General features: G+C 65.9%; 41 protein-coding genes and 2 tRNA genes (1 of these 43 cut by a window edge). 27 read left to right on the forward strand and 16 right to left on the reverse strand.

Translation table 11 applies throughout. The features are described from left to right. On the reverse strand, positions 1-530 hold the 5' portion of the coding sequence (locus WBB14_RS09780; protein WP_424239650.1) for an isocitrate lyase/PEP mutase family protein. 367 nt of this gene lie to the left of the window's left edge; 530 of the gene's 897 nt are visible here — the first part of the coding sequence; the start codon lies at positions 528-530; its stop codon lies beyond the left edge, outside the window. 21 nt (positions 531-551) lie between these two features. Next, on the reverse strand, positions 552-1,274 hold the full coding sequence (locus WBB14_RS09785) for a GntR family transcriptional regulator (RefSeq protein WP_207467901.1): 723 nt from the start codon (positions 1,272-1,274) through the stop codon (positions 552-554). A gap of 297 nt (positions 1,275-1,571) precedes the next feature. On the opposite strand from WBB14_RS09785, the gene acnA reads away from it, so the two are divergent. The 4 genes from acnA to WBB14_RS09805 are packed head-to-tail and all read left to right on the forward strand — an operon-like array spanning position 1,572 to position 7,449. Continuing rightward, positions 1,572-4,271 (forward strand): aconitate hydratase AcnA, encoded by a 2,700-nt coding sequence (acnA, locus tag WBB14_RS09790; protein WP_424239651.1) that lies wholly within the window; start codon positions 1,572-1,574, stop codon positions 4,269-4,271. Positions 4,272-4,301: 30 nt separating this feature from the next. After that, the gene (locus WBB14_RS09795; RefSeq protein WP_424239652.1) at positions 4,302-5,663 is read left to right on the forward strand and encodes a dihydroorotase; all 1,362 of its coding nucleotides are present in this window, start codon (positions 4,302-4,304) and stop codon (positions 5,661-5,663) included. Between the two features lie 33 nt (positions 5,664-5,696). After that, the gene (locus tag WBB14_RS09800; protein WP_424239653.1) at positions 5,697-6,425 is read left to right on the forward strand and encodes an isochorismatase family protein; all 729 of its coding nucleotides are present in this window, start codon (positions 5,697-5,699) and stop codon (positions 6,423-6,425) included. Between the two features lie 22 nt (positions 6,426-6,447). Next, positions 6,448-7,449, forward strand: a complete 1,002-nt coding sequence (locus tag WBB14_RS09805; protein WP_424239654.1) for a CobW family GTP-binding protein — start codon at positions 6,448-6,450, stop codon at positions 7,447-7,449. A 34-nt stretch (positions 7,450-7,483) separates the two neighbouring features. Here WBB14_RS09805 and WBB14_RS09810 read toward each other — a convergent pair whose 3' ends face one another. Beyond that, the gene (locus tag WBB14_RS09810; RefSeq protein WP_424239655.1) at positions 7,484-8,290 is read right to left on the reverse strand and encodes an N-acyl homoserine lactonase family protein; all 807 of its coding nucleotides are present in this window, start codon (positions 8,288-8,290) and stop codon (positions 7,484-7,486) included. A 42-nt stretch (positions 8,291-8,332) separates the two neighbouring features. Then, positions 8,333-9,076, reverse strand: a complete 744-nt coding sequence (locus WBB14_RS09815; protein WP_424239656.1) for a GntR family transcriptional regulator — start codon at positions 9,074-9,076, stop codon at positions 8,333-8,335. Between the two features lie 219 nt (positions 9,077-9,295). Between WBB14_RS09815 and WBB14_RS09820 the strand changes: the two genes are divergently transcribed. The 7 genes from WBB14_RS09820 to otnK all read left to right on the forward strand — a co-directional run bounded on the left by WBB14_RS09820 (position 9,296) and on the right by otnK (position 15,433). Beyond that, on the forward strand, positions 9,296-9,709 hold the full coding sequence (locus WBB14_RS09820) for a carboxymuconolactone decarboxylase family protein (RefSeq protein WP_424239657.1): 414 nt from the start codon (positions 9,296-9,298) through the stop codon (positions 9,707-9,709). Continuing rightward, the gene (locus tag WBB14_RS09825) at positions 9,706-10,623 is read left to right on the forward strand and encodes an NAD(P)-dependent oxidoreductase (RefSeq protein ID WP_424239658.1); all 918 of its coding nucleotides are present in this window, start codon (positions 9,706-9,708) and stop codon (positions 10,621-10,623) included. The genes WBB14_RS09820 and WBB14_RS09825 overlap by 4 nt, the downstream gene beginning before the upstream one ends. A 179-nt stretch (positions 10,624-10,802) precedes the next feature. Then, positions 10,803-11,441: an aldolase gene (locus tag WBB14_RS09830; protein ID WP_424239659.1), complete on the forward strand. Its 639-nt coding sequence runs from the start codon at positions 10,803-10,805 to the stop codon at positions 11,439-11,441. A gap of 14 nt (positions 11,442-11,455) precedes the next feature. Further along, positions 11,456-12,256 carry a 2-oxo-tetronate isomerase gene (otnI, locus tag WBB14_RS09835; protein ID WP_424239660.1) on the forward strand — a complete coding sequence of 267 codons (801 nt, stop codon included), beginning with the start codon at positions 11,456-11,458 and terminating at the stop codon, positions 12,254-12,256. Further along, on the forward strand, positions 12,253-13,227 hold the full coding sequence (denD, locus tag WBB14_RS09840; RefSeq protein WP_424239661.1) for a D-erythronate dehydrogenase: 975 nt from the start codon (positions 12,253-12,255) through the stop codon (positions 13,225-13,227). The genes otnI (WBB14_RS09835) and denD overlap by 4 nt, the downstream gene beginning before the upstream one ends. A gap of 44 nt (positions 13,228-13,271) precedes the next feature. Continuing rightward, the gene (gene ltnD / locus WBB14_RS09845) at positions 13,272-14,180 is read left to right on the forward strand and encodes an L-threonate dehydrogenase (protein WP_424239662.1); all 909 of its coding nucleotides are present in this window, start codon (positions 13,272-13,274) and stop codon (positions 14,178-14,180) included. Further along, the gene (gene otnK / locus WBB14_RS09850; protein ID WP_424239663.1) at positions 14,177-15,433 is read left to right on the forward strand and encodes a 3-oxo-tetronate kinase; all 1,257 of its coding nucleotides are present in this window, start codon (positions 14,177-14,179) and stop codon (positions 15,431-15,433) included. Before ltnD ends, otnK begins: the two co-directional genes overlap by 4 nt. 50 nt (positions 15,434-15,483) lie before the next feature. Here the strand turns inward: otnK and WBB14_RS09855 are convergent, their stop codons facing one another. Continuing rightward, positions 15,484-16,191, reverse strand: coding sequence for a FadR/GntR family transcriptional regulator (locus WBB14_RS09855; RefSeq protein WP_332014739.1), 708 nt, complete (start codon positions 16,189-16,191; stop codon positions 15,484-15,486). Between the two features lie 242 nt (positions 16,192-16,433). Here WBB14_RS09855 and WBB14_RS09860 point away from each other — a divergent pair, with 242 nt between their 5' ends. Then, on the forward strand, positions 16,434-18,449 hold the full coding sequence (locus WBB14_RS09860) for a TonB-dependent receptor domain-containing protein (protein WP_424239686.1): 2,016 nt from the start codon (positions 16,434-16,436) through the stop codon (positions 18,447-18,449). 94 nt (positions 18,450-18,543) lie between these two features. Here WBB14_RS09860 and WBB14_RS09865 read toward each other — a convergent pair whose 3' ends face one another. Beyond that, on the reverse strand, positions 18,544-19,434 hold the full coding sequence (locus tag WBB14_RS09865; RefSeq protein ID WP_424239664.1) for a LysR substrate-binding domain-containing protein: 891 nt from the start codon (positions 19,432-19,434) through the stop codon (positions 18,544-18,546). Positions 19,435-19,626: 192 nt separating this feature from the next. On the opposite strand from WBB14_RS09865, the gene WBB14_RS09870 reads away from it, so the two are divergent. From WBB14_RS09870 to WBB14_RS09890, 5 genes are all read left to right on the forward strand, one after another. Continuing rightward, a complete protein-coding gene (locus WBB14_RS09870) occupies positions 19,627-20,817 on the forward strand; it encodes a CaiB/BaiF CoA transferase family protein (RefSeq protein ID WP_424239665.1) in 1,191 nt (396 codons plus the stop codon). Between the two features lie 11 nt (positions 20,818-20,828). Beyond that, positions 20,829-21,782, forward strand: a complete 954-nt coding sequence (locus WBB14_RS09875) for a hydroxymethylglutaryl-CoA lyase (protein ID WP_424239666.1) — start codon at positions 20,829-20,831, stop codon at positions 21,780-21,782. 69 nt (positions 21,783-21,851) lie between these two features. After that, complete coding sequence (gene otnI / locus WBB14_RS09880) at positions 21,852-22,637, forward strand: 2-oxo-tetronate isomerase (protein WP_424239667.1); 786 nt, start codon at positions 21,852-21,854, stop codon at positions 22,635-22,637. 113 nt (positions 22,638-22,750) lie between these two features. After that, complete coding sequence (locus WBB14_RS09885; protein WP_424239668.1) at positions 22,751-23,731, forward strand: Bug family tripartite tricarboxylate transporter substrate binding protein; 981 nt, start codon at positions 22,751-22,753, stop codon at positions 23,729-23,731. Between the two features lie 112 nt (positions 23,732-23,843). Further along, on the forward strand, positions 23,844-24,419 hold the full coding sequence (locus WBB14_RS09890) for a hypothetical protein (protein ID WP_424239669.1): 576 nt from the start codon (positions 23,844-23,846) through the stop codon (positions 24,417-24,419). 37 nt (positions 24,420-24,456) lie between these two features. Here the strand turns inward: WBB14_RS09890 and WBB14_RS09895 are convergent, their stop codons facing one another. Together WBB14_RS09895 and WBB14_RS09900 are read right to left on the reverse strand one after the other, a co-directional pair. Further along, the gene (locus WBB14_RS09895; RefSeq protein WP_424239670.1) at positions 24,457-25,362 is read right to left on the reverse strand and encodes an EamA family transporter; all 906 of its coding nucleotides are present in this window, start codon (positions 25,360-25,362) and stop codon (positions 24,457-24,459) included. 43 nt (positions 25,363-25,405) lie between these two features. Beyond that, a complete protein-coding gene (locus tag WBB14_RS09900) occupies positions 25,406-26,050 on the reverse strand; it encodes a LysE family translocator (protein ID WP_424239671.1) in 645 nt (214 codons plus the stop codon). A gap of 192 nt (positions 26,051-26,242) precedes the next feature. Between WBB14_RS09900 and WBB14_RS09905 the strand changes: the two genes are divergently transcribed. From WBB14_RS09905 to WBB14_RS09925, 5 genes are all read left to right on the forward strand, one after another. Further along, complete coding sequence (locus WBB14_RS09905; RefSeq protein WP_013396567.1) at positions 26,243-26,704, forward strand: Lrp/AsnC family transcriptional regulator; 462 nt, start codon at positions 26,243-26,245, stop codon at positions 26,702-26,704. 116 nt (positions 26,705-26,820) lie between these two features. Beyond that, positions 26,821-27,348 carry a DUF4142 domain-containing protein gene (locus WBB14_RS09910; protein WP_424239672.1) on the forward strand — a complete coding sequence of 176 codons (528 nt, stop codon included), beginning with the start codon at positions 26,821-26,823 and terminating at the stop codon, positions 27,346-27,348. Between the two features lie 58 nt (positions 27,349-27,406). Then, complete coding sequence (locus tag WBB14_RS09915; protein ID WP_424239687.1) at positions 27,407-27,709, forward strand: cupredoxin domain-containing protein; 303 nt, start codon at positions 27,407-27,409, stop codon at positions 27,707-27,709. Positions 27,710-27,730: 21 nt separating this feature from the next. Next, positions 27,731-28,435, forward strand: a complete 705-nt coding sequence (locus WBB14_RS09920; protein ID WP_424239673.1) for an RNA polymerase sigma factor — start codon at positions 27,731-27,733, stop codon at positions 28,433-28,435. A 315-nt stretch (positions 28,436-28,750) separates the two neighbouring features. Continuing rightward, positions 28,751-29,680: an Abi family protein gene (locus tag WBB14_RS09925; protein WP_424239674.1), complete on the forward strand. Its 930-nt coding sequence runs from the start codon at positions 28,751-28,753 to the stop codon at positions 29,678-29,680. A gap of 9 nt (positions 29,681-29,689) precedes the next feature. Here the strand turns inward: WBB14_RS09925 and WBB14_RS09930 are convergent, their stop codons facing one another. The 7 genes from WBB14_RS09930 to WBB14_RS09960 form a co-directional block, all read right to left on the reverse strand. After that, a complete protein-coding gene (locus WBB14_RS09930; RefSeq protein WP_424239675.1) occupies positions 29,690-32,065 on the reverse strand; it encodes a copper-transporting P-type ATPase in 2,376 nt (791 codons plus the stop codon). A 107-nt stretch (positions 32,066-32,172) separates the two neighbouring features. Then, complete coding sequence (locus tag WBB14_RS09935) at positions 32,173-32,547, reverse strand: hypothetical protein (protein ID WP_424239676.1); 375 nt, start codon at positions 32,545-32,547, stop codon at positions 32,173-32,175. A gap of 185 nt (positions 32,548-32,732) precedes the next feature. After that, positions 32,733-33,503: a hypothetical protein gene (locus tag WBB14_RS09940; protein ID WP_424239677.1), complete on the reverse strand. Its 771-nt coding sequence runs from the start codon at positions 33,501-33,503 to the stop codon at positions 32,733-32,735. A gap of 40 nt (positions 33,504-33,543) precedes the next feature. Beyond that, complete coding sequence (locus tag WBB14_RS09945) at positions 33,544-35,283, reverse strand: ABC transporter ATP-binding protein (RefSeq protein WP_424239678.1); 1,740 nt, start codon at positions 35,281-35,283, stop codon at positions 33,544-33,546. A 111-nt stretch (positions 35,284-35,394) separates the two neighbouring features. After that, positions 35,395-35,470, reverse strand: a tRNA-Phe gene (locus WBB14_RS09950). A gap of 35 nt (positions 35,471-35,505) precedes the next feature. Then, on the reverse strand, positions 35,506-38,001 hold the full coding sequence (locus tag WBB14_RS09955) for a mechanosensitive ion channel family protein (RefSeq protein WP_424239679.1): 2,496 nt from the start codon (positions 37,999-38,001) through the stop codon (positions 35,506-35,508). A 46-nt stretch (positions 38,002-38,047) separates the two neighbouring features. After that, entirely contained in the window at positions 38,048-39,010 is a 963-nt protein-coding gene (locus WBB14_RS09960) for a LysR substrate-binding domain-containing protein (RefSeq protein WP_424239680.1), read from the reverse strand. A 130-nt stretch (positions 39,011-39,140) separates the two neighbouring features. Between WBB14_RS09960 and WBB14_RS09965 the strand changes: the two genes are divergently transcribed. Further along, positions 39,141-40,175 (forward strand): Bug family tripartite tricarboxylate transporter substrate binding protein, encoded by a 1,035-nt coding sequence (locus WBB14_RS09965; protein ID WP_424239681.1) that lies wholly within the window; start codon positions 39,141-39,143, stop codon positions 40,173-40,175. 33 nt (positions 40,176-40,208) lie between these two features. Next, a complete protein-coding gene (locus tag WBB14_RS09970; protein WP_424239682.1) occupies positions 40,209-40,841 on the forward strand; it encodes an isochorismatase family protein in 633 nt (210 codons plus the stop codon). 96 nt (positions 40,842-40,937) lie between these two features. Here WBB14_RS09970 and WBB14_RS09975 read toward each other — a convergent pair. After that, positions 40,938-41,013, reverse strand: a tRNA-Phe gene (locus WBB14_RS09975). A 366-nt stretch (positions 41,014-41,379) separates the two neighbouring features. Between WBB14_RS09975 and hemA the strand changes: the two genes are divergently transcribed. The 3 genes from hemA to WBB14_RS09990 all read left to right on the forward strand — a co-directional run. After that, positions 41,380-42,654, forward strand: coding sequence for a glutamyl-tRNA reductase (gene hemA, locus WBB14_RS09980; protein WP_042796220.1), 1,275 nt, complete (start codon positions 41,380-41,382; stop codon positions 42,652-42,654). 90 nt (positions 42,655-42,744) lie between these two features. Next, on the forward strand, positions 42,745-43,827 hold the full coding sequence (prfA, locus tag WBB14_RS09985; protein ID WP_424239683.1) for a peptide chain release factor 1: 1,083 nt from the start codon (positions 42,745-42,747) through the stop codon (positions 43,825-43,827). Positions 43,828-43,835: 8 nt separating this feature from the next. Next, a partial coding sequence (locus WBB14_RS09990; protein WP_424239684.1) for a N5-glutamine methyltransferase family protein occupies positions 43,836-44,361 on the forward strand: 526 nt, incomplete at its 3' end.

A 44,361-nucleotide genomic window follows, 5' to 3' on the forward strand; every position in this document is an offset into this window, starting at 1 on the left:
GCCCGGGCATAAGCGCGGGCGCGCTTGACCGCGCCTTCTATGCCTTCGATCGCGAGGGAGTCGGTGCGGGCGATGATGACGAAGTCATCGTCGCGCCGCGCCAGGCAGGCGGCCTCGATCTTCTTGACCATTTCCGCCTCGCTCACCACGTCCTTGCCGGGCATGTGGCCGCAGCGCTTGGGGCTGACCTGGTCTTCGAGGTTGATGCCGGCGACGCCGGCTTCCTCGAACATCTGTACCGTGTGATAGACGTTCACAGGGTTGCCATAGCCGGTGTCGGCGTCGGCCGTGAGGGGGATGGCGACGGAGCGCGCCAGGTGGCGGCAATGCGTGACGTTTTCCGACAGCCCCATCACGCCGATATCGGCGATGCCCAGCAAGGCATTCGACACGGCCGCGCCGCTGGTGCAGGCGGTCTTGAAACCCGCGGCTTCGACCAGGCGGATGCTGTATCCATCGTACACACCGGGGGAGACGATGAAGGGTTCGTTCTTCAGCAATTGCCGGAACTGGTGGCGCGGGTTGTTCATGTCGTACTGCTCCAAAGGGCGTTAGGCGGCCGAAACGGGATGTCCGGCAATGCCGGACGCCCCTTCCGCCAGATGTTCAAAAAGATGTTGCGCGGCGCGTTCGATGTGCGAGCGCATGAGCGATTCCGCCAATTCGGCATCACGCGCCCGGATGGCGCGCAGGATCTGCCAGTGCTCGGCGTAGGCGTCGTCCTTGCGCTCCAGCACGGTGCCGGAGTGCCGGCGGTAGACGCGCAGCAGGTGATAAAGGTCGCCGCAAAGGGCGTTGATGATGCGGTTGTTGCCGCTGGCGCGCACGATGCGCTCATGGAAGTCGAAGACCCGCGGCGCCGGCGCGCCGCCATTGGCGGCTTCCAGGCGGCGTTGGCGATCCTGCTCCAGTTCGACCAGCAATTGCGCGATTTCCGCGTCGCTCATGCGGCGGGTGGCCAGGTTGCAGGCCACGCCTTCCAGAGCCATGCGCATCTGGAATAGTTCCAGCGCGGACTCCGCCGACAGCGTCACCACGCGCGCCTTGATATAGGGCTCGCGCGTGATCAGCTGAATCCCTTGCAGGCGGCGCACCGCCTCCCGCACCGGGCCGCGGCTGACACCGAATTCCTGGGCCAGCGCGACTTCATTGATGACGCTGCCCGGGGCCAGCCGGCCTTGGTAGATCGCATCCAGCACCTGGTCGAAGACCACGTCGGCCAGCGGGCCGGTGGCGTCTTCCTTGATGGCGATAGAGGTCGTGACGGTGTTCATAGTGTTGACAGCCTATCAAAGGGATCTAAAAAGTGTCAACTCTTTTGGAGTTGGTTTTGTTTTGAGCCAGACTCGAGCTTGCTGGGCTCATACGGACAATTTGTACATTTTATCGAGTAATTTAGGGGTTATCCCTAGCTCTATGTGGAAAGTCCATCTATCTACACTTGCATAAGGGTAATGTGGAACTGTTTTTGGTGGACCTGATTTTGATCTCGGAATTTTCTATAGTGTTGACACTATTGTTTCGTAAGCCGTAAGATGGCCTCAGTTGAGATTCTCCCGATTACCGCTGCCATGATCCAGTCTTTCCCCTGTTGCGGCAGGACGCTGCGTTACGCGGATCTGTCCGCCGCCGCTCTTGCGGCGGGCCGCGACATTGCCGTGTATCCCTACGTCATCCGCGTGTTGCTGGAGAATCTGCTGCGCCACCGCGCCTGGGGCGCAGCCGTCTCCGAGGAAGAAATCGGCAGGCTCTGGGATTGGCGCGACCATCCCGGCGCCGACTTGCCGCTACATGTGGCGCGGGTGATCCTGCCCGATTCCAGCGGCCTGCCGGTGTTGCAGGACCTGGCGGCCCTGCGCGACGCGGTAGCCCAGGCGGGCGGGGACGCGGCGCGGGTGGACACCCGCATTCCCGTGGACCTGATCGTCGACCATTCCTTGCAGGTCGACCATTGGGGCGACGCGGGCGCGGTGCAGCGCAACCTGCGCCGCGAGTTCGAGCGCAACGACGAGCGCTACCGGTTCCTGAAATGGGCGCAGCAGGCCTACAAGGGCTTGCGGGTCATCACGCCGGGCATCGGCATCATCCATCAGGTCAACCTGGAATACCTGGCGTCGGTGATCGCGCGCCAATCGCGTCCGGATGGCGATTGGGCGTACCCCGATTTCGTCATCGGCGGCGACTCCCATACCCCCATGGTCAACGCCTTGGGCGTGCTGGGCTGGGGCGTCGGCGGCATCGATGCCGAGGCTGCCTTGCTGGGCCATGCCTACACCTTTCCGATTCCCGAGGTCGTGGGGGTGCGGCTGTGCGGCGCCATCGAGGCGCCCGCGCTCACCACCGACGCCGCCCTGTTGATCACGCAGCAACTGCGCGCGGCGGGCGTGGTGGGTTGCATGGTCGAATTTTTCGGCCCCGCGGCAGAGGCGTTAGGCGTGCCGGAACGCGCCACCATCGCCAACATGGCGCCCGAGTACGGCGCCACCTGCGGCTTTTTCCCCATCGACGCCCGCACGCTGGACTATGCGCGCATGACCGGGCGGGACGAGGAGCAGCTGGCGCTGATCGAAGCCTATGCACGCGCCAACAGCCTGTGGCGCGAAGCCGGCGAAGCAATGCCGGCCTACAGTCGGGTGATAGAGATCGATCTGTCGGCGGCGCGTCCCAGCGTGGCCGGTCCGCGCCGGCCGCAGGACCGCATGGACGTGGGCGACGTCGCGGCGGACTTTCGCCGCCGCCTGGGCATGTCCCTGGCTGAAGGCGGATTCGGCGTGGACGCGGCGGCCCTGGTCGCGCACCCGCCCAGCCGCGCAGCGCTGGGCCATGGCTCCGTGGCGCTGGCGGCCATCACTTCCTGCACCAATACCTCCAATCCCAGCGTGATGCTGGCAGCCGGCCTGGTCGCGCAAAAGGCGCTGGCGCTGGGCCTGACGCCGCCTGCCTGGGTCAAGCGTTCGCTGGCGCCGGGTTCGCGCGCCGTGACGCGCTATCTGGAATCGGCCGGCCTGCTGGCGCCTTTGCAGGCGCAAGGCTTCCACGTGATCGGCTATGGCTGCACGACCTGCGGCGGCAAGTCCGGCCCGCTGGATGCCTCGGCGGCCGATGCCATCACGGAAGGCGGCCTGGTGGCGGCAGCGGTGCTGTCCGGCAACCGCAATTTCGAAGGGCGCATCCACAAGCTGCTGCGCGCCAACTACATCGGTTCCCCCGCAATGGTGGTGCTGTACGCGCTGGCCGGCAGGATCGATATGGATTTCGAACACGAGCCGCTGGGGCCGGGCGCCGATGGCGCGCCCGTTTATCTGCGCGATGTCTGGCCCAGTCAGGATGAGATCGCGGCCTTGCTGCCGCTGGCGGCGGACCCCGCGTTGTTCGCTGAAGTCTATGACCCCGCCAGCCTGGACAGCGCGATCTGGCGCGACCTGCAGGCGCCCTCGGGCCTGCGCTTCCCCTGGGATCCGGAATCGCAATACCTGGTCGAGCCCCCCTTCTTCAAGACCGAGCCTGGCCGTGATGCGCTGGCCGACCTTGAAGCCAGCCTGGCGCGCGGCCGCGTGCTGGCCGCGTTCGGCGACTCGCTGACAACCGACCATATCTCGCCCAGCGGCGAGATCCCGGCGGACACCCCGGCCGGCGCGTACCTGATCGGCAAGGGCGTGACGCCGCGCGACTTCAATACCTATGTGGCGCGCCGCTGCAATCACCACGTGATGACTCGCGCCACCTTCGCCAACATCCGCATCAAGAACGCCTTGGTGCCCGGCGTGGAAGGCGGCGTGACCTGCCATTACCCCAGCGGCCGGCGCATGGCGGTGGTCGACGCGGCGCAAGCGTATCGCGCCGCGGGCGAGGCCAGCGTGATCCTGGGAGGCAGGGACTACGGCATGGGCAGCAGCCGCGACTGGGCCGCCAAGGGCTCGGCGCTGCTGGGCGTGCGCGCCGTGATCGCGGAATCCTTCGAGCGCATCCATCGCGCCAATCTGGTGGGCATGGGCGTGCTGCCGCTGGCATTCGCTCCCGGCGAGGGCTGGCGCCAGCTCGGCCTGACCGGCGCGGAAACCCTGCGCTTCGACAACGTGGCCAAGGGCGTGCTTCAGGGCGAGCCCATCACCGTCACCGCCGAGGACGGCGAGCGCCGCATCGTCTTCCAGGCCCACGCCCAGGTCCTCACGCACGCCGAACGCAAGCTCATGGCGGAAGGCGGTATCCCCGCCAGCGTCCTCAACGGCTTCTTGAACGACACGGAGGCCGCGAACGCGGCCCATTGCTGACAACGCGCATCACTCAGGAAACACGACATCATGCTGGATCTGCTACTCACCAATGCGAGACTGTTTTTGCCGCAGCAGGGCCTGACCGAAGGCGTGCTTGGCGTCATCGACGGCCGCATCGCCATCATCGCCGAGCCGGGCACACCGCTGGAAGCGCGCGAAACCATCGATTGCCAAGGGCTGTGGGTATTGCCGGGGCTGATCGATCCGCACGTGCATTTCGGCTTCGGTTCGCCCGAGACCGACTTCGAAACCGAATCGCGCTTCGCGGCGCTGGGCGGCACCACCACGGTGCTTTCGTTTCATCGTTCGGCGGATATCCGCGAATCCTTTGAAAAAGTGCGCGACCGCGCCTTGTCGCAAAGCTGCGTGGATTTCGGCTTCCACTTCGGCATCACCAGCAATCTGCACGTGGAGACGCTGGAGGAAATCTCGCGCCGCTTCAACGTCAATTCCTACAAGCTCTACATGATGTACAAGGGTGCAGCGGGCCTGTCCAAGGGCTTTACCGACATTGACGATGGCCTGCTGTATTCGGCGCTGCGCGCCACCGCGGCGATTCCCGGCGCGATCATGGGCGTGCACTGCGAGAACGTGGAAGTGATTCCGGTCCTGCGGGATCCGCTGCGCGCCGCCGGCCGCGACGATTTGAAGGCCTGGAACGAGCAGAGCCCGGACTTCCTGGAAGCGGAAAACGTGCACCGCGTCTGCTACTTCGCCGCCAAGACCGGCGCCGCGGTCAACATCGTGCACCTGAGCAGCCGCGAAGCGTTGGACGAGGCGCGGCGCCACCGTCGCACGCCGGACGCGCCGCCGATCTACGTCGAGACCTGCCCGCACTACCTGTTCCTGAACGACGCATCGCCTGCCGGCACTTATGCCAAGGTCAACCCGCCGGTGCGCGGGCAAGGCGATGTGGACGCGATGTGGGAGGGCGTGCTGGACGGCTCCATCACCACCATCGGCACCGATCACGTGCCGCGCAAGCGCGCCACCAAGGACACGGACATCTGGGCCGCCAGCAACGGCTTTCCCGGCACTGGCCTGATGCTGCCGATCCTGCTGCACGAAGGCTATCACCGCCGCGGCGTGCCGCTGGAAACCCTGATGAAGGTCTGCACGGAAAACTCCGCCCGCATCTATCGCATGCCGGGCAAGGGCAGCATCGAGATCGGCAAGGATGCCGACCTGGTGCTGGTGGATCCGGACCTGGAGCGCACCGTCGATCCCGCCACGCTCGAATCCAATTCCGATTATTCGCCCTACGAGGGCATGACCCTGAAGGGCTGGCCCGTGCGCACGCTGGTGCGCGGGCGCACCGTGGCGCAGGACGGCCGCATCACCGATGCCGCGCGCAGCAACCCGGGCGGCCGCTATCTCAAGCGTCTTTGAACTGAACCTACTCTCCATCTGGCAGGCATTACCATGAGCGAAACCAAGCGAATCTGGGACGATTTTCTGACCGAGCGCGACAAGCAGGTGCTGGCGCAAGCCGGCTACGGCAAGCGCGGCGGCTTCGGCAAGCGTCCGGCCCTGTTCATCATCGACGTGCAGTACAACTTCTGCGGCGACACGCCCCAGGACATCCTGGAAGGTTTGAAGCAGTACCGCACCCACTGCGGCCTCGAGGCCTGGGAGGCGGTTGCGCACATCGTGCCGCTGCTGGAGCTGGCGCGCGACAAGAACATTCCGGTCTTCTACACCGAAAGCGGCCGCCGCGCCGACTTGCTGGACAGCGGCGTGCAGGTGGGCAAGAACCATCGCGGCGGCGAAAAGACCGTGCTGGCCGATACCCACGCCACCCAGACCGTGGAGCCGCTGGCGCCGCGGCCGCAGGACATCCGCATCACCAAGCAGAAGCCGTCCTGCTTCTTCGGCACCATCTTCATGAGCCACCTGAATTTTCTGGACGTGGACACGCTGATCCTGGTGGGCTGCACCTCGTCGGGATGCCTGCGCGCCACGACGGTGGACGCCTATTCGTACAACTTCAAGGTCATCATTCCCGAAGAGGCGGCGTTCGACCGCTTCCAGGCCAGCCACGCCATGAGCCTGTTCGACCTGAACTGCAAGTATGCCGACGTGATTCCGTCGCGCGAGGTACAGGACTACCTGCGCAACCTGCCCGCGCCTGCCGGCGCGGACCAGGCCTGAACTGCTGCAGGGGGCGCGCGCCATGGCCGTGACTGCCGCTGGACCGCTGCCGGTCTACCTGCTGACGGGCTTCCTGGGCAGCGGCAAGACCACGCTGCTGTCGCGCCTGGTGCGCAGCCCGCGCTTTGCCGACACGGCGGTGATCATCAACGAGTTCGGCGAGATCGGCCTGGACCACATGCTGGTGGGCCGCGCCGACGATAGCGACGTGGTGTTGCTGGATTCAGGCTGCCTGTGTTGCGCGGCCACCAGTTCGCTGCAGGACACGCTGGAGTCGCTCTATTACCGGCGCCAGCGCGGAGAGATTCCTGCTTTCACGCGGGTGGTGGTGGAAACGTCCGGGCTGGCGGATCCCTGTCCGGTCATCAACACGCTGGCGGCGGATCCGCTGATCGCCCGCCATTACCGTTTCGGCGGCGTGGTGGCGACGGCCGACGCGCTGCACGGCATGGTGACGCTGGACGCCTATCGCGAAGCCAGTACCCAGATCGCCATCGCCGACCGAATCGCACTGACCAAGACCGATTTGGCCGATGAGACTGCCATTGAGGCGCTACGCTCGGCGTTGCGCGGCTATAACGCCAGCGCGCCCATCCGCGCGGTGTCGCCCGATACCGTGGACGAGGACGCGCCGGCGCTGTTTGATGGACTGCGCCCCGAGCATCTGGACGCCGCCGCGCTGACGGCCGCGGCGCCGCTCGCGGCAGGGCCGCTGGCGCATGTGCTGCGCTACGGCATCGTGTCCTACGCTTTCCCGCAGAGCCGGCCGGTGGGCTGGGAGGATTACGCGCGCTGGACTCGGTACATGCAACGCCAGATCGGCGACCGGCTGCTGCGCGCCAAGGGCCTGTTGCGCTGGACGGACGGCACCCTGCGTGCCGTGCATGGCGTGCGCCACGTCTTCGCCACGCCTGAGCCCGTCGCCTTGCCGGAAGGCACAGTGCAGACGGGCGCCATGGTCCTGATCGTGCAGGACCTGTCTGCCGACGAAGTGGACGAGGCGATGCGGCCGCTGGATTTGTGAGTTTGTCCGGCAGCCGCGCCTGGAGCGATCGCGCTCAGGGAGGGTTGCCGACGGCGCCCAGATGCAGCGCGACCACTTCCGTATCCATGCCGGCCAGGCCCGGATACCGCGTCCTGACCTGGGGGTCGTGTCCCGGCACGATATGGTCCGGAGATTCCGCGAACTTCAGCAGGATCTCGTAGCCCGCCAGCATGTCGGCAACGTTGTCGACGATGGGAAACGGCGCGTCCCGCCCCATGTTGTCGTAGTAGTGGCTGGCGTCGGAGGCCAGCACCATCCAGCCGCGCGCGGTGTGCACGCGCACGGCCTGCAGCCCGCGCGTATGGCCGCCGATGTGCAGCAGTTGGAGGCCGGGCGCGATCTCGTCGTGGCCGTGATAGAACGCCACGCGCTTGTCGTACACGCCCCGCACCACGTCGACTACGTCTTCCACCGCATAGGCGTGGCGCAGCATGTCGAAGCGCATGTTGCAGCCGCAGGCATAGTGCAGCTCGCTCTCCTGGAGGTGCAAACGGGCGTGCGGCAGCTTGCGGATGTTGCCCGCATGGTCGTAGTGCAGATGCGTGACGATGACGTCGCGGATGTCGGCGGGCGCGATGCCCAGCTTTTCCAGCGCCGCTATCGGGCAGCGCAGGAACTCGCGGCCGCGGGCCCGGGCGGCCTCTGCATTGAATCCCGTGTCGACGAGGTAGACGCGTGCGCCGTTGCGGATGACCCAGACGAAATAGTCCATCGGCATCGGGCCGTCGTGCGGGTCCGGCGGCGTGATGAAATTCTGGCTGCGCCGGCGCGCCACGGTGGCGTAGCGCAGGGCATAGACTTCGTGGTGGGGCAGCGTCATGCGATGGCCCCGGTTGCGCGCAGGACGTGCAGGATGAACGCGCTATCCTGCCTGGCCAGGGTTGCCTCGCGCTTTTCTTGCCGGGCGGTCGTCTTCATTGTCGGCAGTCTCCTGTTGCTGGCGCTTGAGCACTTCGAGCGCGGTGCGTTCCGCGTTCACGATGTGGCTCTGCGCGGCGCTTTGCGCGCCTTGCGGGTCCCGAGCCTGGATGCGCTCGTAGATCAGATCGATTTCGGCCATGCTTTCCGGCAGGCGGTCGGCGCGCGCGAACGACGTGGCGCGCAGCAGGTTGATGCGCGACAGCAGGCCGGGCAGCATGTCCTTGACCAGATCGTTGTCGCAACCGCTCAGCAGCACGTCGTAGAACTCGCGCTTGGCCGCCAGCAAGGCTGACTTGTTGCTGCCCTTGGCCTGTCGGTGCAAGGCTTCCACGGCTTTGCGCAGGCGTTCGATGTCGCCGTCGCCCGCCAGCCGCGCGAATTCGTGCGCGGCGTAGCCCTCCAGCAGGGCGCGCAGGGCATACAGGTCGCGGGCGGCTTTTTCGGTGATGCGCACCACGGTGGGACCGCGATGCGGTTCGATGGAAATCAGGCGCTCGGCTTCCAGGGTGCGCAGCGCCTCGCGCAGGGTGCTGCGGCTGATGCCGAGTTGATCGCACAATTCCTGTTCGCGCAGACGCTCCCCGCCCTTGATTCGGCCATCCATGATGGATGCGCGCAGGAATTCTTCCACGCGGATGCGCAGGGTGCTGGGTTTCTCGAATACCGCGCCTGTCTGGCTGGCCATGGTTGTTTCTCGCCTTAAAAGACGCAATATATCCCGCCGGCAGACCGTGCCGCCGGCCCGGCGCTTGCGGTGCATTATTAGGCCGATTTTTTTTGCAGTCAAGAATATTGTCTGACAATCAGACTATTGACGGTTCCGCCAAAATTGCCGGACAATCAGACAAAATAAGTAGGCGGACAGCAGACCTGCGGCCCGTCATCCCATCGCAAAGAGGAACTCATGGCAGACATCAAATCCGAGACCCAGGCCCTGTTCGACCAAGGCTTGAACCTGCGCCGCGAAGTGCTGGGCGCCGAGTACGTAGACGGCTCCCTGGCCCGCGCCAACGAATTCATGATGGCCTTCCAGCACATCACCACCGAATGGTGCTGGGGCTATACCTGGGGCCGCCCGGGATTGGAAAAGAAGACCCGCAGCATGCTCAACCTGGCCATGCTGACCGCGCTGAACCGTCCGGCCGAGATCAAGCTGCACGTCAAGGGTGCGCTGAACAACGGCGTGACGGTCGAGGAGATCAAGGAAATCCTGCTGCAGGCCACCGTTTATTGCGGCATCCCGGCAGGACTGGACGCGTTCAAGGTCGCCAACCAGGTGCTGGAAGAAGAGGGCGCCTTCAAGGAGTCCAAGGCATGAGCGCCCCGCAAGAGCGGGTGGGCCTGATCGGCATCGGCAGCATGGGCTGGCCCATGGCGGCCCGCCTGGTGCAGGCCGGCTTTGCCGTCACGGTGTTCGACGCCGTGCCTGGCCAGGCCACGAAATTCGCCCAGGAAGTGGGCGGCCAGGCCGCCGCCACCTGCGCCGAACTCGCGGCGCAGTCCGACATCATCTTCACCATGCTGCCCACCAGCGCAATCGTCGAGCAGGTGCTGAACGGCGAACAGGGCGTGCTGGCTGGTTTGCGCCCGGGCGCCGTGGTCGTGGACATGAGCTCCGGCGTGCCGGCGCAGACCCAGCGCCTGGCGCAGGCCGTGGCCGCGTCCGGCGGCGTCATGGTCGACGCGCCGGTTTCCGGGGGCGTGCCGCGCGCCCGCACCGGCGAGCTGGCCATCATGTACGGCGGACCCGCGGCAACGCTGGAGCGGGTGCGTCCGGCCCTGTCCAGCATGGGCACGACGATCACGCCCGTGGGCGAGGTGGGCAGCGCCCATGCCATGAAGGCCTTGAACAACCTGGTGTCGGCCGGCGGCTTCCTGATCGGGGTCGAGGCCATGCTCATCGGACAGCAGTTCGGCCTGGATCCGAACGTAATCGTCGACGTGCTCAACGCCTCGACCGGCATGAACAATTCGACCCAGAAGAAGTTCAAGCAGTTCGTGCTGTCGCGCCAGTTCAATTCGGGTTTCGGCCTGGACTTGATGGTCAAGGACCTGGGCATCGCGCTGGGCATCGCGACCGATACCGGCACGCCGACGCCGTTCGCATCGCTCTGCCGCGAACTATGGGCCTCGGCCGGCAAGACGCTGGGCAAGGGCCAGGATCACACGGCCGTCGCGCGCCTGTCCGAGCAGTTGGCGGGCGTGGAGCTGGGCGCCAGGCAGAAAGACTGAAGAGGCTGCGGCCGGATTGGCGTCTGGCCGCGTCGTCCTTCTCAGTGTTTACCCTGGCACTGTGCTGGCGAGTAAATTTGTATGATGACATTACGACTTCAATCCCCAGAAGGCCAAGTCATCATGCCCGCGGCATCCCCACTGTGCAGGCCCGCCCGTTGCTCGAGCGGCGGGCGTCCATGACCGAAGAATCCCGCATCCGCGAAGAGATCTGCAGCGCCGGCGCCAGCCTTTATCAACGCGGCTACACCGTGGGCGCCGCCGGCAATATCAGCGCCCGCCTGGATGACGGCTGGCTCATCACGCCGACCGACGCCTGCCTGGGGCGGCTGGATCCCGCCGAGCTGTCCAGGGTGGATGCGGGCGGCAGGCATGTCGCGGGCGGCAAACCGTCCAAGACGCTGGCACTGCATCGCGCCATCTATCAGGCCAGCCCGGGCGCGCGGGGCATCGTGCACACGCATTCCACCCATCTGGTGGCGTTGACGCTGGCGGGCGTGTGGCGGCCCGATGAAGTGCTGCCCCCCATCACGCCTTATCAGGTCATGAAGGTCGGCAGGATTCCGCTGATCCCATATCGCCGCCCGGGCGATCCGCAAGCTGCCGCCGAGGTCGCCGCCGTTGCGGGCGAGGTGCGCGGGGCATTGTTCGAGCGCCTGGGGCCAGTGGTGTGGGAGCGCTCCGTGGCGCATGCCTCCTACGCGCTGGAAGAACTGGAAGAAACCGCCCGCCTGTGGCTGATGAGCGAGCCCCGGCCCGCGCCGATGAGCGCAGCGGCGATCGACGAACTGCGGGCCGTGTTCGGCGCGCGCTACTGAACCTAGGAATCGCAATGCCGCGCCTTGCCGCCAATCTCAGCATGATGTACGCCGAGCATCCCTTTCTGGACCGTTTCGAGGCGGCCGCGCGGGATGGGTTCGCGGGAGTGGAGTTCCTGTTTCCCTACGAGTATCCGGCCACCGAACTCAAAGCGCGGCTGGAGGCGCAGGGGCAGACCCAGGCGCTGTTCAATTCGCCGCCGGGGGATTGGGCCGCAGGCGAGCGCGGCACGGCCTCGCTGCCCGGCCGTGACAGCGAGTTCCGGCGTGGCGTCGAGCTGGCGTTGGAGTATGCCGCCGCGCTCGGCAACCGCAGGCTGCATCTGATGGCCGGACTGATAAAGCCTGGGCAGGACCGCGCGGCACATCGCGCGGTCTATCTGGAAAACCTGGCGTGGGCCGCGCGCGCCGCCGCCTCGGCCGGCGTGACAGTGGTGATTGAACCGATCAACACGCGCGATATCCCGGGCTTCTTCCTCAATCGCCAGGACGAGGCGCAAGCCATCTGCGCCGAGGTTGGCGCGGACAACCTGAAGGTGCAGTTCGACATCTACCATTGCCAGATCGTGGAAGGCGATATCGCGGTCAAGCTCAAGCGCGACATGGCGGGCATCGGCCACATCCAGATCGCGGGCGTGCCGGACCGCCACGAGCCCGACCTCGGCGAACTGAACTATCCGTATCTGTTCGAGCAGATCGATGCGCTGGGCTACGCGGGCTGGATAGGCTGCGAGTACCGGCCACGGGCCGGCACCTCCGCCGGGCTGGGATGGGCTCGGCCCTACCTGACACACACGGGACATACCGCGACATGAAGATACTCATCACCGGCGGCGCCGGCTTCCTGGGGCAGCGCCTGGCCCGCAAGCTGTTGGAGCGCGGCACGCTGACCCTGGATGGGGGCAAGCCCGAAGCCATCACTCAGATCGGTCTGCTGGACGTGGTGCAGGCTTCAGGGCCGGACGATCCGCGCATCCATGCGCAGGTCGGCGACATCGCCGATCCCGCGGTGCTGCGGCAAGCGATCGGCACGGACACGCGTGTGATCTTCCACCTGGCCGCCATCGTCAGCGGCCAGGCCGAGGCGGATTTCGACCTGGGCATGCGCATCAACCTGGACGCGTCGCGCGCGCTGCTGGATACCTGCCGCGCCCTCGGCCACCAGCCGCGAGTGATCTTCACCAGTTCGGTCGCGGTGTATGGCGGCACGCTGCCCGACATCGTGCGCGACGACACCGCGCTCAATCCCCAATCGTCCTACGGCACGCAGAAAGCCATCGCCGAACTGCTGCTGGCGGACTACACGCGGCGCGGCTACGTGGACGGCCGCGTGCTGCGCCTGCCCACCATCAGCGTGCGCCCGGGGCGGCCCAACGCGGCGGCCTCGTCGTTCGCCAGCGGCATCATCCGCGAACCGTTGAATGGCGTGGATGCGGACTGCCCGGTGCGTGCCGAAACGCGTCTGTGGCTGTTGTCGCCGCGCGGCGCGATCCAGGCGTTGATCGCCGGCTGCGAACTGGACGCGGCCGCCGTCGCCGATCGCGCGCCCATTAACCTGCCGGGCGTGTCGGTCACGGCAGCCGGGATGGTGCAGGCGCTGCGCGATGTTGCCGGCGACGAGGTGGCCGATCGCGTCAGCTGGCAGCCTGACGACCGCGTCGAGCGTATCGTGGGCAGTTGGCCAGGCCGATGGGACACGGCCCGGGCCGAAAAGCTGGGCCTGCGCGGCGATGCCGATTTTGCCGCCATCATCCGCGCCTACCTGGCCGACGACCTGCCGCATTGAGCGCGGGTCGCATTCCATTCATCCGCTGCCGGACCGTCAACGATATGAGCAATCCTCAAGCAACATCCCGCCGCGTCGGCGTCATCGGCCTGGGCGCCATGGGCGCGGGCATCGCGCAAACCCTGCGCCGGGCCGGCCACGACGTGCATGTGTACGACATCCGTCAGCAGGCCAGCGCGGCATTCGCGGCGCAAGGCGGCGTGGCCTGCGCCACCCTGGCCGACATGGCGGCCGCCTGCGACGTCGTCATCAGCGTGGTCGTCAATGCCCAGCAAACCGAGGACGTGCTGTACGGCGCAGGCGGCCTCGCCGCCGCGTTGCGGCCGGGGGCGGTGTTCGTGATGTGTTCCACCGTGGATCCCAACTGGTCCATCGCGCTGGAGGCGCGGCTCGAAGCGCAGGGCGTCCTGTACCTGGATGCGCCCATCTCCGGCGGCGCCGCGCGCGCGGCCTCGGGCGAGATGACCATGATGACCGCGGGCAGCGCGGCGGCCTATGAGGCCTGCGGCGCGGTGCTGGAATCCATGGCGGGCAAGGTCTACCGCTTGGGCGACCGCGCCGGCGCGGGCAGCAAGGTCAAGATCATCAACCAACTGCTGGCGGGCGTGCACATCGCCGCAGCCGCGGAAGCGATGGCGCTGGGCCTGCGCGCAGGCGTGGACGCGGATGCCTTGTATGAAGTGATCACGCACAGCGCGGGCAATAGCTGGATGTTCGAAAACCGCATGGCCCATGTCCTGGCGGGCGACTACACGCCGCTGTCCGCGGTCGATATCTTCGTCAAGGACCTGGGGCTGGTCTTGGATACCGCCAGGCATACCCGCTTTCCATTGCCGCTGGCATCTACCGCGCATCAGATGTTCATGCAGGCGTCCAGCGCCGGCCATGGCCGCGAGGACGACAGCGCGGTGATCAAGATATTCCCGGGGATTTCGCTGCCGGAGGCCAGATGAGCATCAAATTGGGCTGCATCGCCGATGACTTCACCGGCGCCACCGACCTGGCCAACAATCTCGTGCGCGCCGGCATGCGCACGGTGCAGACCATAGGGATACCCGGCGAACCCCTGCGCGGCGCGGCGGATGCCGCGGTGGTGGCGCTCAAGACCCGCACGCTGCCTGCCGCCGAGGCCGTGGCGCAGTCGCTGGCGGCGCTGGAGTGGCTGCGGGCGCAGGGCGCGGAACAGATCTACTTCAAATACTGCTCCACCTTCGACAGCACGCCCGCGGGCAATATCGGGCCGGTCGCCGATGCGTTGATGACGCGATTGGGCACGGACTTCACCATTGCCACGCCGGCCTTTCCGGACAACAAGCGTACGGTGTTCAAGGGCTACTTGTTTGCGGGTGACGTGCTGCTGAATGAATCGGGCATGCAGCACCATCCGCTGACGCCCATGACCGATCCCAATCTGGTGCGGGTGCTGTCCGCGCAGACCACGCGCCGCGTCGGGCTGATCGACTACAGCGTCGTGGCGCGCGGCAGCGAAAGCATCCGCGCCCGCATTCAGGCGCTGAAGGAGCAGGGCATAGAGATCGCCATCGTGGACGCCGTGTCCAACGAGGATCTGCTGGCCCTGGGGCCCGCGCTTGCCGGCATGGCGCTGGTGACGGCGGGTTCGGGAGTGGCTATCGGCCTGCCGCGAAATTGGGGCTTGACGCCCGCCTCCGCGCAGGCCGGACAGCCGCGCGCGGCGGGCATGCAGGCGGTAGTGGCAGGCAGTTGCTCGGCGGCTACCAATGGCCAGGTGGCAGCCTTCATCGAAAGCGGCCGGCCCGCGCTGGCGTTGGATCCGCTGCGGCTGGCGGCGGGCGGGGACGTCGTGGCGCAGGCGCTAGCCTGGGCCGATGCGCACCTGCGCGACGGCCCCGTGCTGATCTACTCCACCGCGCAGCCCGAGCAGGTGCGGCAGGCGCAGGGCGAACTGGGCGCCGCACGCGCGGGCGCCATGATCGAGGATGCGATTGCGCGCATCGCGACCGGGCTGGTTGAACGCGGCGTGCGCCAGTTGATCGTGGCGGGCGGAGAAACCTCGGGGGCGGTGGTACAGGCGCTGGGGCTGGAACAGATTGCCATCGGCGAGCAGATCGATCCCGGCGTGCCTTGGTGTCACGGCCATGCGCCGGCGGTGCAAGATGACATCAGCATCGCGCTGAAGTCAGGCAACTTCGGCGCGCGCGACTTCTTCCTCAAGGCGTTCGGGTAGGCGTCTTCCGGCGCCAAACCGCTCGGGCCGGCGTTGCGGCCGCTTCAAGGTCAGCGGTGCGCCTGACTCAGTCGTTTGGCTGCGTTCACCATGTGGATGCGCGCGGCCTCGCGGGCGCCGTCCACGTCTTTGTTGCGTATCGCCTCGACGATAGCAATGTGTTCCTGCAGCACGGCGCGCATCAAGGTGGCGTGGCGGGCCTCATTGGCGCGCGTGACGCGCGTGGCCGCTTCCAGGAACTGGCTGACGAAAGCCAGGGTCGCCTGGAAATAGGGATTGCCGGTGGCGCGTGCGATGCTGCGATGGAAGGCCACGTCTTCCTGCACGCCGTCGCCGCCGTTTTCAACTGCCCGCGCAATGGCAGCCAGCGCGGCATCGATTTCGGCCATGTCCTGCTTTTTGCGCACGGCCGCGGCCTGCGCGGCGATCTCGGTTTCCAGCGCGCGGCGCAGGTCCACGATATGCAGCACCGCGTCCAGCGAGGACAGGTCGGCGGCGTCGATGCGCAGGGCGCGGTTGCCGGCGTGGCCGGTGACGTACACGCCGCTGCCCTGCCGCGCTTCCACGATGCCGTCCTGCCGCAGCCGTGAAACCGCTTCGCGGATGACCGTGCGGCTGACGCCGAACTGTTCCGCCAGCGCGCTTTCGGTGGGCAATTTTTCTCCGGGCGGCACGTGGCCCGCGTCGATCTCGGCGAGCAGGCGCTTGGCGACCGTGTCGGTCAGCGTGGGAGGAGTCGGGAGTCGAGGGAACGCCATCGCCGTATGATACGCGCGCCCAAGCAGGGCCGGCACCAGAGCCGGGTGGGACTTCGATCGCCCATGCCATCTTGCTTCATTTTCGAAATGTTATATCATTCGCCAATTATTTGGTACGTTATAACATTTGAAAGAGGGCGATGATGAATGGCAAGAAACTGGGGTGGCAAAGGGAGCGCGGAGGCACGATTGCCCGGCGAGCGGGCCGCAGGGGCGCGCTGAAACCTCTGGTCTGCGCGCTGATGCTGGCCGCGCCCGCGGTCCAGGCCGAAGACGCTGCGGCGGAACGCGCAGCCGCGAGGACGCTGGCGCCGATCACCGTATCCGCCAATCCGCTGGGCCTGGACCTGAACAGCACCACGCTGCCGGCCTCGGTGTTGGAAGGCGACGAACTGATCGAGCAGCGCAACGGCACCCTGGGCGACACGCTGAAGAATCTGCCGGGGGTCAATAGCGACACCTTCGGCGGCGGCGCCAGCCGTCCGGTGATCCGCGGACAGACCGCGCCGCGGGTGAAGGTGCTGTCGGATGGTTCCGAAGTGATGGACGCGTCCAGCATTTCTCCCGACCATGCGGTGACGGTGGAGCCGCTGCTGGCCGAGCGCATCGAGGTGCTGCGCGGCCCGGCCACGTTGCTGTACGGCGGCGGCGCGATCGGCGGCGTGGTCAATGTGGTGGACAAGAAGATTCCCACGGCCGTGCCGGAAAAAGGCATCGAGGCCGAAGCCGAACTGCGCGGCGCCACCGGCACCAAGGAGCGGGCGGGGGCGGTGGGCATCACCGTGGGCGAAGGGCAATTCGCCGTGCGCGTGGAAGGCCTGAAGCGTCGCACCAGCGACTACGACGTGCCCGACTGGCCAGGCGGCAAGCTGGAAGGCTCATACAGCGAGTCGACGCAGGGCACGGTGGGCATGTCCTGGATCACGCCGCGCGGCTATGTCGGCCTGGCGTTCACCCATCTGGAAAGCAAGTACGGCCTGCCTGGGCACAACCACGAATACGAAGGTTGCCACCCGCACGGCACCCATCTGCATTGCGGCGGCCATGACCACGGCCACGGCGAAGAGGGCCACGATCACGACCATGAGCACGAGCATGGCGGTGTGCCCTACGTGAAGCTGCGCAGCAACCGCCTCGACTTGCGCGCCGAATACCAGGATCCGTTCGCAGGCTTCGAGAAGATCCGCGTGCGGGGCGGCCTGACCGACTACCAGCACGACGAGATCGAAGGAGGCGAAGTCGGCACGCGCTTCAAGAACAAGGGCTACGACCTGCGTGTGGAAATGCAGCACAAGCCCATCGCCGGCTGGCGCGGCGTGGTCGGCGTGCAGAACGCCTACAGCGATTTCCGCGCCGACGGCGAAGAGGCTTTCCTGCCGCGCAGCAAGACGCGTTCCTACGGCCTGTTCGTGCTGGAGGAATACCAGCTGAACGACTGGCGCTTCGAGTTGGGCGCGCGGCAGGACTGGCAGCGCATCTCGCCGACGGGCGGAGCTGCGCGCAGCAGCCTGTCTGGAACGTCCTTGTCGGCCGCGGCCATCTGGGACTTCGCGCCGCAGTATTCCGTGGCCCTGTCCCTGTCGCGTTCGCAGCGCCTGCCTACCGCGCAGGAACTGTATGCCGATGGCGTGCACTTGGCCACCAACACCTATGAACTGGGCAATGCGAACCTGGGCCGCGAGACCTCGCACAACATCGACCTGACCTTGCGCAAGCACGCCGGCGACACGACGTTCTCGGCGAGCGTGTTCCACAACCGCGTGAAGAACTACATCTACGCCAACACGCTGGACCGCTACGAGGACTTCCGCTTGATCGAGTACACCCAGCGCGACGCGGAGTTCACGGGTGTGGAAGGCGAACTGCGCCACCAGTTCACCCCGGTGTTCTCGGCCGCCGTGTTTGGCGACTACGTGCGCGGCAAACTGACGGGCGGCGAGGGCAACCTGCCGCGCATCCCGGCCGCGCGTGCCGGCGTGCGCGCCAACATGAAGTGGCAGCAGTGGTCGGGTGGCGTGGAGTATGCACGCGTGTTCGCGCAGAAGGACATCGCCGCCTACGAGGAGAGCACGCCCGGCTACAACATGGTCAATGCGGTAGTGGCCTATCGCGGCCAGTACGGCGCTACGGGCTATGAGGTTTACCTGCGCGGCACCAACCTGCTGAACAAGCTGGCCTACAACCACGCGTCCTTCATCTCGACCGTGGCGCCGCTACCGGGACGCAGCGTGCTGCTCGGCGTGCGCATGACGTACTGACGCAGGAAGACACGCAGCCAGCAGCGGAGACGGCCATTCCGTCTCCGCTTTTTTGCGCCTGGGCATCGAGGCCCTGAGCGGCTCCCACGCCAATTCAGGGTCGGCGCTTGCTCAGGTGGTTGACGAAGAGTTTGGCAGCCGTGGGCAGGGCGTCGAAGGAGCGCACGCAGATCTGTATCTGGCGCCGCGCCCAGGGTTCGGTCAGCGGAATGATGCGGATGTCGAACATGACCGAGTAGCGGCGCGCGATGTCCAACGGCAGCACGCCTATGCCCAGCCCCGAGTTGACCATGAAGCACAGCGCGTCAAAGCCGGTGACCTGCACCTTGAGCTGGATATTGCGCTTTTCGTCGTTGGCCGCGTTGGACAGGATTCGATTGATGGCGCTGCCGCGGTGCAGTCCGACGAAGTCGTATTCCAGTGCTTCGGCGAAACGGAATCCCGGCTTGTCCTGCAGGGGATGATCGGCGGGAACCACCAACGCCAGCGTGTCTTCGCGGTAGGGGTGGATTTCCACGCCGTGGTCCGACGCCGTGCCCGAGAAGATGCCAATGTCGGCGGCGTTTTCGGCGACCGATTTGATGATGGTCGAGGTGATTCTCTCTTCCAGGTCGACCTGAACGTTGGGATAGTCGCTCAGGAAAAGCTTGATGTCCTGGGGCAGGAACTGGGTGATCGCCGAAATGTTGGCATGCACCCGGATAAAGCCGCGCAGGCCGCGCGAGTAGTCCCGCATTTGCACGGATATTTCGTCGAGTTCATGCAGGGCGCGTCGCGCCATGGTCGACAGCGCGATGCCGGCCGGCGTGGGGCGGATACCCTTGTTGGTGCGGATGAGCAGCCGGATCTTGAGGTTCTCTTCCAGCTCGCTGATCCGCTTGCTGATGGCGGCCGCGGCGATGTGCTCGTGTTCGGCCGCCGCAGCGATGGTGCCTTGCTCGACCACGCTGATGAAGAGCTTGAGGGAGGTGGGATCGAGGCGCATGGGGGAGCGGGCGGAAAAGCGGACGAGACGGCCCCATTGTAGCCATGCGAGGCTTTGTCATCGCGGATGGCGATGGCGGCATCGTTAATGACTGCTGTTGCCCGGATCGCCGCCGAGGCTATCCTCGCCACAAACCTCGCCCGGTCTCGGCGCGGGCCTATCTGGGCAAACACAAGAGCTGACGAGGCAATCATGTCATCCAAACCATTGAGCGGGATCCGAGTGCTGGAGTTGGGCCAGCTGATCGCGGGACCGTTCGCCGCCAAGATGCTGGGCGAATTCGGCGCCGAGGTCATCAAGATCGAACCGCCCGGCAAGGGCGATCCGCTGCGCAACTGGCGCCTGATCCATGACGGCACCTCCGTCTGGTGGCAAGTCCAGTCGCGCAACAAGAAATCTGTCAGCCTGGACCTGCGCAAGCCCGAGGCGCAAGACTTGATACGGATGCTGGCCAAGGACATCGACGTGGTGGTCGAGAACTTCAAGCCCGGCACCATGGAAGGTTGGGGCCTGGGTTGGGAAGAACTGCGCGCCATCAACCCGCGGTTGGTGATGCTGCGGGTGTCCGGCTATGGCCAGACCGGACCGTACCGCGACCTGCCCGGCTTCGGCGCCATCGGCGAAGCCATGGGCGGCCTGCGCCACCTGAGCGGCGAAGCGGACCGCACCCCGGTGCGCGTGGGCGTGTCCATCGGCGATTCGCTGTCGGCGCTGCACGGCGTCATCGGCATCCTGCTGGCGCTGCGTGCGCGCGACCAGAACGGCAGCGGCCAGATGATCGACGTCGCGTTGTACGAATCCGTCTTCAACATGATGGAAAGCCTGCTGCCCGAGTATTCGGTGTTCGGCGAGATTCGCCAGCCGGCCGGCAGCAGCCTGCCAGGCATCGCGCCCAGCAATGCCTATCGCTGCCAGGACAACAAGTATGTGCTGATCGCCGGCAATGGCGACAGCATCTTCAAGCGCCTGATGGGCGTGATCGGCCGGCCCGACCTGGCCGAAGCGCCGGAACTGGCGAACAACGCCGGGCGCGTGCGGCACGTGGTCATGCTGGACGACGCGATTTCGCAATGGACCGGCCGGCATCCGCTGGACGAAGTGCTGGCGCGCCTGAACGACGGACAGATTCCCGCTGGCAAGATCTATGACGTGGCCGACATCGCGGCTGACCCGCACTACCGGGCGCGCGGCATGATCCTGGAGGGCGCGCTGCCAGACGGGACGCCGGTGCAGGTGCCGGGCATCGTGCCCAAGCTGTCGGAAACCCCGGGTGAAGTGCGCAGCCCGGCGCCCGCCCTGGGCCAGGACACCGACGAAGTGTTGGCCGGCTTGGGCGTCGGCGAGGCGCAGCGCCAGGACTGGCGCGAGCGCGGCATCATCTGAGGAGCGCAGCCATGAATGTGACCAACCCCGGAACCCACGCCAGCCGCCAGCGGCTGTACATCCAGGAAGTCGCGCCGCGCGACGGTTTCCAGAACGAAAAACAGTTCATCGACACGCAGGACAAGATCGCCTTCATCAACCGGCTGTCCGCCAGCGGCTTCGCCAAGATCGAGGCGACGTCGTTTACCTCGCCCAAGGCCATCCCGGCACTGCGCGACGCCGAGATCGTGATGCACGAGATCGAGCGCAACCCGGACGTCGTCTATACGGTGCTGGTGCCCAACGCGCGCGGCGCGCAGCGGGCGCTGGAATGCAAGGTGGACGAGGTCAACCTGGTGATGTCCGTCAGCGAGACCCACAACCGCGCCAATCTGCGCATGACGCGGGAGCAATCGTTCGAGCAGTTGAGCGACGTGGTCAACGCGGTGCGCGGCAGCCGGGTCGCCATCAACGTGTCGCTGTCCACCGTGTTCGGCTGCCCGATGGAAGGCGACATCAACGCCTTCGAGGTGTTCGAGCTGGTAGGACGCTTCGCGGCGCTGGGGGTGGACGGCGTGACGCTGTGCGACACCACCGGCATGGCTTATCCCTCGCAGGTCGGCAAGATCGGCCGCGAGGTCCGCAAACTGTTTCCAGGACTGACCGCCACCATGCATTTCCACAATACGCGCGGCATGGCGCTGGCCAATACGCTGACTGCCATCGAGGCGGGCATAGACCGCTTCGACGCTTCGCTGGGCGGCCTGGGCGGCTGCCCTTACGCGCCTGGCGCCAGCGGCAACGTCTGCACGGAAGAACTGGTGCACATGCTGGAATTGATGGGCTACGACACGGGCGTGGACCTGGACGCCATACTCGGCGTGTCGGCGTCCTTGCCGGCGCTGGTGGGACACGATATCCCGAGCCAGCTGCTCAAGGCGGGACCACGCCTGACCTTGCATCCTGCGCCAGACTTCGACGCCTAGGGCTGCTGTGATGGCGAGGACGGGCCGGTGTGCTAATTTCCAGCCATGCCGCCTGGTCCGGAGCCCGCCATGTTGAAGTTCGCCGCCAATCTTTCGATGATGTACACGGAACACGCGTTCCTGGACCGCTACGCGGCCGCCGCGGCGGACGGATACGCCGGCGTGGAATGCATGTTTCCCTACGAGGCGCCGGCCGCCTTCGTGCGCGAACGCATGGATGCGGCCGGCGTGACGCAGGTGCTGCTCAACGCGCCGCCCGGCGTCGCCGCTCGCGGCGATCGCGGCCTGGCGGCGCAGCCGGGGCGGCAGTCGGAATTCCAGGCGGGGATTGAACAGGCGCTCGCGTATGCGACGGCGCTGGCCTGCCCGAATCTCCATGTGATGGCGGGCCTGGTGGCGCCTGGCGCCTCGCGCGAGGCCATGCAGGACTGTTACCGCGAGAACCTCGACTGGGCTGCGCGCGAGGCGCGCTCGGCCGGGGTCACCGTGCTGATCGAACCCATCAACACGCGCGACATCCCCGGCTATTTCCTGAACCGCCAGGATCAGGCGCATGCCGTGGTGCAGGCGGTCAATGCGCCCAATCTGAAAGTGCAGATGGATCTCTACCACTGCCAGATCGTCGAAGGCGACGTCACCACGAAGCTGCGCGAGTACCTGCCCAGCGGGCGGGTCGGCCATCTGCAGATCGCCGGCGTGCCGCTGCGCCAAGAACCCGATCGCGGCGAACTGGATTACGGCTGGGTGTTCAGCGTGCTGCGCGAACTGCAGTACAGCGGCTGGATCGGCTGCGAATACCGCCCGGCCGCCGGTACGTCGGCCGGCTTGCGCTGGCTTGCCGCCGCCCGTACCTGAGCCTTGCGCGTCGGGTGGAACTCCGGGTTTTTCCGGTGGTGTGCATCGGCGTGACGGGTCCGATAATAAATCATTAATATGTTAAATAAATGGGCAGGCGAGGAGAGCGCGACATGTTCAAAGGCATTCTGCAGGGCGCCTTGCTGGCGGCGGCGCTGGCCGGGGTAGCGGTGGTTCCGGGTGGGGCTGCCGCAGCGGAGTTTCCCGATCATCCGATCCGCTGGCTGGTGCCGTTCAGCGCGGGCGGCGGCAGCGACATCGCCACCCGTGTCGTTGCGAAGCATGTGGGCGATGCGCTGGGACAGCCGGTGGTGGTGGAAAACCGCCCGGGCGCCGCCACCATCGTCGCCACGCAGGAAACCGCGCGCGCCGCGCCCGATGGCTACACCCTGCTGACGGCCGGGATGAGCACGCTGGCGCTGAACCCTTGGCTGTACCAGAAGCTGCCTTACGATCCGGCGAAGGATCTGACTCCTGTTTCCACGCTGGTAGCGCTGCCCATCGTGCTGGTGGTGTCGCCCGATTCCTCGATGCATACGCTGGCGGACGTGACGGCGTACCTTAAGCGCGACAAGCCAGGCAGCTATGCGTCGCTGGGCGTGGGCAGTCCGCATCACCTGGCCATGGAGCTGTTCCTGGATACCATCCAGGGCCGGGCCACGGCCATCCCCTACAAGGGCACGCCGCCCGCCTTGCAGGATGTGGCGTCCGGCGTGGTGCCAATGATGATGGCCGATCTGGCCGCGGCCCGCCCGCTGATCCAGGCGGGCAAGCTGCGCGCCATCGCGGTGCCGGCCGCGCAGCGTTCCGGGCAACTGCCGCAGGTGCCGACCTTCGCCGAGGCGGGCGGCCCGGCGTTCGAGGCCGCCGCCTGGCAGGGCGTGGTCGCGCCCGCCGGCACGCCGGCTTCGGTGGTCGAGAAACTCAGCCAGGCCATCGCCCAGGCCCTGCGCTCGCCGGCAGTGGCCGAGCAACTGAAGCTGCAGGGCATGGAGCCCACGGGCAGCACGCCGCAGGCCTTCGCGGACTACGCGCGCCAGGAATACGAGCGTTGGGGCGCGGTGATCCGGAGCAAGAACATTTCGGCCAATTGAAGGCGGGTGGTAACAGCCGCGGCAAGGTGTAACCGGCAAGCTCGCGGCGGCGACGCGGGCGTACGATAAAGGCACGTACATCCTGTCCGGCAGCCCGGGCAAGGAGCACATCATGTCTCTGATCGTAGCAGCCCGGTTCGAGGGCTTCGAAGCGGCGCACGCCGCGGCCGAGCGCCTGTCCTCCAACGGTTTTCCCCACTGGGACATCAATACCTTCTACGTGAATCCGGCCGGCGAGCATGGCCGCTACCCCTTGGGCGGCGACCGCCGCTCCGATCCGGACTCGGGACGCGCCGACATCGGCGCCTTCCTGGGCGCAGGCGGGGTGGGTGCAGGCTTCGCGGTGTTTGGCGGGTTCGTGATGTCGGAAATAAGCGAATCCACGCCGCTGATCCTGGCCGCCGCAGGCGTCGGCGCCTATCTGGGATCGCTGTTCGGCGCGCTCTGGGTGACGGGGCACGGCAGCACTCTGCACGGCCATTTCAATCCCGATTCCCATGCCGAGATCCGGCAGGCCGGCGTGATGGTCGCCGTGCGCACGCGCCCGCAACGCGAAATGCTCGCATGCCGCATCCTGCGCGATGCCGGCGGCGCCGACGTGGAACACGCCAACGGCCGCTGGCGCAACAACCATTGGGAAGACTTCGATCCGCTGGCGCCGCCCCAGCGCGAGGTGGGATTCGGCTGAAACGCGCGCGGACCGTGGCGGCGGCGTTCGCCCGCGCTCAGTCCGGCGCGGGCGTGGGGGCGGTATTTTGCCGGCGGGCGGTGGCCGCGCAGCCCGCGGAAGCCACGATGATGCCGCAGATGGCCAGCCATTGCGTCTGCGACAGCTGCTCGTTCAGCACGATCACGCCGGCCAGCGCGCCCATGGCGGGCTCCATGCTGAGCAGCACGCCGAAGGTCTTCTGCGGCAGGCGCCGCAGCGCCACCATTTCCAACGAATAAGGCAAGGCACTGGACAGCACGCCCACCGCGATGCCGGCCAGGATCAGGGTTGGATCCAGCAGGGCCGTACCGGCATGCGCCGCGCCTATGGGCAGCGCCACCAGCGTCGCCGCGGTCAGCCCGAGCGAGGTGGCCTGTCCGCCATGCACGTTGCCGGCCATCTTGCCGAAGATGATGTAGAGCGCCCAGCACACCGCCGCGCCCAGCGCAAAGGCGATGCCGACGGGGTCCAGGTCATGCACCGACTGGCCCGTCGGGATCAGCAGCACCAGGCCGGCGACGGCGCAGCCGATCCAGACGAAGTCGATGGCGCGCCGCGACAGCGCCACTGCCAGCGTCAGCGGCCCGATGAATTCGATGGCGATGGCCACGCCCAGCGGCAGCGTACGCAAGGCCATGTAGAACAGCAGGTTCATGCAGGCCAGCGTCACGCCGTACAGCGCGATCTTGGCGGCGTCCTTGCGGGTCAGCGGAAAGCGCCACGGCCGCCAGATCGCCAACAGGATCAGCGCGCCGATGGCGATGCGGTAGGCGGTCGTGCCCTGGGCGCCCACCATGGGGAAGAGCGACTTGGCGAATGACGTGCCGATGCACAGCGAAGCCATCGCGCCGATCAGCGACAGGATGGGGAGCAGGGTGGAGGAAGACGCGTTGCGTCCGGTGTTCAGGGTGGCGGCGGTCATGGCAATGGCGGAAAGACAGGATACGTACGGGACGGCGGGCGGTTCAGGGCGCCAGGTGTTCGGCGGTGGAATAAAGCACGTAGAGCGCCAGGCCCAGCATGACGGCGCCGAGCAGGCCCTGCTGCATACGCAGGAACCAGGGATTGCGCCCCACCCAGCCGCGGATGCGCGAGGCGCCGTAGGCGAAGAAGCTGCCATAGGGCAAGCTCAGCGCCTTCATCGTCACGCCCAGCACCAGCATCTGGATCCACACCGGCCCGTTGTCCGGGGTGGTGAACTGCGGCAGGAAAGCGATCATGAACAGCAGCACCTTGGGATTCAGAAGGTTCGTCGTGAAGCCCTGCCAGAACGCGTCGCGCGCGTCTCCGGGACGCGCCGCGAGCGCCACGTCGGCCGAGCGCGCGCAGCGGATGATGGCCTTGATGCCCAGGTAGCCCAGATACAGGCCCCCCGCCGCCTTGATGCCCGCGAACAGCGACGGGAACGCCTGCAGCACCGAGGCCAGACCCAGCACCACCGCCGGCACCTGGATGAATCCGGCGGCGACGTTGCCCAGGACACTGTGGAAGGCTGGCCGGAAGCCCTGTGTCATGCCTCGCGAAAGGGTCAGCGCCATGTCGGGGCCGGGCGTGAGCTTGAGCGCCGCGTCGGCGGCGAGAAACAGCAGGAAAAGCTGGAGTGACGGCATGATACGGGGGGCGGACGTACCCGCGGCGCGGGCAGAGGGCTCTCAGTGTAAGCAAGCCGGCTGAATAATTCCTGCATCGCAGGGCGCGGAAATGAAGTTTCCCGTCAAAATGGGGCCGGATTCCGTCGCAGCCGGGCTTAGAATCTATCGGCGGCCCTTTTCCGGCCCGTTTCCAGCCGTTCCGAGACCCTTATGGAACTAGACGACTTCGACCTTCAGATCCTGCAAAGCATGCAGGAAGACAACCAGCGCACCAGCCAGGAAGTCGCGCAGCGCGTGAACCTGTCGCCGGTGTCCTGCCTGCGCCGCATGAAGCGGCTACGCGAGTCCAAGGTGGTGCTGGGCGACGTCTCCGTGGTCGATCCCGCCGCCGTGGGCCGGGGAATCATGATGGTGGTGTTGGTGACGCTGGAGAGCGAACGCGCCGACAAGCTCGACCAGTTCAAGCGCGCCATGCAATCCGCGCCGGAAATCATGCAATGCCTGTCAGTCACCGGCGAGGTGGATTTCGTCCTGACCATCACCATGCGCGACATGGCCGAATACGAGACCTTCGCCCAGCGCAATTTCTGGGGCAATCCCAACGTCAAGCGCTTTTCCACGCTGGTGGTGCTGAACCGCGCCAAGTACGGCATGGCGGTGCCGGTGGGCTGATCCTCATCTGCTGTCCGCGCCGGAACGCGGCGCGCTTTCGCGACATCCAACCCCATAAGCAGGCAAGATTCCTGGCCATTCCGGCCGCGCCTGCATCCACGGTTTCGGGGGATGAGATGAAAGCGATTCAAGCAAGATGGTTCTATGCGCTGGCCTTGGTGAGCTGCGGGGTGTTTGCCCACGGCAACGGGCCGACGGATCCGCAGATTGCGGCCATCGTGGTGGTGGCCAACCAGGTCGACATCGACGCCGGCAAGCTGGCGCAGGACAAGACCGGCGACAAGGATGTCCGTGACTTCGCCACGCTGATGGTGACTGATCATTCCGCGGTCAACAAGTCGGCCGGGGAGCTGGTGCAGAAGCTCAAGGTCAAGCCCGAACCGAACGCGACCAGCGACAGCCTGCAGCAGGGCGGCGACAAGAACCTCGCCGCGCTCAAGGGTATGAGCGGCGCTGCGTTCGACAAAGCCTATGTGGATCACGAGGTGGCCTACCACGAGGCCGTGATCCAGGCGCTGGACACCACCCTGATTCCTGGCGCGCACAACGCGGAATTGAAGGCCTTGCTGGTCAAGGTGCGGCCGGCGTTCATTGCGCACCTCGAACATGCCAAATCCCTGCAAAAGAGGCTTAACGGTGGCTGATACCTGCTCATTTTCCGCGCGCGGGCGTGCCGGTCTGGCCGCGCTATGCGCCAGCCTGATGCTGGCGGGCGGGGTAGCGTCCGCTCAGCAAAGCCCCACTGGCACCCAACAGGCCGAACATGTCGTGACCATTGAAGGAATGCAGTTCACGCCCGCGACGTTGACCCTCAGGCGGGGCGACAGGGTGACGTGGATCAACAAGGACCTGGTCCCGCACACCGCCACCGCGGTTTCCAAGGCCTTCGATTCTGGAGTGATCGCCGCGGGCGCGTCCTGGACCTACACTGTGAAAGAGGCAGGCAGCAGCGCCTATGCCTGCCTGTTCCATCCGACGATGCAGGGTACCTTGATTGCGCAATGACGCATGGCGGAGGTCAGACTCATGACTGCACTTGCGGCGCTGGCGGCAACGCCGGCCGAGGACGAGGACCTGGCGCTCGCGCACCGTATCGCGGCGGGCGAGCAGACCGCATTCGAACTGATGATGCGGCGCCACAACCGGCGGCTCTACCGCTTGGCGCGCGCCACCTTGCGCAACGATGCCGATGCCGAGGATGCCCTCCAGGAAACCTACCTGGCGGCCTACCGGAACATGGCAGCGTTCCGTGGCGACTCGACGCTGTTCACCTGGCTATCGCGGCTCCTGCTCAACGAATGCTATGGTCGGCTGCGCAAGCACAGCCGCCGCGAGGCGCTATTCCCCATCGCCGACGACATAGAGAAAGAGGTTGATGCGATGACCATCAACGACTTCAATCCCCCCTACCACGCCGCCGCCCGCGCCGAACTCAGAGGCTTGCTGGAAGCGCGGCTGGACGCTTTGCCCGTCTCGTTCCGCACCGTGTTCGTGTTGCGCTCGGTCGAGGAACTGTCGGTCGAGGAAACGGCGCGTTGCCTGGGCATCCCCGAAGCCACCGTCCGCAGCCGCCACTTCCGCGCCAACGCCTTGCTGCGCGAGTCGCTGGCGCGGGATGTGGGGGTGGTGGAGAAGCGCTTGTTCGAATTCGATGGGGATGATTGCGACAGGGTGGTGGAGAGGACGCTGGCGCGGTTGGGTGAGCGTGCTGTTGTTCCTAAAAGTCGGTGAATGTTGATATATACCTATTCTTAGGAACAATGCTCCTGCGTGCAGGAATCCAGTAGGCCAAAAATGTCCCACACGCCGTTGCGTCATTTATCGATGCGGCGCCAGAATTGCCGGACTTGCGTAAAGATCAGCGAAGCATCTGCATCCTGGGAAGTGAAGGCCCGTGTTTGAGTCTTATAGAGTAAGAAATGGTGTTGCCGTTGGCGGACCAGTTGGTACACTGCGCTCAACAACACCCGCCACACTTCAGGCCTGCGCGCAAGCGCTGGTACCGTGCTCCCAGGGCGGGTTTCTTTTTGTCTCCGGGATTTTGTCGTGAAGTACACCAAAGTCCCGCTGTCCAATGCTGCCCTGCTTGCCCGCTGGCAAGAGAAAGGTCTGGCGGTTCCAAGCGTTATCGCTGCCGAGCGTGCGCTGAACTTTATTGGATATTTTCGCCTGCGTGGCTATGCGTTATCTCTCATGATCTCCACGCCAGCGGGGCGCATGTTTCAGCCTGAGGTGAGTTTCGAAGACGTCATCGCCCGCTATGAGTTCGACCGCGTCCTGCGGCGCATTACGCTTGGCCAGCTCGAACGGATCGAAGTGGCCGTGCGGACAGTCATAAGCAATCAGATGTCCATGCGGTATGGGCCGTTCTGGTATCTGAATCATCCTGCTCAGGTTTTGGGGCATGCGCCAGGGTATGGAGGCCGGCCGGACCCATTTCCGCTCGGCAGCTTTCTTGGGGCTGTTGAGCGCGAGACGCGTCGTTCCAGAGACTTGTTCGCGCAGCATTATTTCGGGACCCATACCGAGCCGCTGTTGCCACCTAGTTGGTTGATGGCAGAGTGCTTGTCCTTCGGCAAATGGTCGCAACTCTACAAACACCTGCAAAAGGCGGATCGGACGCACCCCAATCCCAAAAATATCGTAGCCAAAGCATTCGGCTTGGCCGCTCCTCTAGTCGAATCCTGGCTGCATGCGCTGACCTTGCTGCGCAATATCTGCGCTCATCACGGACGTGTGTGGAATCGTCGCTTTGCCGTCCGGCCGGCTGTTTATCACCTAGCCGCGGAACATTTCAACGATCCGCAAAGCTATTACTGTTTGGCGGTCGTCATGCGGCTGTTCTCAACGGCGGTTGACACCCAAGACGAGTGGCCAGTTCGCTTGATGGGCATGTTCAGAATGCATCCTGCCATCGCGCCAGCGGACTTGGGGTTTCCTCAGGGCTGGGACGCTGGCTCGATCTGGAACGACTAGCTTGGGGTGCTATCGCAACCGCAGCGCATTGAAAATCACCGAAGCCGAACTCAAGCTCATCGCCAGCGCCGCGATCATCGGCGACAGCAGCCATCCCGTGAAGGGGTAAAGCACACCCGCCGCTATCGGCACGCCGATGCCGTTGTAGACGAAGGCGAACATCAGGTTCTGCCGCATATTGCGCACGGTATCGATCGAGATCTGGCGCGAGGCGGCGATGCCGCGCAGGTCGCCCTTGACCAGGGTCACCTGGCCGCTGTTCATGGCCACGTCGGTACCCGTGCCCATGGCTACGCCCACGTCGGCGCGGGCCAGCGCGGGGGCGTCGTTGATGCCGTCGCCCGCCATCGCCACCACGTGGCCGTCCTTTTGCAGCTTTTCCACCAACGCCAGCTTGTCGGCCGGCTTGACCTCGCCGTGCACTTCGTCGATGCGCAGCGCGGTGCCCACGGCGCGGGCGGTGGTCAGGCCGTCGCCGGTCGCCATCACGATACGCAGGCCGCTGTCGTGCAGGTCCTGGATGGCTTCATGCGTGCTGGGCTTGATGGGATCGGTCACCGCCAGGATGCCGGCGAACTGGCCGTCCACGGCCAGGTGCATGATGCTGGCGCCTTCGCCGCGCAGACGTTCGCCGTCCGCGCGCAGCGCGTCCACGCGTACGCCTTCCTGCTCCATCAATGTCGTGTTGCCCAAGGCCAGGCGCTTGCCTTCCACCGTGCCGCGCACGCCGATGCCGCTGCCGGAATCGAAGTCCTCGGTCTTGGCCAGCGCAAGGCCCTGGGTGCGCGCGGCGCTGACGATGGCATCGGCCAGCGGGTGTTCGCTGCCTTGGTCCAGGCTGGCCGCCAGGCGCAGCACTTCGTCGGGCGTGTATCCCGGCGCTGCGATCGCGGTATCGAAGGCTGGCTTGCCTTCGGTCAGGGTGCCGGTCTTGTCCACGATCAGCATGTCCACCTCGCGCATCTTCTCGATCGCGCCGGCGTCGCGGAACAGCACGCCCTGCGCGGCCGCGCGGCCCGTGGCCACCATGACCGACATGGGCGTGGCCAGCCCCAGCGCGCAGGGGCAGGCGATGATGAGCACGGCGACGGCGTTGATCAGGCCATACACCCAGCTGGGTTCTGGCCCGAAAATGCCCCACACCAGCAGCGTGGAGATCGCCACCAGCACCACGGCGACGACGAACTTGCCCGCCACCACGTCCGCCATGCGCTGCATAGGCGCCTTGGATCGTTGGGCGTTGGCGACCATCTGCACGATCTGCGCCAGCATGGTGGCGGAGCCGACCTTTTCAGAGCGCATCACGAGGGTGCCGCTGGTGTTGAGCGTGGCGCCGATCAGCTTGTCGCCTTCGCGCTTGCTGACGGGCACGGGCTCGCCGGTGAGCATGGATTCGTCCACGGCGCTGCGGCCCTCGGTGACGATGCCGTCCACCGGAATCTTCTCGCCCGGGCGCACGCGCAACAGGTCGCCCACGTGCACGTGGTTCAGCGGCACATCTTCCTCGCTGCCATCGGCATTGATGCGCCGCGCGGTCTTGGGCGCCAGGCCGAGCAGTGCCTTGATCGCGGCGGACGTTTGCGAGCGCGCCTTCAGCTCCAGGATCTGCCCCAGCATGGTCAGCGAAATGATGACCACCGCGGCTTCGAAGTACACCGCCACGCGCCCCATCGATACGAATGAATCCGGGAACACGCCCGGCGCCAGCGTGGCGACCACGCTGTAGATGAACGCCGCCGCCGTGCCCAGGCTGATCAGCGTCCACATATTGGGGCTGCGATGCACCAGCGACTGCCAGCCGCGCACGAAGAAGGGCCAGCCAGTCCAGAACACCACCGGTAGGGATAGCGCCAGCTCCAGCCAGCTCTGGGTCGCCATGTCGAACCAGCCCAGGCGATGGCCGAACATGGCCATCACGGCCACGATGAGGGTCAGGGGCAGCGTCCACCAGAAGCGACGCTGGAAGTCATTGAGTTCGCTGTTGTCCTCCTCATCCAGCGGGATGAGGGGCTCCAGCGTCATGCCGCACTTGGGGCAGCTCCCGGGACGATCCTGGCGGATCTCGGGATGCATGGGGCAGGTGTAGATCGTGCCGGCGGGAACGTCGGGGGGAGCGTCCATAGGCGCGGCAGCGATCGGCTGGGCAGTTACGCCGTCGTGTTCGTCGCTGCCCGCGCGGTGCCTATTGTGATCGTGGGCGTGATGCTGCTGCTGCTGGTGCGCGTCATGACCGCCAAGCGCATGCGCAGCCTGTCCTTCCGGTACCAGATGCATCTGGCACTTCGGACAGCGGCCCGGATGGTCCTGGCGGATTTCCGGGTGCATGGGGCACACATAAAGCGTGCCGTCGTTCGATGCCGCGTCGCCATGACGAGAGTGATTCATACCCATCCCTTTCGAGTGCTGGCGTGATCCTTCGTGTGCCTATTATGCCCAGGCAGGGCGCTCGCGGCGCCACTACGGCGCCAGCCGCCAGCGATGCCGCGCGGCGCTCAGCCCTTGGCCGCCGGGGACGTCGCCGAGGGCGCATCGCCCGCGGGATTCATCATCGATCCCATCATCTCGCGGCAGCCTTGCATGTCGGCGCCATTGGCGCGCATGGACTTCATGTGTTCGCCCATCAAAGCCTGGCGCTCTTCGGCCGTCTTGGCCGCAGCCATCTTCTGGTGCATCCCGCCCATGGCCTGCATGTGTGCATCCATGTTCTTCATCATGCCGGCGCCCGGCGCCATTTGCGGCTGGGACGCCGGCTCGGCCGCCGCGGGCTGATGCGTGCCATGCTCGTTGCCAGCGGCCTGCGCGTAGGCCGCGCCTGTCATTCCCAGGCTCAACGCGCACGCACCGAACAAGGTGGTCAGGGTCTTCATGGTCAGCTCCTTTCTGTGGTCTGGAAGTACATGACTCCAGTGTGAGGCGCTGACAGGGGCGGGGAGGTTACGCGTGGATTACTTTTTTGTAATGTTGAGACCGAAAAGAACCGTTCAGGCGGATGACGTTTGGCTACCCGTACTTGGCATCGTCCGATACGATGCGCCGGGCGTGTTGCCCGGCTTCATCTGTTCTCAGGCCATCGCGTAAAAATCGCATCCTGTGCGAGCGCCCGCGCGCGCCACGCATTGAGCAGTTCGGCCAGGGCTTCGTGGGTCAGTCCATACGTTTCACTCAGGCTGGAATTGCGGCCAATGATGTGCCGGTTGAGTCCCGCAGTACCTTGGCCGTCGACGGCGGCATTGTCGAAAGCGATGAGCTTGGTCGCCGCGCGGTTGATGCTGGTCACGGTGAATTCGCTGGTATCTTGCCAGCGTATCGTCTTGCTATTCCACACTTGCCTGGTTTCGAAACCGTCGCGGCCCAGGCGCAAGGCGGTATCGTTTTTCGCGGCCCGCACCAGCAGCATGACGGCGCTGAACAGGAAAAACCCGGCGCCCGGCCAGAGGATCAACTGCTTAAGCGGCGGCAGCGTTTCGTGCAGCAGCATCCACAGGATCACACCGCCGAAGACTGCCGACAGCAGCGAAAACACCACGAGCTTGCTTTTCGTGGCCTTGAGCTCCAAGGGACCGGGATATCGCGCCAGCAGCGTTGCAGCCGAGCGCGAGTCGCGCTGGAGCAGGCCAGGCCACAACTGCAGGATGCCGATTACGGCGCACAGGGCAAAGAACAGCGTGACGGGAATCCCCGCGTCGGCGCCGTCCCGGATCATTTGCGAGCCCAGGAAAACAAAGACCAGGCTGATCGCCAGGCAGGCATAGGTGATCAGGCTGGTTCGCCTATGCTTGCCTGGCGCGCGCTCCGGTGCGCGGGGAATGGGTGGTTGCGTCATGGGGGTCAGTGTAGCGGCAGGGCAGGCGGCGGCTGGCTGCTCAAGGCTTGTGCCGGGCCAGCACTTCGTCTCGCGGTCCCGCGTCCACGACGCGTCCGGCTTCCATCACCACGATGGTGTCGAAGCGGCTGAGCAGGCTGGGCCGGTGGACCGAGGCCACGATGCAAGCTGTCGGGAAGGCGGCATACATGCGGTCGAAAACCCGGCCCTCGGCTTGGGGGTCCAGCGCGCTGGTGGGTTCGTCCAGCAGCAGCAGGGAACTGCCTTGCGCCGCCAGCGCGCCGCGCGACAGGGCCAGGCGTTGGCGCTGCCCGCCGGAAAGATTGCTGCCCCGCTCGTTCATCGGGCTGGCCAGACCGTCGGGCATGCGTTGCAGCACTTCGTCGAACACGCCGGTATGCACGGCGGCTTGCAGCGCTTGCGCATCGGCAGGTTCGCCGAAGGTAAGGTTTTCCTGCACGCTGGCTTCGAAGACTTCGGCCTCTTGCGGAATCAGCGTGGCCAGCGAGCGCAGCTCGGTCCAGTCCACGGATTTGCCGTCGCGCAGCAGATCGCCCTGTTGCGGCGGGTAGAGTCCGGCAAGGGTGCGCAGCAACGTGCTCTTGCCGCCGCCGCTGGCGCCGATCAGCGCGACGCGCGAACCGCGGCGCAGCACCAAGTCCACGCCATGCAGTCCGCCGCGCCCTTCATCCGAATAGCGCCAGGTGGCGCCGCGCAACTCCAGGGTCTGCCAAGGCGCGTCGGGCTGGACCGCGGGGACGGCAGCCTCGGGGTTGCCGGGGGCCTGCCAGATGGGTTCGGCGCTGCTGTAGTCGGTGTGCATGCGCGCAAAGCTCTGGAAGTTGGAGGCGATGGCGCTGACCACGGACGCGGCCTGCTGGGCGTACTGATAGATCATGAAGATGGTGCCCAGCAACAGGGCTTGCCCGGGCTCGCGGTGCCGCAGCACATATTCCACCACCAGTATCCAGGTGAGGCACATGCCCGCCAGGTCGACCACGCACCACTTGACTTCGTTGATCCACAGGGCGCGGCGCAAGGGCTGCATGACCGCCTCCAGGCGGCGGCCCAGGATCTTGCGCGAGGCGGCTTGCAGCCGCAGGCCGATCACGGTGCCGGCATTGCTGACGAAGTCGAGCAGCGCCGCGACGTAGCGGCGTTCCTGGTCGTTTTCGGAACGCGCCAGCCGCATCAGCGCAAGGTCGAAGCGCAACGTGACGAGGGCGATGATCAGGTAGCCGCTTACGGCAATGATGCCGCTGACAGGCGACAGCAGGGTCAGCGCCACCAGCGGGCCGATGAAGTTCAAGGCGCTGTGCAGGTAGCCGTACATGCTGCGGGCGAAAGCCGACAGCGCGCGGCTGGATTGCAATACCCGATGCTGCAGGTCGCCGGAATGCCTGCCGTCGCGCCAAGTCAGCGGAGCGGCCGCGATGCGGGCATAAAGATCGTCGGCCTGCCGTTCGCGGACATGCACGCCTACGTTGCCTTCCAGGACGCGTCCCGGGCCGTGGAACACCCAGGACATCATGTAGCTGCCGACCAGGAACAGGATCCAGAGGCCGGCGGTGGGCATGTCGTTCTGCTGCAGGGCATTGATGGCGTGCGAGGCAAGCCAGGGCAGGGTCAGCTTGACCAGTTGCGCGCCCGAAAGCAGCGCGATGGCGCCCATCAACTGCCGTCGCGCGCCTTCGGCATAGTGCCAGAGCGCGCGACACAGTACGAGCGCCGCGCGGCCCATGCCGATGGAGGAGGACGGGGAAGAGGAGTCAGGCTTCATCGCGGGAAGGGAAATTCAGGGTGGCACGGCATGAATATGCTATCCGACAAACGCGGCTGCGCACCAAAGCAAAAAGCCCCGCCAAAGGCGGGGCCAAGTGCTTGAATTCATTGGTGGCCTGGGGCGGAATCGAACCACCGACACAAGGATTTTCAATCCTCTGCTCTACCGACTGAGCTACCAGGCCAACGCGAAAGTCCGCCACTATACACAATATCCGCATCATGCGGGCGGCTGGCCGCTGTCCGGCGCGGCGCGGCGGGCCTGCGCGAGGGCGGTGGCGGCTTCCTGGGAAATACTGCGCAGGTGCAGGTCGGTCTGGGGATAGGGTATTCCGATGCCGGCCTGCGTCAGCGCTTGGTACATCCGCGACAGCATGTCGCTGCGGATGGACATCCACTGGTCGAAGTCCGGCGTCCAGGCGCGGATGCTGAAATCCAGGGTGCTGGCGCCGAAGCCCATGAAGAGCGCGATGGGCGCCGGCTGGGTGGAGACGCCCAGGGTGCCACGCGCCACCGAGCCCAGCAGTTCGATAGCCTGCGCGGGGTCCGTGCCGTAGGCCAGGCCCACATTGATCTCGATGCGGCGGTTGCGGTCCAGCATGGTCCAGTTGGTCAGTTTTTCCGAAAGCAAGGTGCCGTTCGGGACTACCACGTCGGCGCCTTCGAAGGTCCTGATGCGGGTGGCGCGCATGCCGATTTCGCGCACTTGTCCGGAGGTCTCGCCGATTTCCACCACGTCGCCGGGCTGGATGGGGCGTTCGAACATCAGGATCAGGCCCGAAACGAAGTTGTTGACCACGTTCTGCAGGCCGAAGCCTATGCCCACGCCCAGGGCGCCGAGCACCAGGGCCAGTTGGCTGGTCCTGACGCCGGCGGCCGACAGCGCCACCGCCAGGCCCAGCAACAGCACCGAGTAGTAGGTCAGCGAGGCGATGCTGTTGCCCACGCCGCGCGGCAGTGGCATGCGGGCCAGCACTTCGTCATGCAGCACCAGGCGGATCGCCCGCGCGGCCCAGAACGCGATCAGCACCGAGATCGCGAACACCAGGATGTTGCCCAGGCTGATGGTGATATCCCCAAGCGCCAGCGTGTACGACAGCACTTTCGTCGTGATGGCGTAGGTGCCGCGCAGGATGCGGAAGCGGTCCATCGTGTAGATGGTCCAGCCCGCGACGGCGCTGGCCATCACCAGGCGGATCAGCAGCTGTACCAGGGGCGGGGCGTGTTCGCGCGCGATGCGGAAGCGCGATACGCCGGGCCGGGCCAGCATCAGCTGCAGCAGGGTGACGATGATGGTGACTCCGGCGTACAGCATCAGGCCGAAATAGCCGCTGCTGATGACGGCGCTGGTCAGCATTTCGGCCATCGACAGGTTGCCGACAAGGTTGGAGACGCCGGCGATGGCCAGCAGCGCCACCGCGGCCCAGCCGCCGACACGCACGGCCTTGTGCAGCCGGCCGGGAGCCTGGGCGTTGCCGCGGCGCTCGGCGCGGGCGCGCAACCAGATCGCGGTGGCCAGCGCCAGGAGGGTAATGACGAGGTTGTGCAGCCGGTAAAGCGTTTCGCTGGCCAGGAGGAAAATGCCCAGCCGCTCCGCCAGATAAAGGCCGGTGATGGCGTAGGGCCACAGGTCGAGCTGCTCGCGCGCGGTCGGCGGCAGCAGGCGCAGGACCGGCACGACCGTCAGCAGCAGCGCGATCTGCAGCACGATCAGCGGCGCGTCTGACTCCAGCAATTGAACGCCCATCATGGCCAGGAGCAGCCAGGCGGACAGCGGGCGTCCCAGCACGCGTGCGGCCGTCTGGCTCATTTCACCCGCGCGGATCGCCTGGCGGCTGTGCCAGGCCAGCCAGAGCAGCAGCGGCAGCAGCACGACTTGCAGCACGTGCAGGGCGAGCTGGTTGCCGGTGTCGGCTGCGGCGTACTGGCGGGCGAAGCGCAATTCCATGTCCAGGCCGGTCCGCAGGTAGGCTATCGCGTCGCTGCGCGCGGTGGGCGTGAAGCTGGCGGCCCAGAGCGGCGGCGCGTCCAGCTCGAGCAGGCGGGCGTCGATGTAGTTGATGGCATCGGCCACCGCCCGCTGCCCGGACTGGATGCGCTCTTCGACGGCGTTGGCGCGCTGGCCCAGCGCGATCTGCCGGTCCAGCGGCACGGACAGCGCTTGTTCGGCCCGGACCAGTTGGGCGATGACGGAGTCGATCCGGCCGGTCAGCGCTGGCGGCAGGTCGGCGGCGCCGGGCGCGGTCTTGAGAGATTGCCAGGCGTCGCGGCGGCGCGCCAGTTCGGCGGCGTCGTTGGCATAGGCGGCGGTCGCCTGGCGCATGTCTTCCTGCCAGTCCGTGAAACGGCGCGCATCGAACATCCAATGCCGCTCCAGGCTTTCCAGCCGCATGATGGGCAGGGTGCGCAATTGGGCCGGCTGGAACTGCTGGAGCTTTTCGTCGACGGACCGGGAAATGGCTTCCAGGCGCGGCGCCAGCAAGTCGGTGGGGTCGGCGCCCGCGATGCGCTCCATGACGCTTTCAGCGTAGCGGTGATCGGTATCCGCACGCAGCGGGATCTCCGCCACCAGGATCGCCTGGGCCTGCGTGGAAGCCGGGGCCGGGTGGGCGGGCGCGGTCGCGGCGCTCTGTGCGTGCACGGGGCCCAGCAGGCAGGCCAGCAGTGCAATCAGACCGAAAAGCGCTTTTGCTCTTGCTGTCGCTTGGGCGCGCATGTCGCGGCTCCGGTGGATGGATGCGGCGGACTACGGAGAGGGCGTCTTACGATATCGCGGAACGGCGGGCCAGGGAAAGGGGCGCGGGCGCCGACTTCCTGGTCCATTGATTCAGCGCGGCGGCGAATCCCAGTACGACCTGGCGGTCTTCGTCGGACCGGCGCATGAGATAGACGCTGGACGAAATCTCCGGCATGCCCTTTTCATGCGTGAGTTCGCAGATCGCGACGGCATCGGCGCGCAGGCGCGCAATCGATTCGGGGACGATGGAGATGCCGAGCCCGGCGGCCACCAGATTGACCACGGCGGGCACTTCCACGACCTGTTGGACGATCTTCGGCTCGAAGCGCGAGTACAGGCAGGCCTGGTACACCGAGTCGGCAAAGATGGACGAGCCCAGGCGGAAGAATACGAAATCCTCGTCTTTCAATTCGTGCAGGCGCAGCCGTTTGCGGCGCGACAGCGGATGGCCCGGTGGCAGCACTACCACCGACGAGTCGTGCGACAGCAGCTCGGCAGAGAATGTGGGATCGGCAGGGATGCCGCGCGAGAGGCACAGATCCAGGCGCCTGTCCTGTAGCCCTGTCAACTGATCGGAGGGCGGCATTTCCTTCAAGGCGACGTCCACCTGCGGCCGCTCCTGCCGGAACTCTCGGATGAATTGCGGCAAGGTGCCCAGGAAGTGCGAACCGGTCAAGCCCAGCGTCACGCACCCTTCCAGGCCCTGCGCCACGCGCTGCACCTGAAGCCTGGCCTCGGCCAGGCGATCCAGCACGGCGCGGGCATGGGGCAGCAGCACGCTGCCCGCTTCACTGAGCTGGACGCTTCGGCTGGTGCGTATGAAAAGACGCACGCCGAGATCAGCTTCCAGATTGCTCAGCTGCTGGCTGAGCGGAGGTTGCGAAATGTGCAGTTTCTGGGCCGCTTTGGTAAAGCTCTGTTCTTCCGCAATCGCCGCAAAGTACCGAAGCTGCCGCAAGTCCATGGCTGGGTATCCCGTCCAATTCATCTGGAAACACTATAGATGATTCCTTAATTCGTATTGGACGATATCGATCCCGATGCCGAGAATTGCCATCAAATGATTCGCTCCGGGCAGTCGGACGCGGACGATAAACACAAGGGATGGGGAGCAGGCAATGAACCTGGTTGTTTCAGTCGCGGCATGGAAGTTCCACTTCAACCCGAACAAACTGGTCAAGATGAAAAAGACATTGAGTTTTTCCGCGCTGATTTTTGCCCTGGGCCTTGCCCATGCTGGCGCCGTCCACGCGCAAGGCTATCCGTCGAAGGCCGTCACGGTCATCGTTCCGCACGGACCGGGAGGGGCCAATGACGCGGTGGCCCGGCCCTTTGCCCAAAAGATCGGCGAGCGTCTGAACCAGACCTTCGTGGTGGAGAACCGGGCGGGCGCGGGTGGCAATATCGGCATCGGCGTATCGGCGCGCGGCAGCCAGGATGGCTACAACCTGCTGCTGACCGTGGGTAGCAGCTATACGATCAGCCCGTTCGTATACAAGACCGTGCCATTCGACCCGAAGAAGGACTTTGAACCCATCGGCCTGGTCGCGACGGCTCCTTATGTCTTGATCGTCAATCCGGATCTGCCGGTAAAGACGGTGCAGGACCTGATCGCATTGGCCAAAAGCAAGCCTGGCCAACTGCACATGGCGTCCGCGGGCAACGGCACGCTCGATCATCTGCTGGGCGAAATGTTCAAGCGGGCCGCCGGCGTCGACATGATGCACATTCCCTACAAGGGCGCCTCCGCAGCCAACACGGATATGGTGTCTGGCCGGGTGTCGGTGACTTTCACCAGCTGGCCCAGCGTCATGTCTTTCGTCCATTCCGGCAAGCTGCGCCTGATCGCCGTCGCCTCGTCGGAGCGCTCATCGTTGCTGCCGGACGTGCCGACCATCGCCGAGACCGTGCCTGGCGTCGCGGCCATGTCGTGGTATGGCCTGTTCGCTCCGGCGGGCACCCCGGCGGACGTGGTCGCGACGCTGCGCCGGGAAACATCGAGCGTGCTGGCGGACAAGTCGTTTCAAGCCAACTTGAAGGCCCAGGGCGCGGAAGCGGCGAATATGACGCCCGCTCAGTTCACCGAGCTGATCGACACCGATCTGAAGACGTGGTCCGGGATCATCGAGCAGACCGGCGCCCGCATAGAGTGACGGCCGCCAAATTCATCTGTTTTGGAGTTTTGCATGAGCAGCGCAGCTGAAAACTATAAGGGCGTATGGGGGCATCGAGTCGGTTTTGGCGACAAGGCGGCGCTGCTTCTCATCGACTTCGTGCAAGCCTATACGCTGGAAGAATCGCCCATGTTTGGCGCCGGAGTCGTGGCTGCCGTCGCGCACAGCGTGGAAATCCTGCGGGTGGCGCGAGATGCCGGCATGATGGTCATCCACACCACGATCAGGCATCAGTCCGACACGCTGGCCGACGCCGGCGCCTGGTATCGCAAGTCGCCGATCCTCGAACTGTTTAAACGCGCACCCTACAACGTGTTTTGTGAAGGTTTGGAACCCTTGCCCGGCGAGATCGTCCTGCACAAGCAGTACGCCAGCAGTTTTTTTGGCACCAGCCTGGCCAGTACGCTGACGGCTTCCAAGGTCGACACCCTGATCGTGCTGGGCTGCTCCACCAGCGGCTGCGTGCGCGCGACGGCGGTGGATGGCGTGCAGCACGGCCTGAACGTGATCGTGGTGCGGGAGGGAGTGGGGGACCGCCACCCGGATCCGCATGAAGCCAATCTTTTCGATATCGACAGCAAGTATGGGGATGTGGTGCCCAAGCAGGACGCACTCGAATTCATCCGCGCGCATCGGGCGACGTAGCGGTTTCCGACTGCGGCCAGAATGCCTGGCGCCGGACCGATACCGGCGACAAAGACAAAAAGCCCCGCCAAGGCGGGGCTTTTTGTTGAATCTTTTTGGTGGCCTGGGGCGGAATCGAACCACCGACACAAGGATTTTCAATCCTCTGCTCTACCGACTGAGCTACCAGGCCAACGAAGTCCGCAACTATACACAATTTTTTAGGCTTGCGCCAGTTGAGCCAAAAAACTCTGGTTTTCTTGCCCACGGCTGAGGCACAGACTGAATCGTGGGCCAAATCGAGGGCGGAATTGCGACGGCCGCCGCGGCGGCACGGCCCGGATCCCGCGTGCCGACCTCGCGGACTGTTGGGCCGACGGCACGAAAGGTGCGACCCAGGGTCGCGGCCAGAGGGTGAAATGGTCTGGGGATAACCCGCAGGGGTATAATGTTTAGCGGTCTGACGCTGTATCTGGGTTTGCATGCCAGCTTTGCAGCGCCTCGTTCTTAGTGGCAGTTTTTAACGCTTACGCGCGGATGGCCCGGCCATCCTTCCCACATGTCGGTAGCTGTCCTTGCCTTCGGTCTGAATCACACCTCCGCGCCGGTTTCGGTCCGCGAACGTGTTTCCATGCCCGTCGATCTGGTGAAGCCCGCGCTGGAAGGCCTGCGCTCGGCATTCGGCGGCTCGGTACGCGAAGCCGCCATCCTGTCCACCTGTAACCGCACCGAAATCTACTGCGCGGCCGACGGCCACGTGGCCGACCAACTGCCCGCCTGGCTGGCTGATTACAACCGCCTGGACGCCGGCACGCTGCGCCCGCATCTCTATCGCCATCACCAGGACGACGCCGTGCGCCACGCCTTCCGCGTGGCCAGCGGCCTGGATTCCATGGTGCTGGGCGAAACCCAGATCGTGGGCCAGATGAAGGACGCGGTGCGCGCCGCCGGCGAAGCCGGTTCGCTCGGCACCTTGCTGCACCAGATGTTCCAGCGCACCTTCTCGGTGGCCAAGGAAGTGCGGTCGCAGACCGCTATCGGCGCGCAGTCGGTGTCCATGGCCGCCGCCGCGGTGCGCCTGGCCGAGCGCGTGTTCGGCAATCTGGACCAGGCCCGCACGCTGTTCATCGGCGCGGGCGAAATGATCGAACTGTGCGCCACGCACTTCGCCGCGCAGCGTCCGCGCAGCATGGTGGTGGCCAATCGCACGGCTGAACGCGCCGAAGTCCTGGCGAACCGGTTCGCGGCCAGCACCATGAAGCTGTCGGACCTGACGGACCGCCTGTCCGAATTCGACGTCATCGTTTCCTGTACGGCCAGCTCCTTGCCCATCCTCGGTTTGGGGATGGTGGAACGGGCCACGCGCCTGCGCCGCCACCGCCCCATGGTGATGATCGACCTGGCCGTGCCGCGCGATATCGAACCCGAAGTCGGCCGCCTGGACGACGTCTACCTGTATTCGGTGGACGACCTGGGCCGCCTGGTGCAGACCGGCACGGACGCGCGCCGCGCGGCCGTGGTGCAGGCCGAAGCCATCATCGAAACCCGCGTCCAGGGCTTCATGCACTGGATGCAGTCCCGCGAAGTGGTGCCCGTCATCCGCGACCTGCACCAGGCCGCCGAGGACGTCCGCAGCGCCGAGCTGGAACGCGCCCGCCGCCTGCTGGCACGGGGCGAATCGCCGGAAGCGGTGCTCGAGCAACTGGCCCATGGCCTGACGCAGAAGTACCTGCACGGCCCGCTGGCGGCGCTGAACCGCAGCGAAGGCGATGACCGCAAGCAGCTGCTTGCCTGGATGCCGCGCCTGTTCCCCGGCCGCGACTCCCGCCGTTAGCGACTCTGCCCCACGTCCCGCCTCCTGGCGGGCGTTCGTCTTTTGGGCGCCCGCTATCCGCTTTCCCGCTTTTCTTTTTGGTCATTCCCCATGAAATCTTCCATGCGCAGCCGGCTGGAGCACCTGTGTCATCGCCTCATCGAGGTCGACGCCCTGCTCGCCGAACCGGAGACCGCGTCCGACATGGACCGTTTCCGCAAGCTCTCGCGTGAACGCGCCGAACTGGAGCCGGTGGTCGAGGCGTTCACCGCCTTCGCCCGCACCGAGGATGATCTGGCCGCGGCCCAGGAAATGCTGTCCGACCCGGACCTGAAGTCTATGGCCGAGGACGAGATCAAGTCCGGCCGCGCCAAGCTTGAGGAACTGGAAGCCGCGCTGCAATTGTTGCTGTTGCCGCGCGACCCCAACGACGGGCGCAGCCTGTTCCTGGAAATCCGCGCGGGCACGGGCGGCGACGAAAGCGCGCTGTTCTCGGGCGACCTGCTGCGCATGTATACCCGCTACGCCGAACAGCGCGGCTGGCGGGTGGAGTTGATGTCCGAGAGCGCGTCCGAGCTGGGCGGCTACAAGGAAGTGATCGCGCGCATCGACGGCGACGGCGCCTATGGCCGCCTGAAGTTCGAATCCGGCGCGCACCGAGTGCAGCGCGTGCCCGCCACCGAGGCGCAGGGCCGCATTCATACGTCGGCCTGCACGGTGGCCATCATGGCCGAAGCGGATGAGATGTCGGAAATCGTCATCAACGCGAACGACTTGCGCATCGACACCTTCCGCGCCAGCGGCGCGGGCGGCCAGCACATCAACAAGACCGATTCGGCGGTGCGCATTACCCACTTGCCGACGGGGCTGGTGGTGGAATGCCAGGACGACCGCTCCCAGCACCGCAACAAGGACAAGGCCATGCAGGTGCTGGCCGCGCGTCTGAAGGACAAGGAAACGCGCGAACGGCAAAGCAAGGAAGCCGCTGAGCGCAAGAGCCTGATCGGCTCGGGTGACCGCTCCGAGCGCATCCGCACCTATAACTTCCCGCAAGGCCGCGTGACCGACCACCGCATCAACCTGACGCTGTACAAGCTGCAGCAGATCATGGAAGGCGATCTGGAAGAGCTGACCGGCGCGCTCATCGCCGAACACCAGGCCGAGCAGTTGGCGGCGCTGGGCGACGACATCTGAGCCCGGCCATGACGCCGCCCCAGCTGAAAAGCCTGCTGCTCGATACGCGCCTGCCGCGCCTGGAGGTGCGCATGCTGCTGGAGCACGTGCTGGCCAAGCCGCGCGCCTGGCTGCTGGCGCATGACACGGACCCTCTGTTGCCCGAGACGGCTGCCGCCTACGAGGCGCTGGCCCAGCGGCGCCTGGCCGGGGAACCCATGGCCTATCTGCTGGGCCACCGCGAATTCATGGGCCACCTTTTCCGCGTGACCCCTGACGTGCTGATTCCGCGCCCGGACACCGAAGTGTTGGTCGAGACCGCGCTGGAATGCCTGGCCGGCCTGGCTGCGCCCGCGGTGCTGGACCTGGGCACCGGCAGCGGCGCGATCGCCATTTCGATAGCCCTGGCGCGCCGCGACGCGCGGGTGATGGCGTCTGACCTGAGTGCCGCCGCGCTGAAGGTGGCGGCGGCCAACGCCTGGGACTTGACCGCGTCAGTGCGTTTCGTGGAAGGCAGCTGGTTTGACGCCGTGCCCGCGGGCGAAGGCTTTGACC

Origin of the sequence: Achromobacter sp. (assembly GCF_049647645.1) — a bacterium.
Taxonomy (GTDB): domain Bacteria; phylum Pseudomonadota; class Gammaproteobacteria; order Burkholderiales; family Burkholderiaceae_B; genus Achromobacter.

Bases quoted from the DNA above. Each gene is read 5' to 3' on its own strand.
- WBB14_RS09785 (WP_207467901.1), bottom strand. From the start codon at position 1,274: ATGAACACCGTCACGACCTCTATCGCCATCAAGGAAGACGCCACCGGC.
- acnA (WP_424239651.1), top strand. From the start codon at position 1,572: ATGATCCAGTCTTTCCCCTGTTGCGGCAGGACGCTGCGTTACGCGGAT.
- WBB14_RS09795 (WP_424239652.1), top strand. From the start codon at position 4,302: ATGCTGGATCTGCTACTCACCAATGCGAGACTGTTTTTGCCGCAGCAG.
- WBB14_RS09800 (WP_424239653.1), top strand. From the start codon at position 5,697: ATGAGCGAAACCAAGCGAATCTGGGACGATTTTCTGACCGAGCGCGAC.
- WBB14_RS09805 (WP_424239654.1), top strand. From the start codon at position 6,448: ATGGCCGTGACTGCCGCTGGACCGCTGCCGGTCTACCTGCTGACGGGC.
- WBB14_RS09810 (WP_424239655.1), bottom strand. From the start codon at position 8,290: ATGACGCTGCCCCACCACGAAGTCTATGCCCTGCGCTACGCCACCGTG.
- WBB14_RS09815 (WP_424239656.1), bottom strand. From the start codon at position 9,076: ATGGCCAGCCAGACAGGCGCGGTATTCGAGAAACCCAGCACCCTGCGC.
- WBB14_RS09820 (WP_424239657.1), top strand. From the start codon at position 9,296: ATGGCAGACATCAAATCCGAGACCCAGGCCCTGTTCGACCAAGGCTTG.
- WBB14_RS09825 (WP_424239658.1), top strand. From the start codon at position 9,706: ATGAGCGCCCCGCAAGAGCGGGTGGGCCTGATCGGCATCGGCAGCATG.
- WBB14_RS09830 (WP_424239659.1), top strand. From the start codon at position 10,803: ATGACCGAAGAATCCCGCATCCGCGAAGAGATCTGCAGCGCCGGCGCC.
- otnI (WP_424239660.1), top strand. From the start codon at position 11,456: ATGCCGCGCCTTGCCGCCAATCTCAGCATGATGTACGCCGAGCATCCC.
- denD (WP_424239661.1), top strand. From the start codon at position 12,253: ATGAAGATACTCATCACCGGCGGCGCCGGCTTCCTGGGGCAGCGCCTG.
- ltnD (WP_424239662.1), top strand. From the start codon at position 13,272: ATGAGCAATCCTCAAGCAACATCCCGCCGCGTCGGCGTCATCGGCCTG.
- otnK (WP_424239663.1), top strand. From the start codon at position 14,177: ATGAGCATCAAATTGGGCTGCATCGCCGATGACTTCACCGGCGCCACC.
- WBB14_RS09855 (WP_332014739.1), bottom strand. From the start codon at position 16,191: ATGGCGTTCCCTCGACTCCCGACTCCTCCCACGCTGACCGACACGGTC.
- WBB14_RS09860 (WP_424239686.1), top strand. From the start codon at position 16,434: ATGCTGGCCGCGCCCGCGGTCCAGGCCGAAGACGCTGCGGCGGAACGC.
- WBB14_RS09865 (WP_424239664.1), bottom strand. From the start codon at position 19,434: ATGCGCCTCGATCCCACCTCCCTCAAGCTCTTCATCAGCGTGGTCGAG.
- WBB14_RS09870 (WP_424239665.1), top strand. From the start codon at position 19,627: ATGTCATCCAAACCATTGAGCGGGATCCGAGTGCTGGAGTTGGGCCAG.
- WBB14_RS09875 (WP_424239666.1), top strand. From the start codon at position 20,829: ATGAATGTGACCAACCCCGGAACCCACGCCAGCCGCCAGCGGCTGTAC.
- otnI (WP_424239667.1), top strand. From the start codon at position 21,852: ATGTTGAAGTTCGCCGCCAATCTTTCGATGATGTACACGGAACACGCG.
- WBB14_RS09885 (WP_424239668.1), top strand. From the start codon at position 22,751: ATGTTCAAAGGCATTCTGCAGGGCGCCTTGCTGGCGGCGGCGCTGGCC.
- WBB14_RS09890 (WP_424239669.1), top strand. From the start codon at position 23,844: ATGTCTCTGATCGTAGCAGCCCGGTTCGAGGGCTTCGAAGCGGCGCAC.
- WBB14_RS09895 (WP_424239670.1), bottom strand. From the start codon at position 25,362: ATGACCGCCGCCACCCTGAACACCGGACGCAACGCGTCTTCCTCCACC.
- WBB14_RS09900 (WP_424239671.1), bottom strand. From the start codon at position 26,050: ATGCCGTCACTCCAGCTTTTCCTGCTGTTTCTCGCCGCCGACGCGGCG.
- WBB14_RS09905 (WP_013396567.1), top strand. From the start codon at position 26,243: ATGGAACTAGACGACTTCGACCTTCAGATCCTGCAAAGCATGCAGGAA.
- WBB14_RS09910 (WP_424239672.1), top strand. From the start codon at position 26,821: ATGAAAGCGATTCAAGCAAGATGGTTCTATGCGCTGGCCTTGGTGAGC.
- WBB14_RS09915 (WP_424239687.1), top strand. From the start codon at position 27,407: ATGCTGGCGGGCGGGGTAGCGTCCGCTCAGCAAAGCCCCACTGGCACC.
- WBB14_RS09920 (WP_424239673.1), top strand. From the start codon at position 27,731: ATGACTGCACTTGCGGCGCTGGCGGCAACGCCGGCCGAGGACGAGGAC.
- WBB14_RS09930 (WP_424239675.1), bottom strand. From the start codon at position 32,065: ATGAATCACTCTCGTCATGGCGACGCGGCATCGAACGACGGCACGCTT.
- WBB14_RS09935 (WP_424239676.1), bottom strand. From the start codon at position 32,547: ATGAAGACCCTGACCACCTTGTTCGGTGCGTGCGCGTTGAGCCTGGGA.
- WBB14_RS09940 (WP_424239677.1), bottom strand. From the start codon at position 33,503: ATGACGCAACCACCCATTCCCCGCGCACCGGAGCGCGCGCCAGGCAAG.
- WBB14_RS09945 (WP_424239678.1), bottom strand. From the start codon at position 35,283: ATGAAGCCTGACTCCTCTTCCCCGTCCTCCTCCATCGGCATGGGCCGC.
- WBB14_RS09955 (WP_424239679.1), bottom strand. From the start codon at position 38,001: ATGCGCGCCCAAGCGACAGCAAGAGCAAAAGCGCTTTTCGGTCTGATT.
- WBB14_RS09960 (WP_424239680.1), bottom strand. From the start codon at position 39,010: ATGAATTGGACGGGATACCCAGCCATGGACTTGCGGCAGCTTCGGTAC.
- WBB14_RS09965 (WP_424239681.1), top strand. From the start codon at position 39,141: ATGAACCTGGTTGTTTCAGTCGCGGCATGGAAGTTCCACTTCAACCCG.
- WBB14_RS09970 (WP_424239682.1), top strand. From the start codon at position 40,209: ATGAGCAGCGCAGCTGAAAACTATAAGGGCGTATGGGGGCATCGAGTC.
- hemA (WP_042796220.1), top strand. From the start codon at position 41,380: ATGTCGGTAGCTGTCCTTGCCTTCGGTCTGAATCACACCTCCGCGCCG.
- prfA (WP_424239683.1), top strand. From the start codon at position 42,745: ATGAAATCTTCCATGCGCAGCCGGCTGGAGCACCTGTGTCATCGCCTC.